Genomic DNA, 55,067 nt, shown 5'->3' on the forward strand with positions numbered 1-55,067 from the left:
CCGCTCGGGCGGCGCCGAGCGCGGGAGGGACGCCTGCCGCATCCCCGTCCCCTGGTCGGGCGACGAACCGTCCTACGGCTTCTCGTCGGCGGCCGAGACGTGGCTGCCCATGCCCGAGGGGTGGGGCGCACTCACCGCGGAGGCGCAGGGCGCGGACGACGGTTCGATGCTGTCGCTGTACCGAGCTGCGCTGGCGCTGCGCGCCTCGTCCCCGCTGCTCCGGGGCGAGGACCTGCAGTGGTTGCAGTCACCCGACCGTTGCGTCGCCTTCCGCCGCTCCGGCGGTCTGACCTGCTTCGTCAACATGTCCGGGGCGCCCGTACCGCTGCCGGAGGGCCGGGTGCTGCTCAGCAGCACCCCGGTCGACGACGGGAAGGTGCCCGACGACGCCGCGGTCTGGCTGCAGGCCTGACAGACAGCCCTCCCTGCCCCCCACCACTCGCAGGCCCGCGGTGGGCCCCCGCAGGGAGGGCGTCCGGGCGCCCTCGGGCGCTCGGGTACCTTGCCGCAGGTGACGCCGGGCCGGCGACGCCTCCCCACCGGCGCACCGCAGGAGCTGACATGAAGACCCGGGACCTGGCCTACATCGCCCTCTTCGCGGCCGTCATCGCCGTGCTGGGGACCCTGCCGGCGGTCACCATCGGCCCGGTGCCCATCACCGCGCAGACCCTGGGCGTGATGCTGGCCGGGAGCGTGCTCGGCGCCCGTCGCGGCTTCCTCGCCGTCCTGCTGTTCCTGGTCATGGTGGCGATCGGCCTGCCGCTGCTTGCCAGCGGCACGGGGGGCCTCGCCGTGTTCGCCGGTCCGACCGCCGGCTACCTGTTCGGCTGGCCGCTGGCCGCGTTCGTCACCGGCTGGCTCACCGAGCGCTTCTGGGCCCGCTACAACGTCGCCTGGGGCGTGCTGTTCAACGTCGTCGGCGGGATGGTCGTCGTCTACCTGATCGGTGTGCCAGTGCTCGCCGCCGTGGCCAACCTGTCGCTGGGCGAGGCGATCGTCTCCGGCGCCCTCCCGTTCCTCCCCGGCGACGCCGTCAAGGCCTTCATCGCCGCGTCGATCGCCGCTCAGGTGCGCCGCAGCTACCCGGTCATCGAGCGACCGCAGCGGGAGGTCGCCGCCCGGTGAGGTTCCGCCGGCAGGAGCCGCGGCCCGACGCCGTCGCCGATCCCGCCCGCGGGATCGAGCTGCGCGGGGTCTCCCACCGCTACGGCGACCGCCCGGTTCTCACCGACGTCGACCTGCACCTGACCGAGGCCCGCGTCGGCGTCGTCGGCGCGAACGGCTCGGGGAAGAGCACCTTCGCCCGGCTGCTCAACGGGCTGGTCGTCCCGACGTCCGGGGAGGTGCTGGTCGACGGCCTGGACACCCGAACCTCCGTGCGCGAGGTCCGCCGCCGCGTCGGCTTCGTGTTCCAGGACCCCGACGCCCAGATCGTGCACCCCACCGTCGCCGAGGACGCGGCGTACGGGCTGGAGAACCAGCGGGTCCCGGCGGCCGAGCGGGCCGAACGGGTGGCCGAGGTGCTGGCGCGCTACGGGCTCGCCGGGCACGCCGACCACCCCGCGCACCTGCTCTCCGGCGGCCAGAAGCAGCTGCTGGCGATCGCCGGCGTGCTGGTGATGCGCCCCGCCCGCGTCGTCTTCGACGAGCCGACGACCCTGCTGGACCTGGTCAACGCGCGGCGGGTCGCCCGGGTCATCGAGGGGCTGGAGCAGCAGGTCGTCGTGGTCACCCACCAGCTCGACCTGCTCGACGGCTTCGACCGGGTGCTCGTCGTCGACGGCGGCCGGATCGTCGAGGACGCCGCGCCGCGGACGGCGATCGCCGCCTACCGCACGTTGATGGAGGGGCGATGACCCTCGCCCTCTACGTGCCGCGGCGCAGCCCGGTCCACCGCGTGCCCGCCGGGGGCAAGCTGCTGGCGCTCGCGGCGCTCGCGGTGCTGCTGTTCGCGGTGCCCACGCTGCCCGTGGTCGGCGCCGCCCTGCTCGGGGTGGTGGCGGTCGGCCTCGGCGTCGCCCGGCTGCCCGCGGCCGTGCTGGCCCGGCAGGCCCGCACGGTGCGGTGGTGGCTGGCGGGCCTCCTCGTCTTCCACACCCTGTTCAGCGACCTGCCGACGGCGGCCCTGACCGTGCTGCGCCTGCTCGCCCTCGTGCTGGCCGCCGCGGTGGTGACGGCGACGACGCGGGTGACGGAGATGGTGGCCGTCATCGAACGGCTGTGCGCGCCCCTGCGCGTGCTCGGGGTGCGGCCCGCGCGGATTGGGCTGGTCGTCTCGATGGCGCTGCGGTTCATCCCCGTGCTGGCCGAGCGGGCCGAGCGGATCCGGGAGGCCCAGGCCGCGCGGGGGGGCTCGTCGCGCGGGATCCGCGGCATCCGGACCACGGTCACCCCGTTGCTGGTGCAGCTGCTGCAGATGGCGCACACGGTGAGCGAGGCCCTCGACGCCCGCGGCGCCGACGACGTCCCCCCGGCCCGGGAGCGCCGCTCCCCCGCCGCCGCCTGAGCCCGGAGGTCCGCGATGGACGCTGGTTCCCTGCTGGAGATCTGGTCGACGCCCGAGGCCGCGGCCCCGCTGCGCCGGCTCCCCTCGGCGCGGCTGCTGCCCGGGACCGGGCTGGAGGGGGACCGCTACGCCCTGGGCGGTGGGACCTGGGCGCAGTACCCGGAGCTGGAGAAGCAGCTGACGCTGATCGACCGGGACGACGTCGCGGCGGTGGCCGAGGAGGTGGGCGGCACGTTCACCACCGCGGACACCCGGCGCAACCTCGTCACCACCGGGATCGACCTTTCCGCGCTGGTGGGGCGCTGGTTCGCGGTGGGCGACGCGCTGCTGTTCGGGATGAAGCGCTGCCCGCCGTGCACGCACCTGGAGCGGCTCACCGGGCTCAAGCTGGTCAAGGCGATGGTGCACCGCGGCGGCATCAACGCGGCCGTCTTCGGCGGTGCGGTGATCACCGAGGGTGCCGTCGTGCAGCTCGTGCCCGAGGAGGAGGCCGCCCGGCGGGGGGCACCGACCGGGGCCGGCCGGCCGGCGCCCCGCCACGTCGACGGCTGACCCGCCCAGGTCGTCCGCTCAGCCGACGAGGCGGTAGAAGCGGAAGAAGTCGTCGGCGATCGGGAGCACCTCCAGGTCGGCGAAGCCCGCCTGGCGGGCGTACCCGCGCAGCACGTCGGGGCGCATCACGGTGCCGGTGCCGACCGAGGGCTGGGAGGAGAGCCCGTCGGCGAGGCAGCACAGCACGCTGTAGCCGTACATGAGCCGTTCGACGTCGTCCCCCGGGGCGCCGAAGGTCTCCGCCACCCGTTCGTCCATGACCAGCACGTAGCCGTCCTCGCCGGCGAGCCGGCGCATGGCGGCGAGGACGTCGACCGGCCGCGGCAGGTCGTGGATGCACTCGAAGGCGGTGACCAGGTCGTAGGTGCCGTCCCGGCCGACCGTGGCGGCGTCCGCTACCTCGAAGCGGACCCGGTCGCCCACCCCGGCCTCGGCGGCGTGCCGGCGCGCGGCCTCGATGGATGGGGCGTCCACGTCGTAGCCGTCCACGGTCGCCGTCGGGTAGGCCAGGGCGATGCCGATGGCCGACCAGCCCTCGCCGCACCCGACGTCGGCGACCCGGCCTCCGGCGCGCAGCGCGCGGTCCACCTCGGGCAGCGAGGGCAGGTGCTCCCGCCCGAGCGCCCCCAGGAACAGGGGCCGGTTCGCCGCCGCCTGGGCCTCGCGGACGTCGTCGCCCAGTTCCGCCCAGCTCACCCCGCCCCCGGTGCGGTGCGCCTCGGCCAGCGCGTCCACGTGCTTGCCGAGGCCCACCAGGAGCCGGGCCAGCGGGAGGACGTGGTTCGGGCTGAGCTCGTCGGTGAACGGCTCCACGCCGGCGGCGGGCAGGGCGAAGCGGCGCGCCCGTGGGTCGCCGGGATCGGATGCGGGATCCGTCGCGGTGAGGAAGCCGGTCACGGCCTGCTGCTCGAGCCACTCGCGGGTGTACCGCTCGGCCGTCCCGCACCGGGCGGCCAGCTCGGCCGAGGTCTGCGGCCCGCCGTCGGCCAGCGCCCGGTAGTAGCCGAGCCGGTCGCCGAGGTACGCGGTCTGGACGTCGATGGTGGCCAGCACCGCCGCGAACAGCCGCTCGACGAGGTCCGCGGTGCCCCCGCCGGGTTCCGGGGGGATCCTCGGCGCGGGCGGCTGGGTGGCCGATTCGGTGGAGGTCATGGCGGGGTCCTTCCGCTGGGTGGCGGCCTCCCCCGCGTCCCCGGCCGGGGACGTGGGAGCCCGTGCCGGCCGGGCCCGCGCGCCGGGCCAGCCGCCCCCGCGGGGAACACCCTGCCCTCGCCGCGGCGATCGGGGAACCGCTTTTCGGCCCGGTCGTCCTCCGGGTCGGCCGGCCCACCACCTGGTCCCCGCACGCTCGCCCTCTGCCCACCCCGGCGGGGCAGAGCGCTACCGCCCGCCGGCCCACCACCCGGTCCCCGCACGCTCGCTCTCTGCCCACCCCGGCGGGGCAGAGCGCTACCGCCCGCCGCCCCCTTCGCAGGTCAGCCGGCCGGCTCGTCGCTCCAGCGGGTGAGGAACTCCTTCTCCTCCGCGGTCAGGCGACGCGGCCGGTTCAGCCCGAAGTCGAACGGCACGAGGAGGGTGCTGCCGGTGACGGCGAGCTGCCCGTGGTCGAAGAGCTCGTAGTGGCAGGTGAAGGCGGCCGCGCGCACGCCGGCGACCCACACCTGCACCTCCAGCGGATCCCGGTCGTAGACGACCGACCGCTTGTAGGCGATCTCGTGGGAGGCGACGACGAGCCCGCGCCGCAGGCCGGTCCGCTCGTCGTGGGTCGGCTGCTCGAAGAAGAGGTTGACGCGGGCCATCTCGAAGTAGCCGAGGAAGGCGACGTTGTTGATGTGCTGGTAGGCATCCATGTCCGACCAGCGCATGGGGACGTGCACGGTGTGCCTCACACCGCCACCCTGCCCTACGCCCGTCTCTGCGCGGCGCCGGGGCGGTGGTCCGCCCGGGCTAGCGTGGCCGCGTGGGGTCGTGGGCCGCGGACGAGCCGGGGGTGCTGGTGCTCCCGTCGGGGCGGCGGGTGCGGGGACGGGGGCTGCGCCGGGTCCCACACGGCCCGGACCCGACCTTCGGCGTCTACCTGGTCGGCCGCCCACCGGTCGTCCCGTGGGAGAGCCGCTGGGTGCGCTGGCGGGACTTCGGGCTGCCGACCGACCCGGCCGAGCTGCGGACCTCGTTGGAGGCGGCGCTGGACCGCGCCGCCGAGGGGCGGGTCCAGGTCGCCTGCGGGGGCGGCACCGGGCGCACCGGGACGGCGCTGGCCTGCCTCGCCGTCCTGGACGGCGTCCCACGCGGGGAGGCCGTGGAGTACGTCCGCCGCGGGTACCGGCGCCGCGCGGTGGAGACGCCGTGGCAGCGCCGCTTCGTCGAACGTTTCGGCTGACCCGCCGGCGGCCGGGCACCGGGCCGGGACGTCATCCGGGGAGGCGCCGGGCCAGCCGTTCCCGGCCGGGTCCGGAGAGCTCCTCGACGACGCCCCGGCGGCCGGCCACCGCCATGAGCAGCGCCTCCCCTGTGCCGCTGACCTCCGGACCGCGCCCGAAGGCCCAGTCCAGATCGGTGGCGACCAGCCGCACCCCGCGCACGCGGACCGCGCCCAGCAGGGTCGGGGAGAACAGCGCGGTGCGCAGCGCCGGCACCAGCCGTTCGGCCGGGATCTGCCGGGGCAGGCCGAGGGGGCGCCGGATGTCCTGCTGGTGGATCATCCCGTCGGTCAGCGCGATGGCTCCGCCCAGCCCGGCGGTCAGCCCGGCGGGCGTGAGGTGGTCGTCGAGGAGCGCGAGGAGCTCGGCGGGGGTCCGCGTCCCGTACTCGCTCAGCCCCACGGCGTTCGTGCGGTCCACCGTGAACCGGCCGCGGGTGAACCGCCGGGCCAGTTCGCGCGGGCCGAGCTCGTCGTAGCTGAGCACGTGCGCCACCACGTCCCGCACCGACCAGCCCTCGCACAGCGAGGGGGCGGCCCACTGCTCGGGGGTGAGGTCAGTCACGAGGGCGCGCAGGTCCTCGCGTTCGGCCCGGGCCATGCTCATCAGGTTCATGCGCGCTCCGGTGTCGACACGGTCGTGCCGGTGCACGACGGGGTGGCGCGACCCTAGGGACGCCGGGCCCGCCGGACCAGGGGTCGCCGGGCCGGTCGACCCGATCCCGGCCGGAGACGCCGACGGCCGGCCCGGAGCAGCTGCTCCGGACCGGCCGTAGGTGAGGCGATGGAACGGCCCCTTCGCAGGGCCCCGCCGCGAGCATGCGAGCGGTGGGGGGCGAGGGGGTCCTTCTTCAGTCGCGGCTGAGCTTGCGGTAGGTGGCGCGGTGCGGGCGAGCCGCGTCGGGGCCGAGCCGCTCCACCTTGTTCTTCTCGTAGTCCTGGAAGTTGCCCTCGAACCAGAACCACTTGGAGTCGCCCTCGTAGGCGAGGATGTGCGTCGCCACGCGGTCGAGGAACCACCGGTCGTGGCTGACGACGACGGCGCAGCCGGGGAACTCCAGCAGCGCGCCCTCGAGGCTGGTGAGCGTCTCGGTGTCGAGGTCGTTGGTGGGCTCGTCGAGCAGGAGCAGGTTGCCGCCCTGCTTCAGGGTCAGCGCGAGGTTCAGCCGGTTGCGCTCACCACCGGAGAGCACGCCCGCCGGCTTCTGCTGGTCCGGGCCCTTGAAGCCGAACGCGGCGACGTAGGCGCGCGACGGCATCTCGACGTTGCCGACCTTGATGTGGTCGAGACCGTCGGAGACGACCTCCCACAGCGTCTTCTTCGGGTCGATCCCGCCGCGGCTCTGCTCGACGTAGGAGAGCTGGACGGTCTCGCCGACCTTGATCTCGCCGTCGTCCGGCTTCTCCTCGCCGACCAGCATCTTGAACAGCGTGGTCTTGCCGACCCCGTTCGGACCGACGACGCCGACGATGCCGTTGCGGGGCAGCGTGAAGGAGAGGTCGTCGATGAGCACCCGGTCGCCGAAGCCCTTGGTCAGGTTCTTGGTCTCGACGACGACGCTGCCCAGGCGCGGGCCCGGCGGGATCTGGATCTCCTCGAAGTCCAGCTTGCGGAACTTCTCGGCCTCCGCGGCCATCTCCTCGTAGCGGGCCAGCCGGGCCTTGCTCTTGGCCTGGCGGGCCTTGGCGCCGGAGCGGACCCACTCCAGCTCCTCCTTGAGGCGCTTCTGGCGCTTGGCGTCCTTGGCGCCCTCGACCTGGAGGCGGGCGGCCTTCGTCTCGAGGTAGGTCGAGTAGTTGCCCTCGTAGGGGTAGGCGCGGCCGCGGTCGAGCTCGAGGATCCACTGGGCCACGTTGTCGAGGAAGTACCGGTCGTGGGTGACGGCGACGACGGTGCCGGCGTACTTCTCCAGGTGCTGCTCCAGCCACGCGACGCTCTCGGCGTCGAGGTGGTTGGTGGGCTCGTCGAGCAGCAGCAGGTCGGGCGCCTCGAGCAGCAGGCGGCACAGCGCGACGCGGCGGCGCTCACCACCGGAGAGGACGGTCACGTCGGCGTCGCCGGGCGGGCAGCGCAGCGCATCCATCGCCTGCTCGATGCGGGCGTCGAGCTCCCAGCCGTCGGCGTTCTCGATGACCTCCATGAGCTCGCCCTGCTCGGCCATCAGCGCGTCGAAGTCGGCGTCCGGCTCGCCCATCGCCGCGCTGACCTCCTCGAAGCGGCGCAGCGCGTCGCGGAGCGGCTTCACCGCCTCCTCCACGTTGCCGCGGACGTCGAGCTCCTCGTTCAGCGGCGGCTCCTGCAGCAGGATGCCGACCGTCGCGCCGGGCGCGAGCGTCGCGTCACCGTTGGAGGGCTGCTGCAGACCGGCCATGATCTGCAGCACGGTCGACTTTCCGGCGCCGTTGGGGCCGACGACGCCGATCTTCGCGCCGGGCAGGAACGACAGGGTGACGTTGTCGAGGATCACCTTGTCGCCGTGCGCCTTGCGCGCGCGGACCATCGTGTAGATGTACTGAGCCACTGGCTATTCGAGCCTTCCGTCGTCTCGCGAGCGGGGGCGGGGCCGCGGGTCGCGACCCCACCCCGTACGTTCTCGCCTCCGATCCTCCCAGCCCGGGCAACTAGGCGTGCGCGGGCTCCTGCGAGGGATCGGGGCCGTCCACGGAGGACAACGCCGCACCCTCCCCCACGTAGTCCCACCCGGCCACGGGGGCGCCGGGCTCGGCGTCGTGGCCGGGCTCGGCGGTGGAGCCGGGGGTGTTCCCCGCGGCCGCATCGGGCGCCCGACCGGACCGGTCGCGCTTGAACACCGCCATGCCCTTGGCGAGGTTCGGGCCCACGGCGTACGCCCGGATCTGCGGCTTGCTCCGCGGTCCGTTGTCCGACTCCCAGCTGTGCGTGGTCAGGGCGCCCTGGACGATCACCGGGTCCCCCTTGCTGATCGACCCGGCGACGTTGCCGCTGAGGCCGTTCCAGCACTCGACGTCGATCCAGAAGGTGCCCGAGTCCACGTACTGCCCGAGGCCGGCGTCGAACCGGCGCGCGGTGGATGCCATGCGGAAGTTGGTCACCGCGCCGTTCTGCGTGACCTTGCGGCGCGGGTCGTCGGCGACGTTGCCGACGACGGTGACGATGGTGTCGTTCACGGTGCTCCTCGAGGGTGCTGCGCCGGACGGCGCGACCGGCGCGCTGCCGGTGTGCCGTCGACCCTCGCCGCCGTGCCCGGCGACGGGGAGGTCGTCCCGGGAACTGTGGACCCGGCTCCCCCCTGTGGACGACGCCGGCGCCCACCGCCGTCACCACCTCGGCGGGCGGTGCGATGATCGGCGTCCGAGCGCCCGTAGCTCAGCGGATAGAGCAGGTGCCTTCTAAGCACTTGGCCGCAGGTTCGAGTCCTGCCGGGCGCGCCGTCGAGCCTCCCTGCTGCGGCTGGCCCAGTGGGCTCGTTGCACCGGCGGTCCGGATCGATCGCTCCCTGTGCCCTGCCCCAGGCAGGGTGATCCCTGGTCGCCGGGCCGACACGCTGGGGAATGATCGTCTCCATGAGGAGACTGATCGCGGGGCTGGTCGTCGTCGTCGCCGTCATCGAGATCGTCAAGACGCTCGTCGTCGCCCTCGCCCTCCTGGGAGCCCTGGCCGTCGTCGGCTGGACGCTGGTGCGCCTGACCGACCGCAGGCCGGTCACCGGAGGTCCGGCGGCGGAGCTGGTGCCGTGCTGCGACTACCGCGCCCACGAGGGCGAGGCCGCCGTCTGTGGCTGCACAGGTCACCCCCGGAGCCACGTCCACCCGTTCGGGATGGGGCCGCTGCCCGCGTGACGCCCTGACCCTCGGCGTCACTCGGCTGGTTCTGCCGAGGCGAGGCGAGCCGGCCCGCCGATCGTTTCCGACCCCCTTGCCCTCGCGCGGTGCGTGACCTACGAAGGGCACGTGGACAGACCCGCCAGACGCCCGAGCCCGACGTTGTACTTCGTCCTCGGCACGATGTGGGCGGTGCTCGCCGTGGGCGGGTGGGGCACGTCCGGCGGCACGTTCGCGACGGTGCTCTTCGTCCTGCTGGCCGTCGCCAACCTGGGCCTGGCCACCTTCCTGGTGCGGAAGCAGCGGCGCACCGCGAGGGCCGACGTGGTCGAACGGTGACCGTCCTGCGCTCGGCGTGGTTCCGCCGCCGGGCGAGCGGTCCGCGCTCAGGGCCCGTGGGTGGCTGACCGCCGCGGCGCGGCGACCAGCGCCGGGGTTGTCGCCCCCGTGCCGCAGGATGCGCGGCGACGGCGCCCACCCCCGCCTCGACCCCGTAGGAGAGGTCCCGATGACACCTGCCGACCACCGCACCGAGCCACCGCTGACCGGTGACGAGGCGACGCTGCTGACGAGCTTCCTGGAGTTCCACCGGCAGACGCTGCAGTGGAAGTGCGCCGACCTCACCCCGCAGCAACTGGCCACGCGCGCCGTGCCCACGTCGGAGCTCACGCTGCTGGGCATGGTGCGCCACCTCGCGGCGGTGGAGACCGGCTGGCTCGTCGGCTTCGGCGGGCTGCCCCTCGACCTGTGGCCCGAGGTGGTCCGGGACCACGAGGAGCAGTTCGGCGTCGACCCGGCCACCGTCACCGCCGACGACGTGGCCGCGGCATGGACGACCTGGCGGGCAGCGGCCGACGCTGTCGGCGAGGTCACCCGTCGGCTGCCCCTGGACACCGAGGACCGGCCGTGGGGTCGCGACGACACCTTCTCGCTGCGCTGGATCCTCCTGCACCTGGTCGAGGAGTACGCCCGGCACAACGGCCATGCGGACCTGATCCGGGAGGCGCTGGACGGGGCCACCGGCGAGTGACCCGGCCGCGGTGACCGAGGGCGGCCGCGCGGTCGGCGTCGGAGCGCCGGGCGCCCGGACGACGGCGAACCCCCGGCCGCTCGATGCAGCCGGGGGTTCGCCGTCCCGCCGTGTCGCCGGTGCGGGTCTCGATGGGGAGCCCTGCACCGCGAAGGTCAGAAGTAGTGTTTCCGCCCTCCGACGGCACGTCCGGTGGCGCCGAGGACGTAGAGGACGGCTCCCACGACGAGGAGGATGATCCCGATCGTCCAGAGGATCGAGATGTCGAGGACGAAGCCGAGCAAGAGCAGGATCAGGCCAAGGATGAGCACGTGCGTCTCCGTTCGGTTCCTGCAATCTGCGGTCTGCAGTCGGGGCGGCGGATAGCCACCTCCGCGTCCCCACCAAACCGGCCCGCCCGAGGTTCACCCGTTCGTGATCACGGCTCTGCCGCCGTCGGACGCGCTGCGGCACAGGCAAGCGCTCGGCCGCGGTGCCGTCAGCGCGCGACCGGGGGCTTCAGGACGGCGAAGGGGTCGGTCACCTCGAGGGTCGTCGTGACGAAGCGGTAGAGCGCTGCCGGCCGGCCGCCCGCGCGGCCGGGCGCCGCCAGCTCACCGGTCGCCTCCAGCACGCCCCGCCGCAGCAGGACCCGCTGCAGGTTGGTGGCGGTCACCTCGTAGCCGAGCGCGGCGACGTAGACCTCGCGCAGCTCGGCGATCGAGAACGTCGGCGGGGCCAGCGCGAAGGCGACGTTCGTGTACGAGAGCTTCGCGCGCACCCGCTCCAGCCCCGACCCGACGATCGAGCCGTGGTCGAACGCGGTCTCCGGCAGCGCGTCGACCGGGTGCCAGGCGGTGTCCTCGGGCAGCACCGGGTCCAGGTCACCCGGGACCAGGCCCAGGTAGGCGGTCGCCACGGTCCGGCTGCGCGGGTCGCGGTGCGGATCGCTGCGGGTCTCCAGCTGCTCCAGGTGCGCGAGCTGGGCGACCTCGACCTTCGAGGCCAGCTGCCGGCCCACCGAGGCGCCGAGGGTCTCGTCGGCCAGGAGCGGCCCGCCCGGGAGCGCCCACGCCCCGGCGAAGGGCTCCTTGGCGCGCCGCCAGAGCATCACGTGCAGCCGCGCGGACCGGACCTGCAGCACCACCGCGAGGGCCTGGTGCGGGAAGGCCGGCCGCTCGGGCGAGGACCACACGGACGTCACGGATTCCATGCTAGGTTTCCGGGCACAGGTTTTCGCCTCATAGTACGAAACCCACTCCTCCGGAGGTCCCGGTGACCGCAACGCTCTCCGCCCCCACCAGCGCGCAGTGGACGCCGGAGCAGTGGCAGGACTGGCGCGACGAGGTGCGCCGGCTGGCCGCCGAGCGGGACGCCGTCGTCCTGGCGCACAACTACCAGGCCGCGCAGATCCAGGACGTCGCCGACCACGTGGGCGACTCGCTCGCGCTCTCCCGCATCGCCGCGGCCAGCACCGCCGGCACGATCGTCTTCGCCGGCGTCCACTTCATGGCTGAGACGGCGAAGATCCTCAGCCCGGAGAAGACAGTCCTCGTGCCCGACGCCGCCGCCGGCTGCTCGCTGGCCGACACGATCACCGCCGATCAGCTGCGCGCGTGGAAGGCGGAGCACCCCGGCGCCGCCGTCGTCTCCTACGTCAACACCACCGCCGAGGTGAAGGCCGAGACCGACATCTGCTGCACCTCCTCCAACGCGGTCGAGGTGGTCGAGTCGATCCCCGCCGACCGGGAGGTGCTGTTCCTCCCCGACCAGTTCCTCGGCGCCCACGTCCAGCGGGTCACCGGGCGGCAGAACATGCGCATCTGGATGGGTGAGTGCCACGTGCACGCCGGCATCTCCCCCACCGATCTGCGGCAGAGCATCGAGGACGCCCCCGACGCCGAGGTGCTCGTGCACCCCGAGTGCGGCTGCGCCACCAGCGCGCTGTGGATGGTCGGCCAGGGCGACCTGCCCTCGGACCGGGTGCACGTCCTCTCCACCGGCGCGATGCTCGACCAGGCCCGGCGGACCACGGCGAAGCGGGTGCTGGTCGCCACCGAGATCGGCATGCTGCACCAGCTCCGCCAGGCCAACCCCGCTGCCGCCTTCGAGGCGGTGAACCCGCGCGCCGAGTGCCCTTACATGAAGATGTCGACGCCGGAGAAGCTGCTGCGCGCCCTGCGCGAGGGCCGCGACGAGGTCACCGTCGACCCCGAGGTCGCCGCCCGCGCCCGGTCCGCGGTCGAGGCGATGATCGCCCTCGGCACCCCCTCGCTGGTCGGCGAGTGACCGTGGGGCCCCGCCGCACCGCGCCGGTCGCCCCCGCCGTCGTCCCCACGCTCCCGCTGCCGGAGGCCGGCTGGACCGCCGTCACCGACGCCGTCGTCGTGGGCAGCGGCGCAGCCGGGCTGATGACCGCGCTCGCGCTGGCCGACGCCGGGCGGCGGGTCACCGTCGTCACGAAGGGCGCGCTCGGCGACGGGAGCACCCGGTGGGCCCAGGGCGGCCTGGCCGCTGTCCTCGGTGCCGACGACGACGCCGCGCTGCACCTGGCGGACACCCTGACCGCGGGCGCCGGGCTCTGCGACCCGGCCGCCGTGGCCACGCTCGTCGCGGAGGCGCCGGCCGCGATCGCGCTGCTGATGGACCTCGGCGCACGGCTCGACCTGAGCCGTGACGGCCGCCCGGCGCTGACCCGCGAGGGAGGGCACAGCCGCGACCGGATCGTGCACGCCGGCGGTGACGCCAGCGGCGCCGAGGTCACCCGCACGCTGGTGGATGCGCTGGGCGCGGCCGGCGTCGAGGTCCTCGAGCACACCCTCGCCCTGGACGCGCTGCGCGCCGCCGACGGGACGGTCGTGGGCCTGCGGGTCGCGCGGGTCTGCGCCGGCGGCGCCCTGACCGACGCCGGGGACCTGCGCGCGCACGCCGTCGTCCTGGCGACCGGCGGCTACGGCCAGGCGTACGCCGCCGCCACCAGCCCCGCCGGCACGACCGGCGACGGGCTGGCGCTCGCACTGCGTGCCGGCGCCGAGGTCGCCGACGTCGAGATGGTGCAGTTCCACCCGACCGTGCTCTGGCAGGGGTCGGGCGCCGCGGGGCAGCAGGTGCTCGTCTCCGAGGCCGTGCGCGGTGAGGGCGCGGTCCTGGTCGACCGCGCCGGACGGCGGGTCATGGCCGGCGCGCACCCGCTGGCCGACCTCGCCCCGCGCGACGTCGTCTCCGCCACCATCGCCGCGCACCTGGCCGCGAGCGGCGAGGACCACGTCCTCCTGGACGCGACCCACCTGGGCGCGGAGTTCCTCGAGCGCCGCTTCCCCGGCATCCTCCGCGCCTGCCGGGAGGCCGGCGTCGACCCGGTCACCCAGCCCGTGCCGGTGGCACTCGGCGCGCACTACACCTGCGGCGGGGTGCTCGCCGACCTGGACGGGCGCACCGGCGTCCCCGGGTTGTCCGCCGTCGGCGAGGTCGCCTGCACCGGCGTGCACGGGGCCAACCGGCTGGCGTCCAACTCGATCACCGAGGGGCTGGTCGCCGGCCGCCGCTGCGCCGCGCTGCTGGACGCGACGCTGCCCGGCGGCGATCCGGCCGAGCCCGTCGTCGCCCGGACCCTCGCCGCCGGCGCCGTCGACCCCACCGCGCGCGCGGCGATCGGCGTCGCCACCAGCCGGCACGCCGGCGTGCTGCGCACCGCCGACGGCCTCACCGAGCTCACCCGAGTGCTCGCCGCGACCCCCCGGACCGACGAGCTGGACCTGGCCGCGGTCGAGGCGACGGCGGCGCACACGGTCGCGACGCTGCTGGCCACGGCTGCGCTCGCCCGCCCGGAGAGCCGCGGCTGCCACCGGCGGGCCGACGCCCCCGGCACCCGGCCCGAGTGGCAGGTGCGGCTGGCCCACCGCATCGACGGCGCCGGCCACCTGCACACCCGCACCGTGCCGCTGACCGCGGCCGACCAGACCCAGGGAGTGGCATGACCGGGTGGCGCCCGCTCCGACCGGAGCTCGCCGACGTCCTCCGCGACGGCGGCCTGGAGCCCGAGGCCGTCGAGCGGGTGATCCGCCGCGCTCTCGACGAGGACCTCGCGCTCGGCCCCGACGTCACCACCACCGCCACCGTCCCCGCCGGCGCCCGCGCCACCGGCGACGTGGTGCCCCGCTCGCCGGGCGTGCTGGCCGGCGTCCCGGTGGCCGCCGCGGTGTTCGCCATCGTGGGCGGCGACGACGTCGAGGTGACGCTGCACGCGGCCGACGGCATGGCCGCCCGCACGAACGCGCCCGTCCTCACCGTTGCCGGGCCCACCCGGTCGCTGCTCACGGCGGAGCGGACGGCGCTGAACCTGGTCGGGCACCTCTCCGGCGTCGCCACGCTGACCCGGCGCTGGGTGGACGCCGTCGCGGGCACGGACGCGGCGATCCGCGACACCCGCAAGACGATCCCGGGCCTGCGGGCGCTGGAGAAGTACGCCGTGCGCTGCGGCGGCGGGGTCAACCACCGCATGGCGCTCGGCGACGCCGCGCTGGTCAAGGACAACCACGTCGCCGCGGCCGGTGGCATCACCGCGGCCGTGGAGGCGGTGCGGGCGGCGGCGCCGGGCATCCCGCTCGAGGTCGAGTGCGACACCCTCGACCAGGTGCGCGAAGCGGTCGCGGCCGGCGTCGAGCTGGTGCTTCTCGACAACTTCCCGCTCGCCGACACCCGCGCCGCCGTCGAGCTGGTGCGCGGGACCGGCGTGCGGCTGGAGGCCAGCGGCGGCCTCTCGCTGGAGCGGGCCGCCGAGGTCGCGGCGACCGGCGTCGACTACCTGGCGGTCGGCGCGCTCACGCACAGCGCGCCCGTGCTCGACCTCGGCTTCGACCTGCGCTGACCCGCCCGCCGCCAGCGGCCCCGTCCAGGGGAGCGCCCTGAGCCTGCGAAGGGCGGGGAGGACGGGGTCCTTTCTCAGGCGGCGCGGCGGTCCGGGTGCACCCAGCCGATGGCGGGGGCGACGTGCTCGACGATCGTCCGCAGCAGGTGAGCGTTGTACTCGACGCCCAGCATGTTCGGCACGGTGAGCAGCAGGCTGTCGGCCTCCCGGACGGCGGCGTCCTTGGCCAGCTCCTCGGCGAGGACGTCGGGCTCACCGGTGTAGCTCTTGCCGAAGCGCGCCCGCACCCCCTCGAGGATGCCCACCTGGTCCTCGCCGTCCCGGCCGCTGCCGAAGTACTGCCGGTCGAGGTCGCTGGTGATCGGCAGCACGCTCCGGCTCACCGACACCCGCGGCTCCCGCTCCCACCCCGCCTCGGCCCAGGCGGCGCGGTAGCGCGCGATCTGCTCGGCCTGCAGCTCGTCGAACGGCACGCCGGTGTCCTCCACCAGGAGCGTGGAGCTCATCAGGTTCAGCCCCTGCCGCGCCGTCCACTCCGCCGTGGCCCGGGTGCCCGAGCCCCACCAGATGCGGTCGGCCAGCCCCGGCGACTGCGGCTGCACCGCCAGCCGACCGGACGCCCCGCCGGTCATGCGCGGGTCGGCGTCGACCACCGGCTGCCCGGAGACCGCCGCCAGGAACAGCGCCGTCTTCTGCCGCGCCAGCTCGGCGTCGCTGCTGCCCTCGCCGGGCACGTAGCCGAACGCCTCCGAGCCGCGCAGCGCCGTCTCCGGCGACCCCCGGCTCACGCCCAGCTGCAGCCGCCCGTCGGCGAGCAGGTCGGTCGCCGCCGCCTCCTCGGCCATGTACAGGGGGTTCTCGTAGCGCATGTCGATCACGCCGGTGCCCAGCTCGATCCGCCGGGTGCGGGCCGCCATCGCGGCCAGCAGCGGGAACGGCGAGGAGAGCTGCCGGGCGAAGTGGTGCACCCGCACATAGGCGCCGTCCAGGCCCAGCTCCTCGGCGGCCACCGCGAGCTCCACGCTCTGCACGAGGGCGTCCCGCCCGGTGCGCACCTGCGAGCCCGGGATGGGCTGCCAGTGGCCGAAGGACAGGAAGCCGATCCGCTTGTCCACGACTGGGTCCTTTCGTCGATGTCTGCCCCAGCAGCGCGACGGAGGCGGCCCGGATTCCCACCGCGCATGGCAGGTCCGCGGAGCGCGCGCGACCGGTGGGACGGGTGTGACCCGGTGCGACGGAGTGTGACGGGGCGATCACGACTCTCCGTGAACGGCTTCCGTCACTTCTCACCTGCGATGCGTGACGCTGTGCCGGTGAGCCTCCCCGCACCCGAGATGCCCCGCTCCCCGGGCACGCCCGGCGGTGGCGCCGGGCAGCGCTTGCGGGCGATCGACACGCTGCTCGCCGACCGGGGCCAGCTGTTCCAGGCCCTGTTCCTGAGCGCACCGATCGCCAAGGCCCTGGTCGACCTCGACGGTCACGTGCTGGTCGCCAACCCGCGGATGTGCGCCCTCACCGGCCGCACCGCCGAAAGCCTGGCCGGCCGGCACGTCGACCTGCTGACCCACCCCGACGACCCGCCGGTGGGCGACCTCGGCCTGGAGCCGGCGCCGGACGAGCCCGCGCTCGACCCGAACCTGCTGCTGGACGGCGAGCGCCGGCTGCGCCGCTCCGACGGCACGGAGCTGTGGGTGGTGCAGTCCCACGAGGTGGTGCGGCAGAACAACGGGACGCCGCAGTTCGTCGTCCTGTCGCTGGTCGACGTCACCGACCGCCGCCGCGCGGAGGAGGATGCCGTTCGCCGCGCGTTCATGGACCCGCTCACCGGGCTGCCCAACCGCCGCGCGCTCACCGACCGGCTGCGCCACGCCGTCGCCCTGTCCCGCCGCCGGGGCCTGCAGGTCGGCCTGGTGCACCTCAACATCGACCGCTTCCAGGCGGTCAACGACGCCCTCGGGCACGAGGCCGGCGACCTGCTGCTCAGCCAGTTCGCCGACCGGCTCCGGTGGAGCACCCGCGTCGAGGACACCGCCGTGCGCCTGGGCGCCGACGAGTTCCTGGTGGTCGCCGAGGACGTCGAGGACCTCGACGGGCTGCGCGCGCTGGCGGACCGGCTGCTGGGCGTGCTCGACGAGCCCTTCGTGGTGAACGGCCGGGAGATCACCCTCTCGGCGAGCGTCGGGCTCACCCTCGGCGCCGACATGACCCCCGACGACCTGCTCCGCCAGGCGCAGAGCGCGCTCAGCAAGGCCAAGGCCGACGGTCAGCGCGCCCGCATCGAGGTGCACGAGGGGGCGCTCTCGCGCAGCGACGTGGACGCGCTCCAACTGGAGACCGAGCTCCGCCACGCGCTCGACAACGACGAGCTGCGGCTGTTCTACCAGCCGATCGTGCACCTGGCCGACGAGACGCTGCTGGGCTACGAGGCGCTCATCCGCTGGCAGCACCCGACCCGCGGGCTGCTGCCGCCCGGCGTCTTCCTGGACGTCGCCGAGAACAACCGGCTCACCTCCAAGCTCGGCGCCTGGGTCCTGCGCCGCGCGTGCCTGGACGCCGCCACGTGGGCCGACGACCTCCGGGTGCACGTCAACATCTCCGCCCGGCACCTGGCCGAGGACGGCTTCAGCGAACTGGTCGCCGCGGCGCTCGAGGAGTCGGGGCTGTCGCCGCAGCGGCTGGAGCTGGAGATCACCGAGTCGACGGCGCTGTTCGCCGCCGAGGCCACGCTGCACTCGGTCGCCGTCGTCACCGACCAGGGGGTGACCCTCGCGCTGGACGATTTCGGCACCGGGTACTCGGCGATCACCGCGCTGCACCGGCTCCCCATCCACACCGTGAAGATCGACCGGTCCTTCGTGGCCGACGTCGTCACCCAGCCCTCGACCGCGGCGCTGGTGCACGGGCTGCTGCAGCTCGGGCGCGGCATGGGGCTGCAGGTCATCGCCGAGGGCATCGAGGACCTCGACCAGGCCGCCTGGCTGCTCGACCACGGCTGCGCCATGGCCCAGGGCTACGCCTTCGGCCGCCCCGCGCCCCTGCCCAGCCCGGCGGAGGTGCTCATCGGCGAGGTCACCCAGGCCCCGGCCGAGGACGTCGCCGGTGAGCTGCTGCCGGAGCCGCCCACGACCCTCGGGCTCCCCCACCAGCGGCCGCCGTCGTCCCCCGAGGGGCACGACCTGGTCGACACCGGCCGGTTCGGCGCCGGCTCGCTCTTCGACGACCTCGCCGACCCCGAGCAGTAAGAGGACCCGGTCCCCCTCACCACTCGCAGGCTCGTGGTGAGCCTCTGGACCGGGCCGTTCCGGCACGTCTCCCGTTCCGGCACGTCACCCCCGGGGGAGAGCCAGGGGAACGGGGCGCTTGGCGACCCGGCCGTCGCCGGAGGAGCGGCCGCGCAGCCGCCGGCCGACCCACGGCGCCACGAAGCCGCGCACCCACGCGGCCTCCTCGGCCAGCGCCGCCCGCAGCTCGCGGGGCGGCTGCGGCGGGAGCGGGGTGCGCCAGTCCTCGCCGTCGGCACCGGGCAGCCCCAGCGCCGCGGCGGCGGCCAGCGCCATCCGCCGGTGCCCCTCGTCGGTGAGGTGGATGCGGTCGGAGTCCCACAGCCGGAAGTCCTGGATCCACGCCGCGCCCCACTGGTCCAGCACGGCGGCGCCGTGCCGCGCGGCGATCGACCACAGGTTGGCGTCGAAGACGGCGATCCGCCCCCGCAGCCGGCGCAGGATCGGCGTGTTCCGGGTGTCGGCGGTGGTGGCCAGCAGCACGTCGGCCCCCGCGGCGCGGAAGCGGACGACCGCGGACTCCAGCCGCGCGGCCAGCTCGTCGGGGTCGGCGCCCGGGCGCATGAGGTCGTTCCCGCCGGCGACCAGGCTGACCAGGTCCGGCTGCGCCCCCAGCGCCACCGGCACCTGCTCGGCGAGCACCTGGGCCAGGAGCCGCCCGCGGATCGCCAGGTTCGCGTACTCGACGTCGGCGCCGGGCGCGGCGGCCGCGAGGTGCTCGGCCAGCCGGTCGGCCCAGCCGCGGAACTCGCCCGGGCGCTCGGGGTCGGGGTCGCTCAGCCCCTCCGTGAACGAGTCGCCGAGAGCGATGTAGCGGCGCCAGGGGGAACGCGCGGAGCGGTCGAACTGCACGGCCCACTCCAGCACGGACCTCCGCGGGGCCGTCGCCGGGGTCAGGTCCCGCGAGGGCCCGCCCGTGCGCCGCGGTCGCGACCCCAGCCGTACGCGCACGGGGCGGCGGCCACGGGCCTGGGGTGAGGCGGGTCAGCCGCGGTAGGTCTCCAGCAGCCGCAGCCAGGTCTCGCTGATCGTCGGATAGGCGGGGACGGCGTGCCACAGCCGCGCGATCGGCACCTCCCCGACCACCGCGATCGTCGCCGCGTGCAGCAGCTCGGCGACCGCGGGGCCGACGAAGGTCACCCCCAGCAGCACCTCCCGCTCGGTGTCCACCACCGCGATCGCCGTCCCGGTGTACCCGTCGGCGAAGACCGCGGCACCGGAGACCTTGCCGATCGGGTACTCGACGACGCGGTGCGGCAGTCCGGCCTCCGCGGCCTCCGCGGCGGTGCGCCCGACGGCGGCGACCTGCGGCGATGTGAACACCACGGAGGGCGTCGCGACGTCGTCCGCGGTCGCGACGAACGGGGACCACGGCGAGGTGTCGAGCTCCTCACCACGTGCCCGGGCGACGATCGCCGCGCCGGCCTGACGCGCCTCGTACTTGCCCATGTGGGTGAGCTGGCGGCGCCCGTTGACGTCGCCCACCCCGTAGAGCCACGGGATGCCGTCGACCCGCAGCGTGGTGTCGACCGGGAGGTACTCCCCCGGCTCCAGGCCCACCGTCTCCGCCCCGATGTCGGCGGTGCGGGCGGAGCGGCCGGTCGCGACCAGCACCTCGTCGCCGCGCACCTCGCCGTCCGCCGTCGTCAGCACCACCTCGGTGCCGTCCCGCCGGGCGGCGGTGGCCTCCGTGTCCAGCCGCACGTCGACGCCCGAGTCCCGCAGCGACGCTGCGACGGCGTCGCCCGCCTGGGGCTCCAGCCCCGGCAGCAGCCGGTCCCCGCGCTGGAGCAGCGTCACCCGCGAGCCGAGCGCCTGCCACGCCGTCGCCATCTCGCAGCCGACGTAGCCGCCGCCGAGCACCAGCAGCCGGGCCGGCGCCCCCTTGGCGCTGGTCGCCTCGCGCGGCCCCCACGGCTCGACCTCGGCCAGCCCGTCGACGGGCGGTAGGGCGGCCTTCGACCCGGTGCAGACGGCGACGGCGTGCCGCGCGGTCAGCCGGGTCGTCGTCCCGTCCTCGGCGGTGACGACGACGGTCCGCTCGCCGTCGAGCCGGCCGCTGCCCCGCAGCAGGTCGATGCCGGCGCCGTGCACCCACTCCACCTGGCCGGCGTCGTCCCAGTGCGAGGTGAACGAGTCGCGGCGGGCGAGGGTGGCTGCCACGTCCTGCTCCCCGGTGACCGCCTGCGCCGCGCCGTCCACGGACCGCGCCTCGGCGAGCACCTCGGTACCGCGCAGCAGCGTCTTGCTCGGCATGCAGGCCCAGTAGGAGCACTCGCCGCCCACCAGCTCGGGCTCCACGAGCACCGCCGACAGCCCGCCCCGCACCACGACGTCGGCGACGTTCTCCCCGGTCGACCCCGCTCCGAGGACGACGACGTCGTACGTGCGCTCGGCTTCGGTCACCGGTCCATCCTGGGGGTGTGCTGGACTGGCCGCCATGCCGGTCGACCCCGCGGCGTTCGCCGCCGCCCTGGCCCAGCACGCCGCCGGCGTCTGCCTGCTCACCGTGCGGGACGACATCGACGACGTGGGGACGACGGTCAGCTCGGTCATGAGCGTCTCCGCCTCCCCTCCGCTGGTCGCCGTCGGCCTGAGCGCCGAGGGCTACCCGGCCGAGGTGCTGGAGGCGGTCGGGGCCTGCGCGCTGACCGTCCTCGCCGCCGAGCACGCGATCGTCGCCTCGCGGTTCGCCTCCGCCGGCCGGCCCAGCGCCCGCCACCTGCTGGAGTCGGTGCCCTGGACGCGGGCCGCCGGCAGCGGGGCGATCGTGCTGACCGGCGGGCTGGCCGCGCTGGACTGCCGGCTGGAGCGCCTGGTCGAGGCCGGGGACCACGTGCTGGCCCTGCTCGCCGTCGACGACGCCGAGGTGCAGGACACGACCGCCCGCCCGCTGCTGCGCCACCGGGGCCGGTACCTGGACGCCTCGGGCCGGTCGCCGGCGCGGCCGTGACACCGGGGAGGCAGGTCTCGCCGTCGGCTGTCACATCCCGGGCGCCGGCGGTGCTGTACGGGTGTGGACCTGATACGGCCGTCGGCCACCGCGGCCCTCTCCCTGCCCGGGGTGCGCGGCGCGGCCCGGCCCCGCACTGATCGGGGCGTGCGCATGCCACGGTCACGGGTCGGCGTCCGGGCCGACCTCGAGGAGGTCTTCCGCGACCACTACGCGCGGGTCGTCGCGGTGGCGACCCGGGTGCTCGGCTCGCGGGACCAGGCCGAGGACGTCGCCCAGGAGGTCTTCCTCTCCTTCGGTCGGTCCACCGTGCCGGCCGACGAGGCCGGCGGCTGGCTGACCGTCGCCGCGACCCACACCGCGCTGAACCTGCTCCGCTCGGGCCGCCGTCGCAGCGCCCGGGAGGAGATCGCCGGCGACGGCGGCCCGACCGTCGTCCCCGACGTCGCCGAGGACGTCATCACCCGCGAGGAGCGCAGCTCCGTGCGGGCGGCGCTCGGGCGGCTGCCGCACAAGCAGGCGGCCGCGCTCGTCCTGCGGCACAGCGGCCTCAGCTACGCCGAGGTCGCCGCCGCCCTCGACATGTCCCCCGGGAGCGTGGGCACCACCGTGCGCCGCGCCGAATCCGTGCTGCTCAAGGAGCTGAACCGCCATGCGTCACCCGAGTGAGGGCGTCCTGCGCCGTCTCGTCGACGAGCCGGCCGGCGTGACCGACGCCGACCGCACCCACGTCGCCGCCTGCGCCACCTGCCGGCCCGCCTTCGAGCGCGCCCGCAGCGAGGCCCACCTGGTCGGCTCCGCGCTGGGGCCGCCGGTCGCCGTCGACACCGACGCCGCCTGGGCCCGCTTCTCGGCCGCGGCCGCCGCCGACACCGCGCCGGAGCCCGCCCGCCCGGCGGTGGCGCGGCGCGGTGGCTGGCGGACCGCGGTGCGCCGGCCTGCCGTCGCCGCGCTTGGCGCGGTGGTGCTGTTCACCGGCGCCGGCGTCGCCGCGGCCAACGACTGGCTGCCCATCTTCTCGACCGAGCAGGTCGAGCCGGTCGAGGTGACCGCCACCGACCTCGTGCAGGTGCCCGACCTCTCCGCGTACGGCGACCTGCAGGTCGTCCGCGAGCCGGAGCCCCAGCAGGTGGCCGACGCCGAGGCGGCGCGCGAGCGGACCGGGCTCGACGTCCCCGAGGTCGCCGAGCTGCCCGAGGGCGTGACCGGCGACCCGACCTACCAGGCCGCGGGCGTCCTCGAGGCCACCTTCACGTTCTCCGCCGAGAAGGCCGCGCAGGCGGCGGCCGCCGAGGGCGAGGGCCTGCCGCCGGTGCCTGCCGGGCTCGACGGCAGCTCGCTGCGCCTGCAGGCCGGGCCGGGCGTCGCGGCCATGTGGGCGCAGCCGACCGGCGTGCCGACGCTGGTCGTGGCCCGGGTCGGTGCGCCGCGCGTGGAGTCCTCCGGGGTGCCGTTCGAGACGGTGCGCGACTACCTCCTGTCGCTGCCGGGGCTGCCCGCCGGGCTCGCCGACCAGCTCCGCGACCTCTCCGCGGACGGCGCGACGCTGCCCCTGCCGGTGCCGGCCGAGCTGGTCACCTCCTCCACCGCGGACGTCGACGGTGCCGAGGCGACCGTGCTGACCAGCCGCAACGGCCTGTTCGCCGGCGTGGTGTGGGTCGAGGACGGCGTGATGACCGGCGTCGCCGGGACGCTCTCCGCCGACGAGCTGCTGTCGGTCGCCCGTGAGCTCGGCTGACGCCGCTACCGTCGCCGGCATGAGCTCCGGGTCGACGGCGGCGGGGACGGCGGGCGCGACGCTCGCCGACCTGCCGCCGTCCCCGGCGGTCTGGTGCTCCGGGCTGCGCAAGCGGTACGGACGCCGGACCGCCGTGGACGACGTCTCGTTCACCGTCGGTCGCGGCGAGGTGGTCGGGCTGCTCGGCCCCAACGGCGCCGGCAAGACCAGCGTCATCAAGATGCTGCTCGGCCTCGTGCGGCCGGACGCCGGCGAGGTGCTGCTGCTCGGCCGGGAGTCCGCCGACCCGCGCTCCCGCAGCGCCGTCGGCTACCTGCCCGAGCTGTTCCGCTACCAGCCGTGGCTGACCGCGGCCGAGGTGCTGGACCTGCACGTCAGGCTCTCGCGGATCGACGTCCCGCCCGCGGAGCGCCGGGAGTGCCTGGCGATGGTCGGCTTGGGCGAGCGGACCGGTGACCGCGTCGGCGGCTTCTCCAAGGGCATGCAGCAGCGGCTCGGGCTCGCCGTCGCGCTGGTCGCCCGGCCGGAGCTGGTGGTCCTGGACGAGCCGACCAGCGCGCTGGACCCGATCGGCCGGGTCGACGTCCGCGACCTCGTGCTCTCGCTGAAGGCCCGCGGCGTCGCCGTCCTGCTCAACTCGCACCTGATCGGCGAGGTCGAGCGGGTGTGCGACCGGGTGGTCATCCTGGACGAGGGCAAGGTGGCCGCGTCCGGGACGCTCGCCGAGCTGCTCGGCCAGCGGGAGGTGCGGCTCCGCCTCGGCGACGTCGACCAGCGGGTCGAGGAGCGGCTGCGGGCGGCCGGCTCGCTGGCGCGCAGCGGCGACTGGTTCACCGTGGCGCTGGGCTCCGAGGACGACGGCGTCACCGTGCCCGACCTGGTGCGCGACCTCGTCGGCCTGGGCGTCCGCGTGCACGCCGTCGAGCCGGTGCGGATCAGCCTCGAGGAGCGGCTGCTCGCCGTCCTCCGCCACGAGGAGGCGGCACCGTGACCGAGCTCGCGAGGTCACGCATGGGCACAGCATCGCCGGTCACGTGGGCGACGAGCGCCAGCGAGGAGGACACGTGATCGCGCTGACCATCGCGGGGCTCACCCTGCGCGAGGCCGCCCGGCGCAAGGTCGTCTGGGCGCTGCTGGCCCTCACCGTGGTGCTGCTGGCGCTCAGCGGCTGGGGCTTCTCGCGGCTGATCGGCCTGGACACCGAGCTCGGCACGCTCACCAGTGGCGAGGCCCGACTCGTGGCGTCGCTGCTGCTCAACCTGATCATGTTCGGCTTCAGCCTGGTCGCCGCGATCGGCACCGCGTTCCTGGCCGGCCCCACGCTCGCCGGGGAGGTGGAGTCGGGCCAGGCGCTGGCGGTGCTCGCCCGCCCGGTGCGCCGGTCCTCGGTGCTGCTGGGCAAGTGGCTGGGCCTGCTGGCGTTCGGCTGCGGTTACGTCGTCCTGGCGGGGCTCGCCCAGCTGCTCGTGGTGCGCGGGGTGGTCGGCTACTGGCCGCCCTCGCCCGCCGCCGGGCTCGCGCTGCTGGCGGCCGAGACCGTCGTGCTGCTCACCCTGGCCCTGCTGCTCTCCAGCGTCATCTCCCCGATGGCGTCGGGCATCGTCGCGGTGGGCCTCTTCGGGGCGACCTGGGTGGCCGGCGTGGTCGGCGGGATCGGCGGCGCGCTGGGCAACGAGGGCGTCGAGCGGGTGGGCACCGTGTCGCGGGTGCTGCTGCCCACCGACGGCCTGTGGCGGGGCGCGATGAACGCCTTCCAGGACCCGGGCGCGCTCATCCAGATGGGGCCCGAGGGCGGCTTCCCGTTCCTGAGCGACGCCGCCCCGACCCCGGTCTACCTGCTCTGGGCCGCCGTCTGGGTGGCCGTGGTGTGGGGGCTCACCGCGCTCTCGTTCCAGCGCCGCGACATCTGAGCCGCCGCGGTGCGCTGGCTCCGGGCCGGGACGGCCGGTGGTCCGGCCGTGCTCGCTCTCTGCCCACCGGGACGGGGCAGAGAGCGAGCTTCCACCACCCTTCTCTGCGCCCGTGGGGCCGAGGCCGCCGAGGCGCGGAAGACGCGGTCTCGGCGGCGGCCGACAGCCCGATGTGCGCGGAGTCGCGGCCACGTCGACGGGGCGGGGAGCCCGGTCGTCAGCTCCGCGGGCTAGCGTCGGACCCGCTATGAGCGCTCTGCCTGCACCGACCGAGTCCGCCGTCCGCCGCGCCCTGGTCCGCGCCGAACGGGGCGTCTCGCTGGACGCGACCGAGGCGGAGACCCTGCTGCACGCCCGGGGCCTGGGCGACGGCGAGCCGCTGGAGCGGCTGCTGACCGCCGCCGGCCGCGTCCGCGACGCGGGGCTGGCGAGCGCCGGGCGGCCGGGCGTCGTGACCTACAGCCGCAAGGTCTTCATCCCGCTCACCCACCTGTGCCGCGACCGCTGCCACTACTGCACCTTCGTGACGACCCCCGGGCAGCTGCGGGCGCAGGGCAAGCCGCCCTACCTCTCCCCCGACGAGGTGCTGCAGATCGCCCGCGACGGCGCCGCGCTGGGCTGCAAGGAGGCGCTGTTCACCCTCGGCGACCGCCCCGAGGACCGCTGGCCGGTCGCCCGCGAGTGGCTCGAGGCGCACGGCTTCGACTCGACGCTGGGCTACCTGCGCGCGATGGCGATCCGGGTGCTGGAGGAGACCGGGCTGCTGCCCCACCTCAACCCCGGGGTCCTCTCGTGGGAGGAGATCCAGCGGCTGAAGCCGGTGGCCGCGTCCATGGGGATGATGCTGGAGACGACGGCGACCCGGCTGTGGTCGCAGCCCGGCGGCCCGCACTTCGGCAGCCCCGACAAGGAGCCCACGCTCCGGCTCCGCGTGCTGGAGGACGCCGGGCGCTCCGCCGTCCCCTTCACCACCGGGGTGCTGCTCGGCATCGGCGAGGACTACGCCGAGCGGGTCGACGCCGTCCTGCAGATCCGCGCCGCCGCGCAGCGGCACGGCCACGTGCAGGAGGTCATCGTCCAGAACTTCCGCGCCAAGCCCCGCACCGCGATGCAGGCCCACGAGGACCTGGAGCTGCAGGAGTACGTGGCCGCCGTCGCCGTCACCCGGCTGCTGCTGGGCCCGAAGGCGCGGGTGCAGGCGCCGCCGAACCTGAGCGACTCCACCGAGCTGGGGCTGCTGCTCCGCGCCGGCATCGACGACTGGGGCGGTGTCTCGCCGCTGACCCCGGACCACGTCAACCCCGAGCGGCCGTGGCCGAACCTGGAGGAGTTGGCCAAGCTCTCCGACTACGCGGGATTCGAGCTGCGCGAGCGGCTGGCCGCCCAGCCTCCGTACGTGCTGCAGCCCGAGCCGTGGCTGGACCCGCGGGTGCGCCCGCACGTCACCGCGCTCGCCGGCCCCGACGGGCTGGCGGTCGAGGGGCGCACCCCGGTCGGGCTGCCCTGGCAGGAGCCGGACGAGGCGTGGACCTCCTCGGGCCGGGTCGACCTGCACGTCGAGGTCGACACCGTCGGGCGGACGTCCGACCGGCGCAGCGACTTCGACGCCGTCTACGGCGACTGGTCGGAGCTCCGCGACCGGACGACGTCGGCCCGCGACGGGCGGTCCACCGCGCTGGCCGCCGGCGACCGCGAGGTGCTGGCGGCGCTGCTGCACGCCGAGCAGGACCCGGCGGGGCTCTCCGACGCGGAGTACCTGGCGCTGCTGGGTGCCGACGGGACGGACCTCGAGAACCTCTGCGCGCTCGCCGATGCGGTCCGGGCCGACGTCAACGGCGACGACGTCACCTACGTCGTCAACCGGAACATCAACTTCACCAACGTCTGCTACACCGGCTGCCGGTTCTGCGCGTTCGCCCAGCGGCGCACCGACGCCGACGCCTACACGCTGTCGATGAGCCAGGTGGGCGACCGGGTCGACGAGGCGTGGGCGGCCGGGGCGACCGAGATCTGCATGCAGGGCGGCATCCACCCCGACCTGCCCGGCACCGCGTACCTCGACCTCGCACGGGAGGTGAAGCAGCGCCAGCCCGGCATCCACCTGCACGCGTTCAGCCCCATGGAGATCGTCAACGGCGCCGCCCGCACCGGGCTCCCGTTCCGCGAGTTCCTCACCGGGCTCAAGGAGGCCGGGCTCGACTCGATCCCCGGCACGGCCGCGGAGATCCTCGACGACGACGTCCGCTGGGTGCTCACCAAGGGCAAGCTGCCGACGGCGACCTGGCTGGAGATCATCGGCACCGCCCACGAGGTCGGCATCCCGACGACGTCGACGATGATGTACGGCCACGTCGACACCCCGGCGCACTGGGTCGCCCACCTGCGCACCCTCGCCGCCCTGCAGGACCGCACCGGCGGCTTCACCGAGTTCGTGCTGCTGCCGTTCGTGCACCACAACTCGCCGATCTACCTCGCCGGCGTCGCCCGCCCCGGGCCGACCGTGCGCGAGAACCGGGCGGTGCACGCGGTCGCGCGGCTGCTGCTGCACGGGCGGATCGGCAACATCCAGACCTCGTGGGTGAAGCTCGGCGACACCGGCACCCAGGCCGTGCTGCAGGGCGGGGCCAACGACCTCGGCGGCACGCTGATGGAGGAGACCATCAGCCGGATGGCCGGCAGCGAGAACGGGTCGCTGAAGACCATCGCCGAGCTCGAGGCGATGGCCGCCGCGATCGGCCGGCCCGCCCGACAGCGGACCACCGAGTACGGCACGCCGTCGGCCGAGCGGATCGCCACCGCCCGCTCCGAGGAGGGCCGCGCCCGGCTCACCCTGTCGATCACCCCGCGCTGAGGGAGGCGAGCTCCACCACCGCCGCGACCACCTCCTCCCCCGCGAGCAGGACGAGGTCGTTGTGGTCGGCACCCGGGACCTCCACCACCCGGTGCAGCGAGGCGGCGGCGTCGGCCACCGCCCGGCTCTGCGCCGGCGGGACGATCGAGTCGGCGCTGCCGTACACCACCGTGGTGGGCACCTCGATCCGGCGGACCTGCTCGGCCACCGGGTAGCGGTCGCGCAGCAGCGCCCGCACCGGAAGGAACGGGTAGTGCTCGTTCCCCACGGCGGCGAGGTCCACGAACGGGGAGCGGAGCACCAGCCCGGCCGGCGGGTGCTCCACCGCCAGCCCGGTCGCGACCGCGGCGCCGAGGCTCTCCCCGAAGTAGACGAGCCGGTCGGCCGGCACCCCGCCGTCCCCGATCAGGAACTCCCGCGCCGCCTCCGCGTCCAGCGCCAGCCCCTCCTCGCTCGGGCTGCCCGGGTTGCCGCCGTAGCCGCGGTAGTCGAAGAGCAGGACGGCCAGCCCCTCGTCGGCGAGCTCCCGCGCCAGCGGTGCCCGCATGCCGCGGTGGCCGCCGTTGCCGTTCGCCACGAGCACCCCGGGGGCATCCGGCGTCCGGCCCGGGACGAACCAGGCGCCCAGCCGCAGGCCGTCGTCGGTCTCGAGGACCACGTCCTGCGCACCCGGCACTGCTTCCGCCGCCGGCGGGAGGGGTCCGGCGTCGGGCAGGTAGACCAGGCGGCGCTGGAACGCCCACAGCAGGGTCACCAGGAGAGTGCACAGCAGGACGACGACGGCCGCACCCGTGAGCACCCTGCGCAGCATCTCCTGATGGTCCTGCCTGCCGCGCACGGCCGACCAGCGCTAGCGTCCGTCCATGGCACTCGACGGCACCGACCACTGGCACGCCCCGCTGCGCCACGTCCGCGCGGCGGAGCTCTCGACCGACACCGGGCAGAGCAGCGGCATGACCCGCAAGGAGGCGGTGTCCGGGAAGAGCGTCGGTGCGGAGAAGGTCTGGATGGGTGAGGCCCACGTCGCGCCCGGCACCGCCTCGGCCAACCACCACCACGGCGACTCCGAGACCGGCATCTACGTGGTCTCCGGCCGGCCGGTGTTCGTCTTCGCCCGGGACGGCGAGGAGGTCCGGCTCACCCCCGAGCCGGGCGACTACGTGTTCGTGCCGCCGTGGACCCCGCACCGCGAGGAGAACCCCGGGCAGGAGGAGGCGGTCGTGGTCCTGGCCCGCAGCAGCCAGGAGGCGATCGTGGTGAACCTGCCGCCGGGGTCGCTCACGCAGCTGTGAGCCGCGCCGCCGGCTCACGCCCTCGATCAGCCGCGCCTGAGCGTGCCAGCCGGTAGACGAGCACCGCCTGGAGCGCGTACACGACTGCCATCGCCACGAACAGCGCGGTGAGCGCGGTCCACTGCCCGGCACCGAGCGGACCGACGCCTTCGAGGTCGCTCTGCGCGATGCCCGCCGCCTGGACCGGGATGGCGACGGCGCCGACAGCCAGCACGGCCAGGGACCAGCGGGACCGGGCCCAGGCCAGCGCGACGGCGCCCGGAGCCAGGAACACGATGTAGAAGACCGCGATGAAGGCCAGACCGGTCCAGCTGAAGGCCGGGTCGCCTCCGGCCACGAGCGCGACCAGCCGCATCAGCCCCCGCGTCAGCACGGCCCCGACCACTCCGCCGAGCACCGCCGCCGCGATCCCGACGGCGAGCGCCCTGAGCATCCGCCGTCCGCCCACGTCTGCTCCTCACCCTCGGCCCCCGCAGGAGCGCCACCCGGATCGCCGGAGGGTAGTGGGGGGAGCCGCCCGACGGGTCGGTCGCCGGCGCGGGTTCCGACACCGGGGCCGCCAGCGCGGCAGTGCGGCTCCGGCTCGGGCGCCCGGGGCTGCCGGGCCGGGCGTCGGTAGCCTCGGTCCATGGGCTACTTCGGCACGCTCGTCTACAGCGAAGGACGCTGGCGCACGGGGCGGCCGACCGCGGTGCCGTTCCTGATGGTCGACGTGCACGACAGCGACATCGCGACCGTGGACTACCGCGCCGCCGACGCCTCCGGCGGCCGCTTCTTCCTCGGCTACGAGCCGCGGATCTACTTCGACGAGCCCGACGCCTCGGTGCCCGTGGACGTCGACGCCGAGGCCGAAGGGTTCGCCCGGTGGGTGCGGGACGCGGTGGGCACGGAGCTGGAGCCCGCGGAGGTGCGGGGCCTCATGGCCTCGCCGGGCGGCGTGCCGCCCACCGACGAGGTGGTCGAGCAGACCGTCGAGCGGCTGCTGACCGCCTCCGGCCTGCCGATCCCTGAGTGGCCCACCGACGACGACGCCCCGCCCGGCTGATCGAGCCGATGGGCCCGGTCAGTAGTGGTACCGCGCCTGCAGGATCACGAGGTCGTCACCGCGGACGGTGCAGACCAAGCGGTGTTCCTGGCCGATGCGGCGCGACCAGCAGCCGGAGAGGTCCCCACGGAGGCGCTCAGGCTTGCCCGCTCCTGCAGCAGGGTCCCGGGCGGCCTCGGTGATGAGACGGTTGATCCGGCCCAGCGTCTTCCGGTCGCCCGTCCAGCTCGTGTAGTCGTCCCAGCCATGGGTCGTGAAGACGATCCTCACTCGACCAGCTGGTGCGGCTCAGCCTTCCCGTCGGCCGCCTCCGCCAGGCTCTCGCGAAGACGCTCGGCGTTCCTGGGTGACTGCAGGAGGTGCACGGTCTCCTTGAGCGAGTGGTACTCGTCGGCGGAGACGAGGAATGCCGTTCCGCGCTTCGAGACGATCTCGACGGCGACCTGGTCGGCGTTGACCTCCTCGATCAGCGGAAACAGCCGCTGACGGGCTTCGCTGGCGGTGACGGACATGGATCCTCCATCGGCACGTGGTACGAGAAACCGTACCACTCTCCTTGCCTATGCGCGTCGGTGTGCCTCGGACGGGGCCGGGTAGCGGACCCCGGTGCGCGCGATCTCCTACACCCAGCCCGGTGGCCCCGACGTCCTGCAGCTCATCGACCGCCCGGTGCCCGAGCCCGGCCCCGGTGAGGTGCGCGTCCGCGTCGCCTTCTCCGGCGTCAACCCCACTGACTGGAAGTCGCGCACGAACGCGCAGCCCGGCCCGGACGGGCAGGTGCCCAACCAGGACGGCTCGGGCACCGTCGACGCCGTCGGCCAGGGCGTGGAGCCGGCGATCCTCGGCCAGCGGGTGTGGATCTGGGAGGCCGCCTGGCAGCGGCCGTGGGGCACCGCCGCGGAGTACACCGTCGTCCCGGCGCGGCACGTCGTCCTCCTGGGCGAGACCACCCCCTTCGAGCTCGGCGCCGCCCTTGGCATCCCGTTCCTCACGGCGCACCGCTGCCTCACCGTGGCAGAGTCGCTGCCCGACCGGCTGGGCGCCGAAGCGCTCACCGGGCACACGGTGCTGGTGCAGGGCGGCGCGGGCGCGGTGGGCAACGCCGCCATCCAGCTCGCCCGGTGGGCCGACGCGACGGTCATCGCCACGGTGAGCAGCCCCCGCAAGGCGCGGCTGGCCGCCGCGGCCGGCGCCGACCACGTCGTGGACTACAAGCAGCAGGACGTCGTCGCCGAGGTGCGGAAGCTCGCGCCGAAGGGTGTGGACGCCGTCGTCGAGGTCTCGGCAGCGGTCAATGCCGCCGTCGATGCGCAGGTCATCGGGATGCACGGTGCGGTCGCCATGTACGCCGACGACGGCGGCGCGGAGGTGACCGTGCCGGTGCGCGCCCAGATGACGCCCAACGCCCGCTGGCAGTTCGTGCTCGTCTACACCGAGCCTGAGCGGGCGAAGGTCCTCGGCATCGAGGACGTCGCCACCGCGGTCGCCGAGGGCGCGATCCGGGTCGGCGAGGACGCCGGCCTGCCGCTGCACGTCCACCCGCTCGCCGAGACCGCCGCCGCCCACCGGGCGGTGCAGCACGGGGCCGTCGGCAAGGTGCTGATCGACGTCACCGCCTGAGCGCGGCGCTGTGCCTAGGCTCGGGCCATGAGTGATCCCGCGACGACGACCGACCTGACCGCGCTCGCCGACGAGCTGCTCGACCGGGCGCGCACCGAGCACGCCGGCCGCGCGGCACGCACCCTGCCGCACCCGGTCGACGGGCTGCGCCAGACGGTCATCGCGCTCCGCGGCGGAGCCGAGCTGGCCGAGCACGAGAGCCCCGGCCCCGCGAGCCTGCTGGTCCTCCGCGGGCGGGTGCGGCTCCTGGCCGGCGAGCACACCGATGAGCTGAGCGGCTCGCACGTGGCGCCGATCCCGGACCGCCGGCACAGCCTGCACGCCGACGAGGACTCCGTCGTCCTGCTCAGCGTCGCGGTCCCGCAGCGCGCCGCCGCGCGCTGACGGCCGAGGCCAGTCACCGGGATAGCGTCAGCGGGTGACCGCCTCCCCCGCGCACCCGCCGTCGCCCCTGGACCAGCTCGCCGACGGCTTCGTCGAGAGCTACACGGCGGCGCAGCCGGTGGTCGCCACCTACATCGGGGTCCGCGGGCACGACGACCGGTGGCCCGACCTCAGCACCGACGGCCACGCCGCCCACGCCGAGCTGCTGCGCCGCACCCGCGCCCAGGCCGAGGCGCTCGAGCCGGTCGACCGCCGGGACGAGATCGCGCGCAGCGCCATGCTGGAGCGGCTCGGCGCGGAGCTCGACCGCTACGACGCCGGCTACGCGCAGGCCGACCTGAACACCGTCGACAGTCCGCTGCAGGGCTTCCGCGAGGTCTTCGACCTCATGCCCACCGAGTCCGACGAGGACTGGTCCGCCGTGGCGGTCCGGCTCGCGGCGATGCCGACGGCGCTGCTCGGCTACGCCCGCGGCCTGGACGACGCCGCCGACCGCGGCCGCGTCTCCGCCGCCCGGCAGATCCGGCTGGCCGCGGAGCGGGCGCGGCAGTGGGCCGGCACACCAGAGCGACCCGGCTTCTTCACCCGGCTGGCCCGCGAGGCGCCGGTCGAGCCGCGCAGCGCACTGGGCCGCGACCTGGCCGACGGCGCCGAGCGCGCGTCGGGCGCCCTGCTCGGGTTCGCCGGGCACCTCGAACGGGTGCTGCTGCCGCTGGCGCCGTCGGCCGACGGCGTGGGCCGCGACCGGTACCTCGTCGAGTCGCGCTTCCACACCGGCGCTCGGCTGGACCTCGACGAGACCTACGACTGGGGCTGGGCAGAGCTCGCCCGCATCGTCGCCGAGAAGGAGCGGGTCGCCGAGGTGATCGCGCCTGGTGAGGGCGTGGCCGGCGCGATGGCGGCGCTGGACGCCGACCCGGCGCGGATCATCCGGGGGCGCGAGGCGCTGCAGGCCTGGCTGCAGGAGACCGCCGACCGGGCGGTGGCCGCGCTCGACGGCGTGCACTTCGACATCCCGCAGCCGGTGCGCCGCATCGAGGGCCGGCTGACGCCGACCGCGGGCGAGGGCGTCTACTACACCGCCCCCAGCGAGGACTTCAGCCGCCCGGGCCGGATGTGGTGGTCGCTGCCCGAGGGCGTCGAGGACATGACGACCTGGCGGGAGACGACGACGGTCTTCCACGAGGGCGTGCCCGGCCACCACCTGCAGATCGGGCAGGCCGTGCACGACGCCGAGCGGCTCAACCGGTGGCAGCGGGTGCTCTGCGCCTGCTCGGGGAACGCCGAGGGGTGGGCGCTCTACGCCGAGCGGCTGATGGGGGAACTGGGCTTCCTCGAGGACCCGGGCGACCGGCTCGGCATGCTCGACGCCCAGGAGCTGCGGGCCGCGCGCGTCGTGCTCGACATCGGGGTGCACCTGGACCTGCCGATCCCCGCAGGGGCGGCGGCGGGTTCGCGCTGGGACTACGACGTGGCGCTGGCCTTCCTGCGCCGGCACGTGAGCATGGAGGACGCCATGCGCGTGGACGAGCTGCACCGCTACCTCGGCTGGCCCGGGCAGGCGCCGGTCTACAAGGTGGGCGAGCGGGTCTTCCTGACCTGCCGCGAGGAGGCCCGGCGGCGCGCGGGCGACGCCTTCGACCTGGCGCAGTGGCACCGCGACGTCCTGGCGCTGGGGCAGCTCGGCCTCGACCCCCTGGCCGCGGAGCTCGCCCGGCGCTGACGCGGCAGGTCGACCCGCGCGCGCTCAGCCGACGCCGAGGTCGCGGGCGATCAGCATCCGCTGCACCTCGCTGGTGCCCTCACCGATCTCGAGGATCTTCGCGTCGCGGTAGAAGCGGCCGACCGGGAACTCGTTCATGAACCCGTACCCGCCGTGCACCTGGGTGGCGTAGCGGGCGTTGTCCATCGCGACCTCGGAGCTGTACAGCTTGGCGATCGAGGCCTCCCGCTTGAACGGCTCCCCGCGCAGCATCTTCTCCGCCGCCCGGTAGTAGGCCAGCCGCGCGGTGGAGGCCCGCACCTCCATGTCGGCGATCATGAACTGCACCGCCTGGTTGCGGCCGATGGGCTGGCCGAAGGCCTCCCGCTGGGCGGCGTACTTCACCGACTCGTCGACGCAGCCCTGCGCCAGCCCAACCGAGAGCGCGGAGATGGCGATCCGGCCCTCGTCGAGGATGGAGAGGAACTGCGCGTAGCCGCGGCCCCGCTCCCCCACCAGGTTCTCCTCGGGCACGCGGCAGTCGTCGAAGGAGAGCTCGCGGGTGTCCGAGGCGTTCCAGCCGACCTTCGAGTACCGCTGTCCGACGGTGAAGCCCGGCGTCCCCGACGGCACGATGATCGCCGAGATCTCCTTCTTGCCGTCCGGCTTGGTACCGGTCACGGCGGTGACGGTGACCAGCGACGTCAGGTCGGTGCCGGAGTTGGTGATGAACGCCTTGGAGCCGTTGATCACCCAGTGGCCGTCCTCCAGGCGCGCGGTGGTGCGCGTCGCCCCGGCGTCCGACCCGCCACCGGGCTCGGTGAGCCCGAACGCGCCCAGCGCCTCCCCGGTGCACAGCCGGGGCAGCCACTCCCGCTTCTGCTCCTCGGTGCCGAACCGGTAGATCGGCATGGCGCCCAGCGAGACGCCGGCCTCGACGGTGATCGCCATCGAGCTGTCCACCCGCGCCAGCTCCTCCAGCGCCACGCACAGGTCGAAGTAGGTGCCCCCGGCGCCGCCGTACTCCTCGGGGAACGGCAGGCCGAACAGCCCGAGCTCGCCCATCTGGCGCACGATCCCGGTCGGGAACTCGTCGCGCTCGTAGAACTCCCCGATCTGCGGGGCGATGACCTCCCGGGCGAACTCCTGCACGGTCTTCCGCAGCGCCTCGGTCTCGTCGCTGAGCCGGTAGTCCAACATCAGTTCTCCTGCTGCTCGGGCCCGGCCGCCGGGGTCACCAGCGCCAGCCGCTCGTCCAGCGCGACCGTCTGGCCCGCCGTCACTGCGAGCTCGGCCACCGTCCCCGCGACCGGGGCGGTGAGCACGTGCTCCATCTTCATGGCCTCGACGACGAGCAGCGGGGTGCCCGCCTCCACCTCGTCGCCGACGGCCGCGCGCACCACCGTCACCGTCCCCGGCATGGGGGAGGTCACGGCGCCGTCGGCCCCGGCCTGACCGGCGGTCGACGCCAGCCGCTCGTGCTCCCGCAGCGCGGTGACCCGGCCCTCGGCGGCCAGCCACACCTGGCCGCCGTGGTGCACCAGCCCGTAGGACGACGAGCGCCCGGCGAACGTCACCGCCAGCCGGTCGCCGTCGCGGACGGCCCGGGCCGGCTCCGGCGCCGCATCGCCCACGGCCACCTCGGCGTCCGCGGAACGGCCGCGCACCCGGACGGTCACCGGATCCGCACCCGCCACCTGGAGGCGCCGCACCGTCCACGCCGGCTCGCCCAGCCGCCAGCCGTCGGGCACGTCCCAGCGGTCGACGACGGGGCCGGCCGGCTCGGACTCGACCAGCAGGGCGAGCGCCGCGGCCGCGTAGACGTGCGCGGACGGCTCCCCGACGGCGGTCAGCTCCTCGCCGCGCCGCTCGATCAGCCCGGTGTCGAGCGCCCCGGCCACGACGTCGGCGTCGTCGAGCAGCGCCCGCAGGAACGCGGCGTTGGTGGTCACGCCGAGGACGGCGGTGTGCCCGAGCGCCCCCACCAGGCGCGCGCGTGCGGTCTCCCGGTCGGGGGCCCAGGCGATGATCTTGGCGAGCATCGGGTCGTAGTCCGTGCCGACCCGCCCGCCGACCGCCAGGGAGCTGTCGACGCGGATCCCCGGGCCCGTCGGCTCCACGAGGCCGAGCACGGTGCCGGCCTGGGGCAGGAAACCGCGGGCGGGGTCCTCGGCGTAGAGCCGGGCCTCGATGGCGTGCCCGTCGAGGGAGACGTCGCCCTGGTCGATCGGCAGGGGTTCGCCCGCGGCCACGCGCAGCTGGAGCTCCACCAGGTCCAGCCCGGTGACCATCTCGGTGACCGGGTGCTCGACCTGCAGCCGGGTGTTCATCTCCAGGAAGAAGAAGTCGCGCGGCCGGTCGGCGTCGACGATGAACTCGACCGTGCCTGCCCCGGTGTAGCCGACGGCCTTCGCCGCCTCGACGGCGGCGCGGCCCATCGCGGCGCGCATCGCCGTGTCGAGCAAGGGGGACGGCGCCTCCTCGATCACCTTCTGATGCCGCCGCTGCAAGCTGCACTCGCGCTCGCCGAGGTGGATGACCGTGCCGTGGGCGTCCCCCAGCACCTGGACCTCGATGTGCCGGGAGTTGCCGACGTAGCGCTCCACGAGCAGCGTGTCGTCGCCGAAGGAGCCGCTCGCCTCGCGCCGCGCGCCGGCGATCGCGTCGGGCAGCTCGTCCTTCGAGCGCACCACCCGCATGCCCTTGCCGCCCCCGCCGGCGCTGGGCTTGAGCAGCACCGGGAAGCCCACGGCGACGGCGGCGTCGGCGACCTCGGCGTCGCTCATGCCGGGCTCGGTGCGGCCGGGGACGACCGGCACCCCGGCGGCCATCACCGTCTGCTTGGCGCGGATCTTGTCGGCCATAGCCTCGATCGCGCCCACCGGCGGGCCGATGAAGACGATCCCCGCCTCCTCGCAGGCGCGGGCGAAGTCGACGTTCTCCGACAGGAAGCCGTAGCCGGGGTGGATCGCCTGCGCGCCGGTGCGCGCGGCGGCCTCCAGCACCCGCTCGATGGAGAGGTAGCTCTGCGCGGCCGACGCCGGCCCGATGGGGACGGCGACGTCGGCGAGGCGGGTGTGCAGCGCGCCGGCGTCGGCCTCGCTGTGCACGGCGACCGCGCGGATGCCCATCGCGCGCAGCGTGCTGATGACGCGGACGGCGATCTCGCCGCGGTTGGCGACCAGGACGGTGTCGAACATCAATCCCTCACATCCGGAAGACGCCGTAGCCGACGTCCTCGAGCGGCGCGTTGGCGCAGGCTGCGAGAGCCAGGCCCAGCACGGTGCGGGTCTGCGCGGGATCGATGACGCCGTCGTCCCAGAGCCGGGCGGTGGCGTAGTACGGGTGCCCCTGCGACTCGTACCGGTCGCGGATCGGTGCCTTGAACGCCTCCTCCTCCTCGGCCGGCCACTCCCCGCCGCGCGCCTCGATCCCGTCGCGGCGGACGGTCGCCAGCACCGAGGCGGCCTGCTCCCCGCCCATCACCGAGATGCGGGAGTTGGGCCAGGTGAAGAGGAACCGGGGCGAGTACGCCCGGCCGCACATCGAGTAGTTCCCCGCGCCGAACGAGCCCCCGATGACCACGGTCAGCTTCGGCACCCGCGCGCAGGCGACGGCGGTGACCATCTTGGCGCCGTGCTTGGCGATGCCGCCGGCCTCGTAGTCGCGGCCGACCATGAAGCCGGTGATGTTCTGCAGGAACAGCAGCGGGATCTTCCGGCGGTCGCAGAGCTCGATGAAGTGCGCGCCCTTGAGCGCGGACTCGGCGAAGAGCACGCCGTTGTTGGCGATGATGCCGACCGGGTGGCCGTGCAGCCGCGCGAAGCCGGTGACCAGCGTCTGCCCGTAGAGGGGCTTGAACTCGGCGAACCGGGAGCCGTCGACCAGCCGGGCGATGACCTCCCGGACGTCGTAGGGCGTGCGCGGATCCGGCGGCACGACCTCGTAGACCGATTCCGGGGGGTGCACCGGCTCCTCGACCGGCTCGACGTCCCACGGGCGGGCCTCGCGCGGGCCGAGCGTGGAGACGATCTGGCGGACGATCTGCAGGGCGTGCGCGTCGTCGTCGGCCAGGTGGTCGGTGACCCCGCTGACCCGGCTGTGCAGGTCTCCCCCGCCCAGGTCCTCGGCGGTGACGACCTCGCCGGTCGCGGCCTTCACCAGGGGCGGGCCGCCGAGGAAGATCGTGCCCTGCTCGCGGACGATGACCGCCTCGTCGCTCATCGCCGGCACGTAGGCACCACCGGCGGTGCAGGACCCCAGGACGGCGGCGATCTGGGCGATCCCGGCCTTGGAGAGGTTCGCCTGGTTGAAGAAGATCCGGCCGAAGTGCTCGCGGTCGGGGAAGACCTCGTCCTGCATCGGGAGGAAGGCGCCGCCGGAGTCGACCAGGTAGATGCAGGGCAGCCGGTTCTGCAGCGCCACCTCCTGCGCGCGCAGGTGCTTCTTCACCGTCATCGGGTAGTAGGTGCCGCCCTTGACGGTGGCGTCGTTGGCCACGACGACGCACTCCCGCCCGGAGATGCGGCCGATGCCCGTGATGATCCCGGCGGCCGGCGCCTCGCCGTCGTAGAGCCCGTGCGCGGCCAGCGGCGAGAGCTCGAGGAAGGGGCTGCCCGGGTCCAGCAGCGCATCGACCCGCTCGCGGGGCAGGAGCTTGCCGCGGGCGGTGTGCCGCTCGCGCGCCCGCTCACCGCCGCCGAGGGCCACGGCGCGCAACTGGCCGGCCAGGTCGGTGACGAGCTCCGCGTGCGCAGCGGCGTTGCGGGCGGCGCCTGCCGGGTCGGCCGGGGAGGCGTGGGAGAGCACCGGTGCATCCACGCCGCAGAGGTTAACCACGGTTCACCGTCGCGGTCCACCCCTCCCCATCGAGGGGTTAACGGACGTTCACCGCAGGGTTAGCATCCGTCGCATGACGTCGGCCGGCACGGGGCTGGAGCAGGGCTCCCCCGCCCAGGACAGCGCGCTGCACGCCGACGCCGCCCGGCCCTCCCGGCGGGAGCAGATCCTGCAGGCCGCCGCGCGGCTGTTCGCCGAGCGCGGCTCCCGCGCGGTGGGGGTGGACGACGTCGGCGCGGCGGTCGGGGTGACCGGGCCGGCGATCTACCGGCACTTCGCCAGCAAGGACGCGATGCTCGCCGAGATGCTGCTGCGCATCAGCGCCCGGCTGGCCGACGGCGGGCGGGAGCGGGTGGCGGCCGCGGGCGGCGACCCCGCCGACCAGCTGCGCGCGCTGATCGGCTTCCAGGTCGAGTTCGCACTCGACAACCCGGCCCTGATCGTGGTCCACGACCGGGACCTCACCTCCCTGCCCGAGGCCGAGGCCGCCCAGGTGCGGCGGCTGCAGCGCCGCTACGTCGAGGTGTGGGTGGCCGTGCTGGCCCGGGTGCACCCGGAGGCGCCGGCGGCGGCCTGCCGCGCCCGCGCGCACGCCGTCTTCGGGCTGATCAACTCCACGCCGCACAGCGCCGGCCGGCTCGACCGGCCCACGATGGCCGAGCTGCTCCGCGCGATGGCCTGGGCGGCCGCGACCGCTTGAGGAAGGACCTGGTCCCTCTCACCGCTCGCATGCTCGCGGCGAGCGTCCGGACCGGGCCGTTCCAGGGCGTCACCCGAGCGGCGGGACCGGCAGCGCGAGACCGTCGGAGGCGACCTGGTCCACCGCGGCGTCGCTGCCGGCGGCCGCCCCGGCCCAGGCGCTCTCGACGACGGTGACCGTGGACCCCGAGACGGCGCTGGCGTACTGCGCCGACCGCAGCCTCGCCGGACCACCGGCGTAGGTGACCCCCTCGCGGAGCAGATCGCTGACGTTGCCGCTGCCGTCGCGGTCGGTGAGGGCGCGGAGCTCGCGGGCGGCGGCGTCGTCGGGCATGGCCACCCGCGACACCGAGACGACCACCGGGGCGCCCTCCACCTCCGTCGAGTAGAGGGCCCGGGAGAGCCCGACGCAGTCGTTCGCGGCGAAGAACCCGGCCACCTCCCCGTAGGCGTGCGCGGCGCAGGTGTCGTCGACCTGCACGGCCTGCACGGTGTAGGCGGTGCCGTCCACCTCGCGCACCTCCCCCGGTACGGGGCCGGTCGCGACGGCGTCGTCGGCCGGGACCCCGCCGCCGCCCGCGGCGCCTTCCACGGGCGGGTCGCCCCCCAGCAGCAGCCCGGCACCGAGGAGGCAGGCGACCACCAGCGCCGCCGCGGCCGCGACCAGCGCGGCGACCCGCCGGCCGCTGCCGGATCCCCGCTCCTCGACCCGGCCGGAGGCGGTGGCGGTGGCGCCCCAGGCCCCGGACAGCGGCGGCCGGGCAGGCTTCTCGGCGGGCGGTTCGGCAGGTGGCGGGGTGGCCGGCTGGACGGGCGGCTGCGCGGCCGGCGGTGCGACCGGGAGGACGGCGGTGCGCGGCCCTCGCGGCGCCGCCGGGTCACCCCCGTCGCGGTCCGCCTCGCCGGGGGCGGCGTCGGCGCGGTCAGCGGTGCGGTCGTCGGCGTGGGTGCCGGTGCGCGGCGGGGCCGGCGCACCGCCCACCTCGACGGTGTCGCGCGGGCCGGCCGGCCCGGGCACGACCTTCCCGGGCGCCGCGGCCGCCACCGCGGCGGCGTGGGCGGAGGCGACCGAGGCGGCGACCGCGCGGGCCACGGCCGTGGCGCTCAACGGGGCCCCGTCGTAGGTCGCGGCGCCCCCGCCGGCGCGCGCTCCGGGCGCGTCGGTGCCCGGCGGGGCGACCATGGGCGAGGCGGCCATCGCCGCCGGGGTCAGCAGCTGCGGACGGCGGAGGACGTACGGCGAGTACGGGAACGCCTCGCCGTTCAGCTCCTCGACCGTGGGACCCCGGCCCGGCAGCTCCAGCGCCTCCAGGGCCGCCCGCACGTCGGCGGTGGTCCAGAGCCGGGGGTTGTCGACGCCGGCGTGCCGCGCGGCGCGCGCGAGGGCCAGCAGCAGGGAGCGGGGATCCAGCGTGGCCACCAGGTCGCCCTCGCCCAGGTCACCGTCGGCCGGCACCAGCCCGGCGATCTCGCCGACCAGGACGGTGAGGCGGGCGATCCGCCCCGGCTCCAGCCCGGCGCGGCGCAGCTTCATCGCGGTGTCCATGCCGGCGGCCATCAGCCCGTCCAGCGGCGAGGAGCCGCCGCCGGCCAGGTGCAGCACCTGCTCGGGGCCGGTGGCGCCGGCGATCGTCCAGGGACCCTCCGGCTTCGCCGTCACGGTCCCGGACTGCCGCTGAACCTCGACGACGCGGATGACGGCGAGCCCCTCGGGGACCAGCAGCACCGCGTCGGACCGGCGGCGACCGAGCGGCTCGTCCACCAGGGGCAGTGACGCGACCACGGCGGCGCGGACCGAGGCACCGGCGTCCCACCGCGTGAGCTCGCCGAAGAAGGCCCGCTCGGCCGCCGTCTCGAGCGGCGCCGGGGTCAGGACCAGCACGTCGTCCTCCGGGCGTTCGGGTTCTGCGGTCGGGGCGCCGCCGGCGCGGGCCACCGGCCGCCGCCGCGGGCAGCCGGGACCGACGCTACGTCATCGGTGCGACGGCTCCGCGGCGCTCGGAGCCCTGGCCCGGTCAGCTGGCGAGGGCCGGGGCGGCGGGCTCGTCGGCGACGCGCCAGCGCGCCAGCCAGGCGCTGGTGGCCAGCGCGTCGACCACCGCCCACAGCGCGGCGAACCCGACGGCCACCGGCAGCACCGACCACCAGTTCCACGGCGGGAGCAGCCCGAGGGACTCCATCGGCCAGGCGACGGCGTACACCGCCGCGGTGACCACCGGGCCCGCCAGCCAGCCGGGGACCCGACGGTCCACGGCGACGTCGATCAGCACCGCGCCCACGACGAGCACCACCGGCAGCACCGACGGCGGGAAGTCCAGCGCCACCAGCCCGAGCCACATGACGCCTCGGTAGCCGAGGTAGACGACGGCGACCAGCGTCGCCGTCCAGCGCATCCCCACGATGCGGCGGGCCAGCACGAGCGCCAGCAGGCCGGCGCAGACCAGCCACGCCGGGTGCACCCACGACGGCACCGGCAGCATGAACATCGCCGGCGACTGCCCCTGCGAGGCCGCGAAGTCCAGCAGCGACGGCTCGGCCGTCGTCCGCCCGGCGTCGTAGGCCTCCAACGACAGGACGCCGTACTCCTGGTGCTGGTTGGGGAAGAGCACGTTCTCCACGAAGAACAGCCACAGCCCCAGCGAGACCAGGTCGCGGAGGCGCCCCGGCGCGGCGTACAGCCACCAGCCGCGGAGCGCGCCGGCCAGCATGATCGCCGTCCCCAGGTAGAGCAGCGCGTGGCTCGGGCTCCAGCTGGTGATGTCCAGGCCGTTGACCCGGTGGTTGACGAGGTCGATCGGGATCGCGACCAGGAACGTGGCCGTGCCCGCCTGCATCAGCCGCAGCGCCCAGCGGTCCACGCCGTAGCCGCTGTAGCTGTGGAAGAGCACCAGCGCGACGACGACCGCGGTGCCCACGGTGTTGAGCAGGTGCGGCGGCGCCAGGTCGTCGCGCAGCCACTTGAAGTGCCAGGAGACGTCCCAGGAGGAGCCGAGCATCTTCAGCAGGAACGCCGCCAGCCAGGCGATGTAGATCCAGCGCAGCTCGGTCTGGTCGGTCGGCCGCCCGGGTCGGCCGGGGGTCATGTAGGCCGCCCACAGCCACCGCACCAGGGCGATCGGGTGGGCCAGGCCGGCGCGGAGCGTGCCCGGCGCCTGCGGCACGGCAGCGACGACGGGGGCGGGTGCAGAGGACACGGGAGGGCTTCCTGACGGCGGGCGTTCGGGCGACCCTAGCCGTGAACGGCACCGAATCCGAGCCCTTCGAGGCGAGCCGCCGCAGCAGCTGGGATGCGCGTGGACACGAGGGGTGATCGGGGCGGCCGTGGCGAGCGGTGCGTACTGTCGGGCGACGTGGCGGAGAGCGCAGGGCACCTGGTCTGGATCGACTGCGAGATGACCGGGCTGGACCTCACCAAGGACAAGCTGATCGAGGTCGCGGTGCTGATCACCGACTCCGAGCTCAACGTCCTGGACCCGGGCCTGGATCTCATCATCTCCGCCGAGGACGCCGACCTCGACGGCATGACCGAGTTCGTGGCCGAGATGCACGCGAAGTCGGGGCTGACCGCCGCCGTCCGCGCGGCGACGCTGACCGTGGCCGAGGCCGAGCAGCAGATCCTCGCCTACGTGAAGCGGTTCGTCCCCGAGCGGCGCACCGCCCCGCTCTGCGGCAACTCCATCGGCACCGACCGCGGCTTCCTCGCCCGCGACATGCCCGAGCTCGACGACTACCTGCACTACCGGATGGTCGACGTCTCCTCGGTCAAGGAGCTGGCGCGCCGCTGGTTCCCCCGCGTCTACTTCGCCCAGCCGCCCAAGGGCCTCGCCCACCGCGCACTGGCCGACATCATCGAGTCGGTGCGCGAGCTCGCCTACTACCGGCGGACCCTCTTCGTCCCCGCGCCCGGCCCGAGCGGCGACCAGGCGAAGCAGGCCGCCGACCAGGTGGTCGGCTCCTTCGCCGAGCTGCTGACCGCCGGGGACGCCGCCACCACCTGACGCCGGCGACTCCCCCGGCGGGTCGCGTGGCGGCCTCCGGTATCGTTGTCGCGTTCCCCCGGCCGCATGCGTCCGGCGGAATCGCGGTGGGTGTAGCTCAGCTGGTAGAGCACCAGGTTGTGATCCTGGGTGTCGCGGGTTCGAGCCCCGTCACTCACCCCACGCGGTGGAGGCCCTGGTCAGTTCGCTGACCAGGGCCTCCGTCCGTTCGGGCCCCGGTGGTGGTGCCACGGGTCGTCATCGGGCTGACCGGCCACCAGGTCGTCGATCCGTCATCCAGCACGGAGCAGGAGTGGATCACCGCGATGCCGGTGCCGGGCCGGCACCTGGTGGTTCCGGCGGGACCACGGCGCGCCGGTCGACGCCGCGCGCTGGACGGGAGGACACCCATGGCCTCGCCCTGTTCGGTGACCCGTTCCCGGTCGTCGTGGCCGTGGCCGGCCTCGGGACCGCAAAGGACGTCCAAGGCCGTCCGGAAGGCCGCTCACCCCGACGCGGGGAGACCCCGGTCCGGGAACCGACCGGGGCTTCCTCCTTCTCCCAGCATCCCGCGAACGGCCCACCGGGGCAGGCGACGGTGGGACACTGCCGCCGTGGCCGGCTGCTGCGATCCCCGAGGGTGCGACGGGGTGTTCGACGAGCGGTTCGCCAGGCGACGGGCCACCCGCTACCGGAGGAAGGGCCTGGACGCCACGGCCCGCCGGATGGTGGGCCTCCTCGAGCAGCGCGGTCTCCGGGACGCGACCGTGCTGGAGATCGGTGGCGGCGTCGGGGAGATCCACATCGAGCTGCTCCGCCGCGGCGCCGCCTCGGCCACGAACCTCGAGCTCTCCCCGGGCTACGAGGCCGAAGCAGCCCGGCTGCTCGACGAGGCCGGGCTCACCGGGCGCGTGGACCGCCGCCTGGCCGACATCGCCGCCGACCCGGCGGCAGCCCGGCCGGCGGACATCGTCGTCCTGCACCGCGTCGTGTGCTGCTACCCCGACCACCCGGCGCTCCTCGCCGCCGCCGCCGGCCACGCCCGCGCGCAGCTCGTCTTCAGCTTCCCGCCGCGCAACGCCGTCTCCCGGGCGTTCGTCGCGGTGCAGAACCGGCTGCTCGACTGGGGCGGCCGCCGGTTCCGCACGTTCGCGCACCCGCCGGCGGAGATGCTCGCCGTCCTCGCCGAGCACGGGATGCCGTCCGCCGCCGTCCACCGGGGTGCGGTGTGGCAGGTCGGCCACGCGGTGCGCTGAGCGCGCGAGGTCGTCGACCCTGCCCGGTCACCGCAGGGCGGGGCAGCTCCGGTCGACCTCGGCGACGGCGGCGGCGTGGTGGCTGTCGACGCAGTTGCGGCCCCGGTCCTTGGCCCGGTACAGCGCTCGGTCGGCCCGTGCGAAGAGGGACCCCGGCTCCTCGCCCCGGCCGGTGGCCACGCCCACCGAGACGGTGATCTGCCCGCCGCCGGCCTCGGCCACGGCCCGCCGGACCCTGTCGGCGACACGGAGCCCTTCCTCGTGCCCGGCCTCCAGGAGCACGGCGAACTCCTCACCGCCGATGCGGTGGACGCCGTCGCCCCGGCGCGCACCACGCCGGATGGCCCGGGCGACCTGGACGAGAGCCGCGTCCCCGGCGGGATGGCCGTGGCGGTCGTTGTAGGCCTTGAAGTGGTCGACGTCCACGAGCAGCACGGTGGTCGACGTGGGGTCGGCGCGGTGGCGGCGTGGTCCGTGGCTGCCCTCCAGCCGTGCGGCAAGCTCCTCGTCGAACGCCCACCGGTTCCCGAGCCCGGTGAGGGCGTCGGTGCGGGATCGCTGCGCGAGCTCATCCACGAGCCGCTGCGTGTCCCGGTCGTGGCGCAGCTGCACCAGCAGGGAGAGCACCGCCACGCCGGCCGGCAGGCAGCGGCGGAGCGGCGCCTCCTGCTGCCGGAGCCGGCAGCCCCGACCTGGCGCCACGGCTCGCAGCACCAGGTCCACGGCCGGTGGGAGCAGCACGAGCGCTGCGACCAGCCGGCTGCGGCCGGCGATCCTCTCCGGGGACGGGCCGGTCACCGGGACCGGGAGGCAGGGGTGCGGGCACCGCCACGCGCCGCGGCCGGACGAGCGCCGGCCGTTCGGGTGGGCGCCCCACCCAGCACGATGGCGCGGGCGGCGCGCGTGCCGCGGTCGACCGCACCGCCGCCGCACTCCTCGATGGGCGGCACCGCCGGCATGGTTCCGGTCACGAGCGGCACGCCGGCCGCCTCGGCGATCTGCCGGGCCTGCGGGTGCGGGAGCCGGCAGACGTCCACGACCAGCGTGAGCCGCTCGGGCGGGGCCGCGGCCGCCCGCTGCCCGGAGGCCGCGGTCAGCTCGTGGCAGGTGGCCGGTTCCAGCAGGGTGCGCAGCACCCGGGCCGCGATGCGGGCCGACCGGCCGAACGAGCGGTAGATGCCGATGACCGCCTGCTCCGGCGGCACGCCGAGGAGCCGCAGTCGCTCGGTGGCCCGGTCGGCGAGGTCGTGCAGCGACTGGACGTCGATGCCGGTCTCGTCGGCGGCGGACCGCCCGCGGGAGTGCAGGAGACGGGAGGTGTTCGGGTCGAGGGAAATGGGAGGGCTCCGGTCTGTCGGTCGGGACGGGAGGTCGGGGGCAGGAGCCTGGTCAGACCCCCACCGGCAGGTCCGGCAGGTAGGGCCAGATGTCACGGGGGCTCGTGAACTGGCGCGGGGGGAGGTCGCGCAGCAGGTCGAGGACGTCGGCGTCGGCGCCGTTGCGGGCGGCGGCGTCCTGCAACTGGCTGGTGGTGACCGGCCCCGAGTCGAAGGCGGCTCCGACGTGGTCGAGCACCTGGATGCGGGTGAGTGCCATGGCTCCTCCTGGGATGGGTGGTGGACGAAGCGTCAGGTCGAGGGCTGGGCGGTGCCGGCGCGGGGGACGTAGTCGGCCGGGATCGGCCCGTTGGCCCGCTCGGACCGCAGGAGGGCGTCGGCGTCGCAGGTGGCGCAGCAGGTGGTGTCCTTCCACCCCACGACGGACAGCTGGGTGCCTCGGGAGAACTGGGTGAGCACCTGCGGGCGCCGCACCAGGTCGCTGCCGCCACAGGTCGCGCAGCGCAGGCGCTGGTCGCGCAGGAACGACGTCCCGCACGACCCGCAGGCGATCCGGATGCCCTCGGCGCTGCGACTGCCGACGAGGTCCTCGGTCTCCCCGCACTGCGGGCAATCGATGGTCATGGACACAGAGCGACCTCCTCGTGGACGAGCGAGCCGCGCCGGAGAGGCAGCGATCCTCGCGGCACAAACCCTACCCTTACGTTAGAGTTGTGTGTAGCGGGGACCTGGACCACCGTCGAGAGGGAGACCATGACCGGGCGCCGGATGCAGATCGGTGAGGTGGCCGAGCGCACGGGGCTGAGCGTGCGCACGATCCGCTTCTACGAGGAGGGCGGCCTGGTGACGCCCTCGGCGCGCAGCCAGGGTGGCTTCCGCCTGTACACGACCGGCGACGTCGCCCGGCTGGAGCGGATCCGCCGGCTCAAGCCGCTGGAGTTCAGCCTGGAGGAGATGGGCGAGGTGCTGGACCTCCTGGACGAGGTGACCGGCTCGGCGAAAGGGCCCCGCCGGCCGCGGGCGGTGCTGCTCGAGCGGCTGGCCATGTACCGGGCGCTGGCCGAGCAGCGAGTGGCGGCGCTGCACGACCGCTGGGCGAACGCCGCGGGGTTCGCCGAGGCGCTGCGACGGCACGAGGAACGCCTCGAAGGGGTCCGCTCGTGACGACGACGACGCTCGCGGGCCCGGGGCACCTGGACGCACCCCACGGTGACGTCGCGGGCGAGGCCGCCCGGCGGCGCACCTTCGCCGTCATCAGCCACCCCGACGCCGGCAAGTCCACCCTCACCGAGGCCCTGGCGCTGCACGCCCGCGTGATCGGCCAGGCCGGCGCGGTGCACGGCAAGGCCGGCCGCCGGGGCACGGTGTCGGACTGGATGGACATGGAGCGCGCCCGCGGCATCTCCATCACCTCCGCGGCGCTGCAGTTCTCCTACCGGGACGCGGTGATCAACCTGCTCGACACCCCCGGGCACGCCGACTTCTCCGAGGACACCTACCGGGTGCTCACCGCCGTCGACGCCGCCGTGATGCTGGTCGACGCCGCCAAGGGCCTGGAGACCCAGACGATGAAGCTGTTCGCGGTCTGCAAGCACCGCGGCATCCCGATCGTCACCGTCATCAACAAGTGGGACCGCCCAGGCAAGGACGCCCTGGAGCTGATGGACGAGATCGCCGAGCGCACCGGGCTCACCCCCACCCCGCTGACCTGGCCGGTGGGCATCGCCGGTGACTTCCGCGGCGTCCTGGACCGCCGCGACGGCACCTTCCGCCGGTTCACCCGCACCGCCGGTGGCGCCACGATCGCCCCCGAGGAGCAGCTCTCCCCCGCCGAGGCTGCCGCACGGGAGCCGGATGGCTGGCCGCAGGCCTGCGAGGAGGCCGACCTGCTGGCCGCGACCGCCGGCGAGCACGACCAGGAGCTGTTCGTCTCGGGGGTCACGACACCGGTGCTGTTCGCCTCGGCGCTCGCCAACTTCGGGGTGGGCGCACTGCTCGACGTCCTCGTCGACCACGTGCCGCCCCCGACCGGGCGAGCCGACGACGCGGGAGCCGTGCGGCCGGTCGACGCCCCGTTCAGCGCCTTCGTGTTCAAGGTGCAGTCGGGCATGGACGCCGCGCACCGCGACCGGCTGGCCTACATCCGCATCTGCTCCGGCGTCTTCGAGCGCGGCATGGTCGTCACCCACGCCGGCACCGGCCGGCCGTTCACGACGAAGTACGCCCAGCACGTGTTCGGCCGGGAGCGGGAGAGCATCGACGTCGCCTACCCCGGGGACGTCGTCGGCCTGGTCAACGCCTCCGCGCTGCACGTGGGCGACACCCTCTACGCCGAGGAACCGGTCACCTTCCCGCCGCTGACCACCTTCGCCCCGGAGCACTTCGCCGTCGCCCGGGGCATCGAGACGGCGAAGCACAAGCAGTTCCGGCGCGGCATCGCCCAGCTGGAGTCGGAAGGTGTCGTCCAGGTGCTCCGGTCCGACCGGCGCGGGGACTCCGCTCCCGTGTTCGCCGTCGTGGGCCCGATGCAGTTCGAGGTCGCCGCCCACCGCATGGAGCACGAGTTCGGCGCCCCGGTGCACCTTGAGCCCCTCCCCTACGGCCTCGCCCTCCGCACGGACGAGGCATCGGCGCCCAGCATCATGGCCGGCAGCGGCAGCGAGGTCTTCCGCCGGTCCGACGGCGAGCTGCTGGCGCTGTTCACCGACAAGTGGGCGTTGCGGATACTGCAGCAGCGGCACCCGCGGGCGACCCTCGAACCACTGGTCGCCGCCCAGCTCGGCTGAGCACAGACACCGACCCCTTCGCCGTCAGCGACGCCGGCACCACCGCGAGAGGAAGAGCTCACGTCCCGCTCCACGCCGGCATCGCAGCGCTCCATGCCCATCGGCGCCCGCAGCCCCGCCGGGTTCTACGGCTGGCACATGGTCGCCGTCTCCGCCCTCGCCCTGGCCATGACCGCCCCCGGCCAGACCGCGGCGATCTCGGCCTTCATCGATCCGATGACCGAGGACCTGGGCATCAGCCGCTCGGCCATCTCCACCGCCTACCTGGTCGGGACCCTCGTCGGCGCCGCCGCGATGCCGCTGGTCGGCCGGGCGCTGGACCGGTTCGGCACCCGCCGGACGATGGCCGCCATCGGCGCCCTCTTCGGCGGCGTGCTGATCGCCCTCTCCGCGGTGTCGAACCTCGTCGGGCTGACCGCCGGCTTCGTCGGGGTCCGCATGGCCGGGCAGGGCGCGCTCGGGCTGGCCGCGACCACCGCCGTCGCCGTGTGGTTCTCCCGCCGCCGCGGCCTGGCCGTCGGCCTGGTCTCCGCCGTCGGCGCCACCGGCATCTCCCTGGCTCCGATCGGGCTGGAGGCGCTCATCTCGGCCACCAGCTGGCGCACCGCGTGGGCCGTCGAGGGGCTCGCCGTGTGGGCGGTCGTCATCCCGCTGGCCCTCATCGGGGTCCGCGACTCCCCCGCCGACCTCGGCCAGCGCCCCGACGGCGACGCCCCGGTCGCCGGCCCGGAGCCCGCCCCGGTGGTCGGGGCGACCCTCGGCGAGGCCGCCCGCACGGCGTTCTTCTGGGTCGTCCTCGCCGGTGTCGCCGTGGCCGGGATGCTCGGCACCGCCGTCGCCTTCCACCAGATCGACCTGCTCGGCGAACGCGGCCTGTCCAGCACCGCGGCCGCCGCCAACTTCCTGCCCCAGACCGCCGCGGCGCTGCTGGCCACCCTCGCCGTCGGCGCGCTGGTCGACCGGATCGCCCCCCGCTGGCTCACCGCCGGGTGCATGGCCGCCCTCGCCGCCGGCCTCGCCTGGGGTGCGGTCGTGGACCCGGGATGGTCGGCGATCGGCTTCGGCCTGCTCCTGGGCGGCTCCGCCGGCGCCATCCGGACCCTCGAGGCCGGCGCCTTCCCCCGCTACTTCGGCACCACCCACCTGGGCGCCATCCGCGGGGTCGTCGCCGGCGTCAGCGTCGGCTCCACGGCGTTCGGCCCGGTCGCCTTCGCGCTGGTGCACGACGCCACGGGCGGCTACACGTGGGCGCTGCTCAGCTCGGCACTCCTCCCGCTGCTCGTGGCGGGCGCCGCGCTGCTGACCCCGGTGCCCGCGCCGAGGGGGCACCCTGCCGACTCCGACCTCGCTCCGGCGGAGACCGGAACGCCACCGGTGCCTGTCGATCACCGCGCCCGTGTGGGAGCCGACCCGGAGCGTGACGAAGGACTCACGGGTCAACCCTGACGTCAGGGTCGAGTTACCGGCAGACTCACGGTGAACCCGGCGACGCGGTCACCGGCATCGAGGCCCCGGTCGGACGATCCCGACGGGCACGGCCGCCGACGACCAGCGCGCCGCCTCCGGGTGCACCGCTGCACCCCCTCCGACCCGGCACCCCTGGCGGTGCTGCCCACCCGCGCCCCCGTCGGCGCACCGAACGAGACGAGCCCATGTCTTCAGCCCTCGCTGCCCCGTCCACGCCCCGCTTCCGCCGGCCGGCGTGGCTCTCCCCGAGCACCGCCCGCACCGAGGTGCTCGCCGGCCTCGTGGTCGCCCTGGCCCTCATCCCGGAGGCGATCAGCTTCTCCATCCTGGCGGGCGTGGACCCGCGGGTCGGGCTGTTCTCCTCGTTCGTGATGGCCGTGGTCATCGCGTTCACCGGCGGCCGCCCGGCGATGATCACCGCGGCCACCGGCGCGATCGCGCTGGTCGTCGCCCCGTTGGCCCTCGAGCACGGCGCCCAGTACCTGTTCGCCGCGGTCGTCCTCGGCGGCATCTTCCAGGTGCTGCTCGCCGCGGCCGGCGTCGCCCGGCTCATGCGCTTCATCCCGCGCAGCGTCATGGTCGGCTTCGTCAACGCGCTGGCGGTCCTCATCTTCACCGCGCAGCTGCCGCAGCTCGTCGACGTCCCCTGGCTGGTCTACCCGATGGTCGCCGCGGGGCTGGCGATCATCTTCCTGCTCCCCCGGCTGACCGCCGCCGTCCCGGCGCCGCTCGTCGCGATCGTGGTCCTGACGACCCTGGCGGTGACCGCCGGGTGGGAGATCCCCGACGTCGGCGGTGAGGGCCAGCTGCCGGACAGCCTGCCGTTCTTCGTCCTGCCCGACGTGCCGTTCACGCTCGAGACCCTGACGATCATCGCTCCCTACGCCCTCGGCGTGGCCCTGGTCGGGCTGATGGAGTCGCTCATGACCGCCAAGCTCGTCGACGACCTCACCGACACCCACTCGGACAAGACCCGCGAGTCCTGGGGCCAGGGCGTCGCCAACATGGCGTCGGGCTTCTTCGGCGGCATGGGCGGCTGCGCGATGATCGGCCAGACGATGATCAACGTGAAGTCCGGCGCCCGCACCCGCCTGTCGACCTTCCTGTCCGGCGCCTTCCTGCTGGTCCTCGTCGTCGCCCTCGGCGACGTCGTCGCGACCATCCCGATGGCCGCGCTCGTCGCGGTGATGATCTTCGTGGCGATCGCGACCTTCGACTGGCACAGCCTGCAGACGATCCACACCATGCCCAAGAGCGAGACCATCGTGATGCTCGCGACGGTGGTGGTCACGTTGTTCACGCACAACCTGGCCATCGGTGTCGGCGTCGGCGTGCTCACGGCCTGCGTGCTCTTCGCCCGCCGCGTCGCCCACCTGGCCGAGGTCACCAGCGTCACCGACCCCGACGGCGGCACCCGCGTGTACTCCGTGACCGGAGCGCTGTTCTTCGCCTCCAGCAACGACCTGTACAGCCAGTTCGACTACGCGGACGACCCGGAGGACGTCGTCATCGACCTCACCGACGCCCACATCTGGGACGCCTCCACCGTCGCAGCCCTCGACGCGATCACGCACAAGTACGCCACCCGCGGCAAGACCGTCGAGATCATCGGCCTGACCGGGCACTCGGCCGACCGCTTCGACCGGCACACCGGCCGGCTCGCCGGCGCCCACTGACGACGGGCACGCGAGCGGCTGCGCACCTCGATGCGTATGAAGGAGGGATGACCGGGACCTCTCGCGACGAGCTGATGCAGATCGGCCAGGTCGCCGACCTCACCGGGCTGAGCCTGCGCTCGATCCGCTGGTACGAGGAGGAGGGGCTGGTCGTCCCCACCGCCCGCACCGAGGGCGGCTTCCGCCTCTACAGCGCCGGTGACGTCGCCCGCCTCGAGGTGATCAAGCGGATGAAGCCGCTGGGCTTCGCGCTCGAGGAGATGCGGGAGCTGCTCGGCCTGCTCGCCGAACTCGATGCCGGCAGCGGCGACCGGGCGCAGCTGCTAGACCGGCTGCGGCTGTTCCACGAGGCGGCCACCGCCCGGGTCACGACGTTGCGCGAGCAGCTCGCCGTCGCCGAAGGATTCGCCGCCGGCCTCGCCGAGCACCTCGACGCCAGACGCTGACGCTCCAGCTCGGCACGCGGGCACCATCGCGCCTGGACTCCGGGCGGCCCGCCAGCCCCCGCGCTTCGCACGTAGGCAAGCCTCACCTAACCTCTGCCCGTGACCACGGCCGCGCCTTCCGCACGCAGTGCGGTCGACCGCCCGGTCGCCTCCTCCCGTCGGGCGTCCACGGCCCGGCGTGTGCTCGTGCTGGCCCTCGCGGCGGCCGGCGTCGTGCTGCTCGTGATCGTCGCGCTCGCTGTGGGCAGCCTGTCGCTGCCTCTGGGCGACGTACTCGCTGCGCTCGCGACCGCGGACGGCTCGGAGGCATCGGTCGTCGTGCGGGAGCTCCGCGCCCCGCGTGCACTGCTCGCGGTGGTGGTCGGCGCCGCGCTCGGCGTCGCCGGAGCGCGACTGCAGGGCCTCACCCGCAACCCGCTGGCCGACCCCGGCCTGCTGGGCGTGTCGGCCGGCGCCGCGCTGGCCGTGGTCGGCAGCAGCACGGTGCTGGGCATCGGCGGCGCGACCGGTCAGGCCTGGGCCGCCCTCGCCGGTGCGCTGGGCGCCACCGCGGTGGTCTACGTCCTGGCGTCCGCCGGTCGTGGCGGGGCCAGCCCGCTGCCCCTGCTGCTCGTCGGCGTCGCGCTGACCGCGCTGCTGTCGAGCATCACCACCGTGCTCGTCCTGCTCGACGCCGAGACGCTCGACGAGTACCGCTTCTGGGCGGTCGGCTCCCTCGGCGGCCGCGACCTCGGCCTGCTCGGCGCGGTGGCCCCCGTTCCTCGTCGTCGGCGCAGTCCTCGCGACGGTCACCACCCGGACCCTGGACCTGCTCGCCCTCGGCGACGACCTGGCCCGCGGCCTGGGCGCCCGGGTGGCGTGGGGCCGGGCAGGCGTCGTGCTCTCGGCGACCCTGCTGACCGCGGCGGCGGTCGCCGTCGCCGGGCCGCTGGTCTTCGTCGGGCTCGTGGTGCCGCACGTGGCACGGGCGCTCATCGGTCCGGCGCACGGCTGGCTCCTGCCGCTGTCGGCGATGGTCGGCGCCGCGTTGCTGCTCGCCGCCGACGCCGTCGGACGGGTCGTGGCCAGCCCGGCCGAGCTCCAGGTGGGCATCGTCACGGCCGTCGTGGGCGCCCCGTTCCTCATCGCGCTGGTCCGTCGGCGTCGGGTGGTGACCTCGTGACCGAGCTCCGCCTGCGCCGGCTGCCCGGCCGTGCGGCCCTCCACCTGGGCACCGCGAGCGTGGTCGTCCGCCCGCGGGCGCTGGCGGTCACCGCGGTGCTCGGGCTGCTCGCGGTCGCCGTCGGCTGCGTGTCGGTGTCCGTCGGTGACTACCTCGTCCCGCTGCCCGAGGTGCTCCGCGCGCTGGCCGGCGAGGGATCGCGGGCCGGCGTCCTGGTGGTCCAGGAGTTCCGGCTGCCGCGGATCCTCGTCGGGCTGGCGGTGGGCGCCGCCTTCGGCCTGGCCGGCGCGCTGACGTCGTCCGTCGTCCGCAACCCCCTGGCCACACCGGACGTCGTCGGCGTGACCGCGGGCGCGAGCACCGCCGCCGTCGGGGTCCTGCTGGCCGGTTGGCCGGTGCCCCTCCCGCTCGCCGCCCTGGCCGGCGGTCTGCTGGTCGCCGTCCTGGTCGGGGTGCTGTCGTGGCGGGACGGCTTCACCGGTCCCCGGCTGGTCCTCGTGGGCATCGGCATCGGCGCCGCCGCGGCGGCCTTCACCTCCTACCTGATGGTCCGCGCCGAGATCACCGACGCGCAGCGTGCGGTCGTGTGGCTCACCGGCAGCCTCAACGGCCGGGGCTGGGAGCACGTGCGCCCGGTCGTCGCGGCGCTCCTGATCACCGTGCCGCCGGCGCTGGCGCTGGGCCGCAGCCTCGACCGGCTGCGGCTCGGCGACGACCTGGCCCGATCACTGGGGACCCGGGTCGACGCAGCCCGGGTGGGCCTGGTGGCGGTCGAGGTCGTCCTGGCGTCGGTGGCGACGGCCAGTGCCGGGCCGATCGCCTTCGTGGCCCTCGTCGCACCGCAGATCGCGCTGCGGCTGGCCCGGACGCCCGGGCCCCCGCTTGCCGCGAGCGCCGCGGCCGGCGCGCTGCTCGTGGTCGCCGCAGACCTGGTCGGCCGCCGGGGCTTCGCGGTGCTCGGCCTGCCGAGCACCGAACTGCCGGTCGGCGCGATCACCGCGCTGGTCGGTGCGCCCGTCCTGCTCTGGCTGCTCCGCCGTTCGATGAGAGGGAGGACCCGGTGACCGAGTCGCACGTCGCCGCCCCACCGGCCCGGCCCGCGACCGCTGCGGTCCGGGCGGGCGCCCCTGCTGCCGACCGGACGCGGCCCAGCGGTCCGGACCTGCGCGCCCGCCAGGTCGTCCTCGCCTACGACCAGCGGGTCGTGGTCGACGGCGTGGACCTCGCCGTGCCGCCCGGACGGATCACCGTCATCGTCGGCGCCAACGCCTGCGGCAAGTCCACGCTGCTGCGCGGGCTGGCGCGGCTGCTGCAGCCCCGCGGTGGCAGCGTCCTGCTCGACGGCCGGGAACTGCACCGGACCCCGACCCGCGACGTGGCCCGGCGGATCGGCCTGCTGCCGCAGTCGCCGGTCGCGCCGGAGGGCGTCGTGGTGGGCGACCTCATCGCCCGTGGTCGGTCACCGCACCAGCGCTGGTGGCAGCAGTGGTCG

General features: G+C 75.0%; 58 protein-coding genes, 2 tRNA genes and 1 pseudogene (2 of these 61 cut by a window edge). 38 read left to right on the forward strand and 23 right to left on the reverse strand.

The genetic code is table 11. The features are described from left to right. The 5 genes from ACI79P_RS12890 to ACI79P_RS12910 all read left to right on the forward strand — a co-directional run. Nucleotides 1–412, forward strand: the 3' end of a protein-coding gene (locus ACI79P_RS12890; RefSeq protein WP_456581452.1) for a glycoside hydrolase family 13 protein. It extends 1,175 nt beyond the left edge of the window; the window shows 412 of its 1,587 coding nt (coding positions 1,176–1,587); the start codon falls outside the window, past its left edge; it ends in the stop codon at nt 410–412. 149 nt (nt 413–561) lie between these two features. Beyond that, a complete protein-coding gene (locus tag ACI79P_RS12895; RefSeq protein WP_456581453.1) occupies nt 562–1,125 on the forward strand; it encodes a biotin transporter BioY in 564 nt (187 codons plus the stop codon). Next, nucleotides 1,122–1,856, forward strand: coding sequence for an energy-coupling factor ABC transporter ATP-binding protein (locus ACI79P_RS12900; RefSeq protein ID WP_456581454.1), 735 nt, complete (start codon nt 1,122–1,124; stop codon nt 1,854–1,856). Before ACI79P_RS12895 ends, ACI79P_RS12900 begins: the two co-directional genes overlap by 4 nt. Beyond that, nucleotides 1,853–2,506 (forward strand): energy-coupling factor transporter transmembrane component T family protein, encoded by a 654-nt coding sequence (locus ACI79P_RS12905; protein ID WP_456581455.1) that lies wholly within the window; start codon nt 1,853–1,855, stop codon nt 2,504–2,506. Before ACI79P_RS12900 ends, ACI79P_RS12905 begins: the two co-directional genes overlap by 4 nt. 15 nt (nt 2,507–2,521) lie before the next feature. Then, a complete protein-coding gene (locus ACI79P_RS12910; protein ID WP_456581456.1) occupies nt 2,522–3,058 on the forward strand; it encodes an MOSC domain-containing protein in 537 nt (178 codons plus the stop codon). A gap of 18 nt (nt 3,059–3,076) precedes the next feature. Here the strand turns inward: ACI79P_RS12910 and ACI79P_RS12915 are convergent, their stop codons facing one another. Both ACI79P_RS12915 and ACI79P_RS12920 read right to left on the reverse strand, forming a co-directional pair. Then, nucleotides 3,077–4,210 (reverse strand): class I SAM-dependent methyltransferase, encoded by a 1,134-nt coding sequence (locus ACI79P_RS12915; protein WP_456581457.1) that lies wholly within the window; start codon nt 4,208–4,210, stop codon nt 3,077–3,079. 323 nt (nt 4,211–4,533) lie between these two features. After that, the gene (locus ACI79P_RS12920; RefSeq protein WP_456581458.1) at nt 4,534–4,947 is read right to left on the reverse strand and encodes an acyl-CoA thioesterase; all 414 of its coding nucleotides are present in this window, start codon (nt 4,945–4,947) and stop codon (nt 4,534–4,536) included. A 71-nt stretch (nt 4,948–5,018) separates the two neighbouring features. On the opposite strand from ACI79P_RS12920, the gene ACI79P_RS12925 reads away from it, so the two are divergent. Beyond that, nucleotides 5,019–5,438, forward strand: coding sequence for a protein-tyrosine phosphatase family protein (locus tag ACI79P_RS12925; RefSeq protein WP_456581459.1), 420 nt, complete (start codon nt 5,019–5,021; stop codon nt 5,436–5,438). Between the two features lie 31 nt (nt 5,439–5,469). Here ACI79P_RS12925 and ACI79P_RS12930 read toward each other — a convergent pair whose 3' ends face one another. The 3 genes from ACI79P_RS12930 to ACI79P_RS12940 form a co-directional block, all read right to left on the reverse strand. Further along, entirely contained in the window at nt 5,470–6,093 is a 624-nt protein-coding gene (locus ACI79P_RS12930; protein WP_456581460.1) for a maleylpyruvate isomerase family mycothiol-dependent enzyme, read from the reverse strand. 235 nt (nt 6,094–6,328) lie between these two features. After that, nucleotides 6,329–7,999, reverse strand: a complete 1,671-nt coding sequence (ettA, locus tag ACI79P_RS12935) for an energy-dependent translational throttle protein EttA (RefSeq protein ID WP_456581461.1) — start codon at nt 7,997–7,999, stop codon at nt 6,329–6,331. Between the two features lie 100 nt (nt 8,000–8,099). Beyond that, the gene (locus ACI79P_RS12940; RefSeq protein ID WP_456581462.1) at nt 8,100–8,624 is read right to left on the reverse strand and encodes a single-stranded DNA-binding protein; all 525 of its coding nucleotides are present in this window, start codon (nt 8,622–8,624) and stop codon (nt 8,100–8,102) included. Between the two features lie 188 nt (nt 8,625–8,812). Here ACI79P_RS12940 and ACI79P_RS12945 point away from each other — a divergent pair. From ACI79P_RS12945 to ACI79P_RS12960, 4 genes are all read left to right on the forward strand, one after another. Next, a tRNA-Arg gene (locus ACI79P_RS12945) sits at nt 8,813–8,885 on the forward strand. A gap of 135 nt (nt 8,886–9,020) precedes the next feature. Then, complete coding sequence (locus tag ACI79P_RS12950; RefSeq protein ID WP_456581463.1) at nt 9,021–9,296, forward strand: hypothetical protein; 276 nt, start codon at nt 9,021–9,023, stop codon at nt 9,294–9,296. A gap of 111 nt (nt 9,297–9,407) precedes the next feature. After that, nucleotides 9,408–9,617 (forward strand): hypothetical protein, encoded by a 210-nt coding sequence (locus tag ACI79P_RS12955; protein ID WP_456581464.1) that lies wholly within the window; start codon nt 9,408–9,410, stop codon nt 9,615–9,617. 169 nt (nt 9,618–9,786) lie between these two features. Next, complete coding sequence (locus ACI79P_RS12960) at nt 9,787–10,308, forward strand: DinB family protein (RefSeq protein ID WP_456581465.1); 522 nt, start codon at nt 9,787–9,789, stop codon at nt 10,306–10,308. A gap of 155 nt (nt 10,309–10,463) precedes the next feature. Here ACI79P_RS12960 and ACI79P_RS12965 read toward each other — a convergent pair whose 3' ends face one another. Beyond that, nucleotides 10,464–10,619 carry a DUF6131 family protein gene (locus tag ACI79P_RS12965; RefSeq protein WP_456581466.1) on the reverse strand — a complete coding sequence of 52 codons (156 nt, stop codon included), beginning with the start codon at nt 10,617–10,619 and terminating at the stop codon, nt 10,464–10,466. A 167-nt stretch (nt 10,620–10,786) separates the two neighbouring features. After that, entirely contained in the window at nt 10,787–11,500 is a 714-nt protein-coding gene (locus ACI79P_RS12970; RefSeq protein ID WP_456581467.1) for an NUDIX hydrolase, read from the reverse strand. 62 nt (nt 11,501–11,562) lie between these two features. Here ACI79P_RS12970 and nadA point away from each other — a divergent pair, with 62 nt between their 5' ends. Genes nadA through nadC form a run of 3 tightly spaced genes read left to right on the forward strand, consistent with a single transcriptional unit; the run spans nt 11,563 to nt 15,154 of the window. Next, nucleotides 11,563–12,576 (forward strand): quinolinate synthase NadA, encoded by a 1,014-nt coding sequence (gene nadA / locus ACI79P_RS12975; RefSeq protein WP_456581468.1) that lies wholly within the window; start codon nt 11,563–11,565, stop codon nt 12,574–12,576. After that, entirely contained in the window at nt 12,573–14,264 is a 1,692-nt protein-coding gene (locus tag ACI79P_RS12980) for an L-aspartate oxidase (RefSeq protein ID WP_456581469.1), read from the forward strand. The genes nadA and ACI79P_RS12980 overlap by 4 nt, the downstream gene beginning before the upstream one ends. Next, nucleotides 14,261–15,154, forward strand: coding sequence for a carboxylating nicotinate-nucleotide diphosphorylase (gene nadC / locus ACI79P_RS12985; protein ID WP_456581470.1), 894 nt, complete (start codon nt 14,261–14,263; stop codon nt 15,152–15,154). The genes ACI79P_RS12980 and nadC overlap by 4 nt, the downstream gene beginning before the upstream one ends. A 74-nt stretch (nt 15,155–15,228) precedes the next feature. Here the strand turns inward: nadC and ACI79P_RS12990 are convergent, their stop codons facing one another. Continuing rightward, nucleotides 15,229–16,269 carry an LLM class flavin-dependent oxidoreductase gene (locus ACI79P_RS12990; protein ID WP_456581471.1) on the reverse strand — a complete coding sequence of 347 codons (1,041 nt, stop codon included), beginning with the start codon at nt 16,267–16,269 and terminating at the stop codon, nt 15,229–15,231. A gap of 198 nt (nt 16,270–16,467) precedes the next feature. Here ACI79P_RS12990 and ACI79P_RS12995 point away from each other — a divergent pair, with 198 nt between their 5' ends. After that, a complete protein-coding gene (locus ACI79P_RS12995; RefSeq protein ID WP_456581472.1) occupies nt 16,468–18,396 on the forward strand; it encodes a putative bifunctional diguanylate cyclase/phosphodiesterase in 1,929 nt (642 codons plus the stop codon). A gap of 84 nt (nt 18,397–18,480) precedes the next feature. Here the strand turns inward: ACI79P_RS12995 and ACI79P_RS13000 are convergent, their stop codons facing one another. Both ACI79P_RS13000 and ACI79P_RS13005 read right to left on the reverse strand, forming a co-directional pair. Continuing rightward, complete coding sequence (locus ACI79P_RS13000) at nt 18,481–19,302, reverse strand: SGNH/GDSL hydrolase family protein (RefSeq protein WP_456581473.1); 822 nt, start codon at nt 19,300–19,302, stop codon at nt 18,481–18,483. Between the two features lie 117 nt (nt 19,303–19,419). Then, on the reverse strand, nt 19,420–20,841 hold the full coding sequence (locus ACI79P_RS13005; protein ID WP_456581474.1) for a dihydrolipoyl dehydrogenase family protein: 1,422 nt from the start codon (nt 20,839–20,841) through the stop codon (nt 19,420–19,422). A 34-nt stretch (nt 20,842–20,875) separates the two neighbouring features. On the opposite strand from ACI79P_RS13005, the gene ACI79P_RS13010 reads away from it, so the two are divergent. The 6 genes from ACI79P_RS13010 to ACI79P_RS13035 all read left to right on the forward strand — a co-directional run bounded on the left by ACI79P_RS13010 (nt 20,876) and on the right by ACI79P_RS13035 (nt 27,887). Continuing rightward, nucleotides 20,876–21,388: a flavin reductase family protein gene (locus ACI79P_RS13010; RefSeq protein WP_456581475.1), complete on the forward strand. Its 513-nt coding sequence runs from the start codon at nt 20,876–20,878 to the stop codon at nt 21,386–21,388. 153 nt (nt 21,389–21,541) lie between these two features. Then, a complete protein-coding gene (locus tag ACI79P_RS13015; protein WP_456581476.1) occupies nt 21,542–22,057 on the forward strand; it encodes a sigma-70 family RNA polymerase sigma factor in 516 nt (171 codons plus the stop codon). Continuing rightward, nucleotides 22,041–23,126, forward strand: coding sequence for a hypothetical protein (locus ACI79P_RS13020; RefSeq protein WP_456581477.1), 1,086 nt, complete (start codon nt 22,041–22,043; stop codon nt 23,124–23,126). The genes ACI79P_RS13015 and ACI79P_RS13020 overlap by 17 nt, the downstream gene beginning before the upstream one ends. Nucleotides 23,127–23,145: 19 nt before the next feature. Further along, nucleotides 23,146–24,117: an ABC transporter ATP-binding protein gene (locus tag ACI79P_RS13025; protein WP_456581478.1), complete on the forward strand. Its 972-nt coding sequence runs from the start codon at nt 23,146–23,148 to the stop codon at nt 24,115–24,117. 73 nt (nt 24,118–24,190) lie between these two features. Then, nucleotides 24,191–25,036: an ABC transporter permease subunit gene (locus ACI79P_RS13030; RefSeq protein ID WP_456581479.1), complete on the forward strand. Its 846-nt coding sequence runs from the start codon at nt 24,191–24,193 to the stop codon at nt 25,034–25,036. 247 nt (nt 25,037–25,283) lie between these two features. Continuing rightward, a complete protein-coding gene (locus ACI79P_RS13035) occupies nt 25,284–27,887 on the forward strand; it encodes a bifunctional FO biosynthesis protein CofGH (RefSeq protein WP_456581480.1) in 2,604 nt (867 codons plus the stop codon). Here the strand turns inward: ACI79P_RS13035 and ACI79P_RS13040 are convergent. Then, entirely contained in the window at nt 27,874–28,698 is an 825-nt protein-coding gene (locus ACI79P_RS13040) for an alpha/beta hydrolase (RefSeq protein ID WP_456581481.1), read from the reverse strand. The genes ACI79P_RS13035 and ACI79P_RS13040 overlap by 14 nt on opposite strands. Nucleotides 28,699–28,750: 52 nt before the next feature. On the opposite strand from ACI79P_RS13040, the gene ACI79P_RS13045 reads away from it, so the two are divergent. Further along, a complete protein-coding gene (locus ACI79P_RS13045) occupies nt 28,751–29,179 on the forward strand; it encodes a cupin domain-containing protein (RefSeq protein WP_456581482.1) in 429 nt (142 codons plus the stop codon). On the opposite strand, the gene ACI79P_RS13050 is transcribed toward ACI79P_RS13045, so the two are convergent. Further along, on the reverse strand, nt 29,166–29,627 hold the full coding sequence (locus tag ACI79P_RS13050) for a hypothetical protein (RefSeq protein ID WP_456581483.1): 462 nt from the start codon (nt 29,625–29,627) through the stop codon (nt 29,166–29,168). The two genes, ACI79P_RS13045 and ACI79P_RS13050, sit on opposite strands and share 14 nt — an antisense overlap. A gap of 180 nt (nt 29,628–29,807) precedes the next feature. Here ACI79P_RS13050 and ACI79P_RS13055 point away from each other — a divergent pair, with 180 nt between their 5' ends. Continuing rightward, complete coding sequence (locus tag ACI79P_RS13055; RefSeq protein ID WP_456581484.1) at nt 29,808–30,224, forward strand: hypothetical protein; 417 nt, start codon at nt 29,808–29,810, stop codon at nt 30,222–30,224. An 18-nt stretch (nt 30,225–30,242) separates the two neighbouring features. Here ACI79P_RS13055 and ACI79P_RS13060 read toward each other — a convergent pair whose 3' ends face one another. After that, nucleotides 30,243–30,494: a Txe/YoeB family addiction module toxin gene (locus tag ACI79P_RS13060; RefSeq protein WP_456581485.1), complete on the reverse strand. Its 252-nt coding sequence runs from the start codon at nt 30,492–30,494 to the stop codon at nt 30,243–30,245. Next, a complete protein-coding gene (locus tag ACI79P_RS13065) occupies nt 30,491–30,736 on the reverse strand; it encodes a type II toxin-antitoxin system Phd/YefM family antitoxin (protein WP_456581486.1) in 246 nt (81 codons plus the stop codon). The genes ACI79P_RS13060 and ACI79P_RS13065 overlap by 4 nt, the downstream gene beginning before the upstream one ends. A gap of 94 nt (nt 30,737–30,830) precedes the next feature. On the opposite strand from ACI79P_RS13065, the gene ACI79P_RS13070 reads away from it, so the two are divergent. From ACI79P_RS13070 to ACI79P_RS13080, 3 genes are read left to right on the forward strand one after another with little or no spacing between them, the layout of a single operon-like run. Continuing rightward, nucleotides 30,831–31,844: an NADPH:quinone reductase gene (locus tag ACI79P_RS13070; protein WP_456581487.1), complete on the forward strand. Its 1,014-nt coding sequence runs from the start codon at nt 30,831–30,833 to the stop codon at nt 31,842–31,844. Between the two features lie 27 nt (nt 31,845–31,871). Then, nucleotides 31,872–32,228, forward strand: coding sequence for a LuxR family transcriptional regulator (locus ACI79P_RS13075; RefSeq protein ID WP_456581488.1), 357 nt, complete (start codon nt 31,872–31,874; stop codon nt 32,226–32,228). Nucleotides 32,229–32,262: 34 nt separating this feature from the next. Continuing rightward, a complete protein-coding gene (locus tag ACI79P_RS13080) occupies nt 32,263–33,951 on the forward strand; it encodes a DUF885 domain-containing protein (protein WP_456581489.1) in 1,689 nt (562 codons plus the stop codon). Nucleotides 33,952–33,975: 24 nt separating this feature from the next. Here the strand turns inward: ACI79P_RS13080 and ACI79P_RS13085 are convergent, their stop codons facing one another. Genes ACI79P_RS13085 through ACI79P_RS13095 form a run of 3 tightly spaced genes read right to left on the reverse strand, consistent with a single transcriptional unit; the run spans nt 33,976 to nt 38,751 of the window. After that, the gene (locus ACI79P_RS13085; protein WP_456581490.1) at nt 33,976–35,130 is read right to left on the reverse strand and encodes an acyl-CoA dehydrogenase family protein; all 1,155 of its coding nucleotides are present in this window, start codon (nt 35,128–35,130) and stop codon (nt 33,976–33,978) included. Continuing rightward, nucleotides 35,130–37,130, reverse strand: a complete 2,001-nt coding sequence (locus ACI79P_RS13090) for an ATP-binding protein (protein WP_456581491.1) — start codon at nt 37,128–37,130, stop codon at nt 35,130–35,132. Before ACI79P_RS13090 ends, ACI79P_RS13085 begins: the two co-directional genes overlap by 1 nt. A 7-nt stretch (nt 37,131–37,137) precedes the next feature. Further along, on the reverse strand, nt 37,138–38,751 hold the full coding sequence (locus ACI79P_RS13095; protein ID WP_456581492.1) for a carboxyl transferase domain-containing protein: 1,614 nt from the start codon (nt 38,749–38,751) through the stop codon (nt 37,138–37,140). 91 nt (nt 38,752–38,842) lie between these two features. Between ACI79P_RS13095 and ACI79P_RS13100 the strand changes: the two genes are divergently transcribed. Then, nucleotides 38,843–39,469, forward strand: a complete 627-nt coding sequence (locus ACI79P_RS13100) for an SACE_7040 family transcriptional regulator (protein ID WP_456581493.1) — start codon at nt 38,843–38,845, stop codon at nt 39,467–39,469. A 69-nt stretch (nt 39,470–39,538) separates the two neighbouring features. Here ACI79P_RS13100 and ACI79P_RS13105 read toward each other — a convergent pair whose 3' ends face one another. Both ACI79P_RS13105 and ACI79P_RS13110 read right to left on the reverse strand, forming a co-directional pair. Further along, complete coding sequence (locus ACI79P_RS13105) at nt 39,539–41,350, reverse strand: hypothetical protein (RefSeq protein WP_456581494.1); 1,812 nt, start codon at nt 41,348–41,350, stop codon at nt 39,539–39,541. Between the two features lie 133 nt (nt 41,351–41,483). After that, nucleotides 41,484–42,662 (reverse strand): hypothetical protein, encoded by a 1,179-nt coding sequence (locus ACI79P_RS13110; RefSeq protein ID WP_456581495.1) that lies wholly within the window; start codon nt 42,660–42,662, stop codon nt 41,484–41,486. 156 nt (nt 42,663–42,818) lie between these two features. Here ACI79P_RS13110 and orn point away from each other — a divergent pair, with 156 nt between their 5' ends. The 3 genes from orn (at nt 42,819) to ACI79P_RS13125 (ending at nt 44,701) form a co-directional block, all read left to right on the forward strand. Next, the gene (orn, locus tag ACI79P_RS13115; protein WP_456581496.1) at nt 42,819–43,466 is read left to right on the forward strand and encodes an oligoribonuclease; all 648 of its coding nucleotides are present in this window, start codon (nt 42,819–42,821) and stop codon (nt 43,464–43,466) included. Between the two features lie 86 nt (nt 43,467–43,552). Then, nucleotides 43,553–43,628, forward strand: a tRNA-His gene (locus tag ACI79P_RS13120). A gap of 467 nt (nt 43,629–44,095) precedes the next feature. Then, the gene (locus ACI79P_RS13125; RefSeq protein WP_456581497.1) at nt 44,096–44,701 is read left to right on the forward strand and encodes a methyltransferase domain-containing protein; all 606 of its coding nucleotides are present in this window, start codon (nt 44,096–44,098) and stop codon (nt 44,699–44,701) included. Nucleotides 44,702–44,728: 27 nt separating this feature from the next. On the opposite strand, the gene ACI79P_RS13130 is transcribed toward ACI79P_RS13125, so the two are convergent. The 4 genes from ACI79P_RS13130 to ACI79P_RS13145 form a co-directional block, all read right to left on the reverse strand. Further along, nucleotides 44,729–45,499 carry a GGDEF domain-containing protein gene (locus tag ACI79P_RS13130; RefSeq protein ID WP_456581498.1) on the reverse strand — a complete coding sequence of 257 codons (771 nt, stop codon included), beginning with the start codon at nt 45,497–45,499 and terminating at the stop codon, nt 44,729–44,731. Then, nucleotides 45,496–45,906 carry a hypothetical protein gene (locus ACI79P_RS13135; RefSeq protein ID WP_456581499.1) on the reverse strand — a complete coding sequence of 137 codons (411 nt, stop codon included), beginning with the start codon at nt 45,904–45,906 and terminating at the stop codon, nt 45,496–45,498. The genes ACI79P_RS13130 and ACI79P_RS13135 overlap by 4 nt, the downstream gene beginning before the upstream one ends. Before the next feature lie 184 nt (nt 45,907–46,090). Then, nucleotides 46,091–46,297, reverse strand: coding sequence for a DUF2795 domain-containing protein (locus ACI79P_RS13140; RefSeq protein ID WP_456581500.1), 207 nt, complete (start codon nt 46,295–46,297; stop codon nt 46,091–46,093). 32 nt (nt 46,298–46,329) lie between these two features. Then, entirely contained in the window at nt 46,330–46,662 is a 333-nt protein-coding gene (locus ACI79P_RS13145) for a hypothetical protein (RefSeq protein WP_456581501.1), read from the reverse strand. A 129-nt stretch (nt 46,663–46,791) separates the two neighbouring features. On the opposite strand from ACI79P_RS13145, the gene ACI79P_RS13150 reads away from it, so the two are divergent. The 9 genes and pseudogenes from ACI79P_RS13150 to ACI79P_RS13190 form a co-directional block, all read left to right on the forward strand. Beyond that, the gene (locus tag ACI79P_RS13150; protein ID WP_456581502.1) at nt 46,792–47,202 is read left to right on the forward strand and encodes a MerR family transcriptional regulator; all 411 of its coding nucleotides are present in this window, start codon (nt 46,792–46,794) and stop codon (nt 47,200–47,202) included. Next, nucleotides 47,199–48,824 carry a peptide chain release factor 3 gene (locus tag ACI79P_RS13155; RefSeq protein WP_456581503.1) on the forward strand — a complete coding sequence of 542 codons (1,626 nt, stop codon included), beginning with the start codon at nt 47,199–47,201 and terminating at the stop codon, nt 48,822–48,824. The genes ACI79P_RS13150 and ACI79P_RS13155 overlap by 4 nt, the downstream gene beginning before the upstream one ends. Nucleotides 48,825–48,917: 93 nt before the next feature. After that, nucleotides 48,918–50,270 carry an MFS transporter gene (locus ACI79P_RS13160; protein ID WP_456581504.1) on the forward strand — a complete coding sequence of 451 codons (1,353 nt, stop codon included), beginning with the start codon at nt 48,918–48,920 and terminating at the stop codon, nt 50,268–50,270. A gap of 206 nt (nt 50,271–50,476) precedes the next feature. Then, nucleotides 50,477–51,967, forward strand: a complete 1,491-nt coding sequence (locus ACI79P_RS13165; protein WP_456581505.1) for a SulP family inorganic anion transporter — start codon at nt 50,477–50,479, stop codon at nt 51,965–51,967. 47 nt (nt 51,968–52,014) lie between these two features. Next, nucleotides 52,015–52,413, forward strand: coding sequence for a MerR family transcriptional regulator (locus ACI79P_RS13170; protein ID WP_456581506.1), 399 nt, complete (start codon nt 52,015–52,017; stop codon nt 52,411–52,413). Nucleotides 52,414–52,653: 240 nt separating this feature from the next. Continuing rightward, a pseudogene (locus tag ACI79P_RS13175) lies at nt 52,654–53,106 on the forward strand (iron chelate uptake ABC transporter family permease subunit); the annotation flags it as partial. Between the two features lie 115 nt (nt 53,107–53,221). Beyond that, complete coding sequence (locus ACI79P_RS13180) at nt 53,222–53,575, forward strand: iron chelate uptake ABC transporter family permease subunit (RefSeq protein WP_456581525.1); 354 nt, start codon at nt 53,222–53,224, stop codon at nt 53,573–53,575. Then, nucleotides 53,572–54,639 (forward strand): FecCD family ABC transporter permease, encoded by a 1,068-nt coding sequence (locus ACI79P_RS13185; protein WP_456581526.1) that lies wholly within the window; start codon nt 53,572–53,574, stop codon nt 54,637–54,639. The genes ACI79P_RS13180 and ACI79P_RS13185 overlap by 4 nt, the downstream gene beginning before the upstream one ends. Then, nucleotides 54,636–55,067, forward strand: the 5' portion of a protein-coding gene (locus ACI79P_RS13190; protein WP_456581507.1) for an ABC transporter ATP-binding protein. Its footprint extends 465 nt past the window's final position; 432 of the gene's 897 nt are visible here — the first part of the coding sequence; it begins with the start codon at nt 54,636–54,638; its stop codon lies beyond the right edge, outside the window. Before ACI79P_RS13185 ends, ACI79P_RS13190 begins: the two co-directional genes overlap by 4 nt.

The organism is Blastococcus sp. SYSU DS0510 (assembly GCF_054050835.1).

Bases quoted from the DNA above. Each gene is read 5' to 3' on its own strand.
- ACI79P_RS12895 (WP_456581453.1), top strand. From the start codon at position 562: ATGAAGACCCGGGACCTGGCCTACATCGCCCTCTTCGCGGCCGTCATC.
- ACI79P_RS12905 (WP_456581455.1), top strand. From the start codon at position 1,853: ATGACCCTCGCCCTCTACGTGCCGCGGCGCAGCCCGGTCCACCGCGTG.
- ACI79P_RS12910 (WP_456581456.1), top strand. From the start codon at position 2,522: ATGGACGCTGGTTCCCTGCTGGAGATCTGGTCGACGCCCGAGGCCGCG.
- ACI79P_RS12915 (WP_456581457.1), bottom strand. From the start codon at position 4,210: ATGACCTCCACCGAATCGGCCACCCAGCCGCCCGCGCCGAGGATCCCC.
- ACI79P_RS12930 (WP_456581460.1), bottom strand. From the start codon at position 6,093: ATGAACCTGATGAGCATGGCCCGGGCCGAACGCGAGGACCTGCGCGCC.
- ACI79P_RS12950 (WP_456581463.1), top strand. From the start codon at position 9,021: ATGAGGAGACTGATCGCGGGGCTGGTCGTCGTCGTCGCCGTCATCGAG.
- ACI79P_RS12960 (WP_456581465.1), top strand. From the start codon at position 9,787: ATGACACCTGCCGACCACCGCACCGAGCCACCGCTGACCGGTGACGAG.
- ACI79P_RS12970 (WP_456581467.1), bottom strand. From the start codon at position 11,500: ATGGAATCCGTGACGTCCGTGTGGTCCTCGCCCGAGCGGCCGGCCTTC.
- nadC (WP_456581470.1), top strand. From the start codon at position 14,261: ATGACCGGGTGGCGCCCGCTCCGACCGGAGCTCGCCGACGTCCTCCGC.
- ACI79P_RS13010 (WP_456581475.1), top strand. From the start codon at position 20,876: ATGCCGGTCGACCCCGCGGCGTTCGCCGCCGCCCTGGCCCAGCACGCC.
- ACI79P_RS13015 (WP_456581476.1), top strand. From the start codon at position 21,542: ATGCCACGGTCACGGGTCGGCGTCCGGGCCGACCTCGAGGAGGTCTTC.
- ACI79P_RS13020 (WP_456581477.1), top strand. From the start codon at position 22,041: ATGCGTCACCCGAGTGAGGGCGTCCTGCGCCGTCTCGTCGACGAGCCG.
- ACI79P_RS13025 (WP_456581478.1), top strand. From the start codon at position 23,146: ATGAGCTCCGGGTCGACGGCGGCGGGGACGGCGGGCGCGACGCTCGCC.
- ACI79P_RS13035 (WP_456581480.1), top strand. From the start codon at position 25,284: ATGAGCGCTCTGCCTGCACCGACCGAGTCCGCCGTCCGCCGCGCCCTG.
- ACI79P_RS13040 (WP_456581481.1), bottom strand. From the start codon at position 28,698: ATGCTGCGCAGGGTGCTCACGGGTGCGGCCGTCGTCGTCCTGCTGTGC.
- ACI79P_RS13045 (WP_456581482.1), top strand. From the start codon at position 28,751: ATGGCACTCGACGGCACCGACCACTGGCACGCCCCGCTGCGCCACGTC.
- ACI79P_RS13055 (WP_456581484.1), top strand. From the start codon at position 29,808: ATGGGCTACTTCGGCACGCTCGTCTACAGCGAAGGACGCTGGCGCACG.
- ACI79P_RS13065 (WP_456581486.1), bottom strand. From the start codon at position 30,736: ATGTCCGTCACCGCCAGCGAAGCCCGTCAGCGGCTGTTTCCGCTGATC.
- ACI79P_RS13075 (WP_456581488.1), top strand. From the start codon at position 31,872: ATGAGTGATCCCGCGACGACGACCGACCTGACCGCGCTCGCCGACGAG.
- ACI79P_RS13085 (WP_456581490.1), bottom strand. From the start codon at position 35,130: ATGTTGGACTACCGGCTCAGCGACGAGACCGAGGCGCTGCGGAAGACC.
- ACI79P_RS13090 (WP_456581491.1), bottom strand. From the start codon at position 37,130: ATGTTCGACACCGTCCTGGTCGCCAACCGCGGCGAGATCGCCGTCCGC.
- ACI79P_RS13100 (WP_456581493.1), top strand. From the start codon at position 38,843: ATGACGTCGGCCGGCACGGGGCTGGAGCAGGGCTCCCCCGCCCAGGAC.
- ACI79P_RS13140 (WP_456581500.1), bottom strand. From the start codon at position 46,297: ATGGCACTCACCCGCATCCAGGTGCTCGACCACGTCGGAGCCGCCTTC.
- ACI79P_RS13145 (WP_456581501.1), bottom strand. From the start codon at position 46,662: ATGACCATCGATTGCCCGCAGTGCGGGGAGACCGAGGACCTCGTCGGC.
- ACI79P_RS13150 (WP_456581502.1), top strand. From the start codon at position 46,792: ATGACCGGGCGCCGGATGCAGATCGGTGAGGTGGCCGAGCGCACGGGG.
- ACI79P_RS13160 (WP_456581504.1), top strand. From the start codon at position 48,918: ATGCCCATCGGCGCCCGCAGCCCCGCCGGGTTCTACGGCTGGCACATG.
- ACI79P_RS13165 (WP_456581505.1), top strand. From the start codon at position 50,477: ATGTCTTCAGCCCTCGCTGCCCCGTCCACGCCCCGCTTCCGCCGGCCG.
- ACI79P_RS13170 (WP_456581506.1), top strand. From the start codon at position 52,015: ATGACCGGGACCTCTCGCGACGAGCTGATGCAGATCGGCCAGGTCGCC.